The organism is Micromonospora sp. B006, from assembly GCF_003408515.1.
GTDB lineage: Bacteria > Actinomycetota > Actinomycetes > Mycobacteriales > Micromonosporaceae > Micromonospora > Micromonospora echinospora_A.
Window position 1 is genome coordinate 2,770,509 of record NZ_CP030865.1, and the last position, 56,335, is coordinate 2,826,843.

The 56,335-nt window shown below is 74.1% G+C and carries 54 protein-coding genes and 1 riboswitch (2 of these 55 only partly in view); of the genes, 15 read left to right on the forward strand and 39 right to left on the reverse strand.

Annotated elements, in window-relative coordinates; all coding sequences use genetic code 11:
- Positions 1-635: the 5' end (the start) of a hypothetical protein gene (locus MicB006_RS13235; RefSeq protein WP_225980726.1), read on the reverse strand. It extends 718 nt beyond the left edge of the window; the window shows 635 of its 1,353 coding nt (coding positions 1-635); it begins with the start codon at positions 633-635; its stop codon lies off the left edge, out of view.
- A 361-nt stretch (positions 636-996) separates the two neighbouring features.
- On the opposite strand from MicB006_RS13235, the gene MicB006_RS13240 reads away from it, so the two are divergent.
- The 5 genes from MicB006_RS13240 (at position 997) to MicB006_RS13255 (ending at position 5,325) form a co-directional block, all read left to right on the forward strand.
- Complete coding sequence (locus tag MicB006_RS13240) at positions 997-2,472, forward strand: NAD(P)/FAD-dependent oxidoreductase (protein ID WP_116506386.1); 1,476 nt, start codon at positions 997-999, stop codon at positions 2,470-2,472.
- A 69-nt stretch (positions 2,473-2,541) separates the two neighbouring features.
- Positions 2,542-2,652, forward strand: a riboswitch (SAM riboswitch).
- Between the two features lie 33 nt (positions 2,653-2,685).
- The gene (locus tag MicB006_RS32605) at positions 2,686-2,811 is read left to right on the forward strand and encodes a hypothetical protein (protein WP_255358569.1); all 126 of its coding nucleotides are present in this window, start codon (positions 2,686-2,688) and stop codon (positions 2,809-2,811) included.
- A 110-nt stretch (positions 2,812-2,921) separates the two neighbouring features.
- Positions 2,922-3,776 carry an ABC transporter substrate-binding protein gene (locus tag MicB006_RS13245; RefSeq protein WP_116506388.1) on the forward strand — a complete coding sequence of 285 codons (855 nt, stop codon included), beginning with the start codon at positions 2,922-2,924 and terminating at the stop codon, positions 3,774-3,776.
- 38 nt (positions 3,777-3,814) lie between these two features.
- Complete coding sequence (locus MicB006_RS13250; RefSeq protein WP_116506391.1) at positions 3,815-4,591, forward strand: amino acid ABC transporter permease; 777 nt, start codon at positions 3,815-3,817, stop codon at positions 4,589-4,591.
- Complete coding sequence (locus MicB006_RS13255; protein ID WP_073828334.1) at positions 4,588-5,325, forward strand: amino acid ABC transporter ATP-binding protein; 738 nt, start codon at positions 4,588-4,590, stop codon at positions 5,323-5,325. Before MicB006_RS13250 ends, MicB006_RS13255 begins: the two co-directional genes overlap by 4 nt.
- Positions 5,326-5,350: 25 nt before the next feature.
- On the opposite strand, the gene MicB006_RS13260 is transcribed toward MicB006_RS13255, so the two are convergent.
- From MicB006_RS13260 to MicB006_RS13360, 21 genes are all read right to left on the reverse strand, one after another.
- Positions 5,351-6,271 (reverse strand): carbohydrate ABC transporter permease, encoded by a 921-nt coding sequence (locus MicB006_RS13260; RefSeq protein ID WP_116506393.1) that lies wholly within the window; start codon positions 6,269-6,271, stop codon positions 5,351-5,353.
- Entirely contained in the window at positions 6,268-7,284 is a 1,017-nt protein-coding gene (locus MicB006_RS13265; protein ID WP_116506394.1) for a sugar ABC transporter permease, read from the reverse strand. The genes MicB006_RS13260 and MicB006_RS13265 overlap by 4 nt, the downstream gene beginning before the upstream one ends.
- Positions 7,281-8,960: an extracellular solute-binding protein gene (locus MicB006_RS13270; protein ID WP_116506396.1), complete on the reverse strand. Its 1,680-nt coding sequence runs from the start codon at positions 8,958-8,960 to the stop codon at positions 7,281-7,283. Before MicB006_RS13270 ends, MicB006_RS13265 begins: the two co-directional genes overlap by 4 nt.
- A gap of 107 nt (positions 8,961-9,067) precedes the next feature.
- Positions 9,068-9,757 (reverse strand): RibD family protein, encoded by a 690-nt coding sequence (locus MicB006_RS13275; RefSeq protein WP_073828327.1) that lies wholly within the window; start codon positions 9,755-9,757, stop codon positions 9,068-9,070.
- A complete protein-coding gene (gene ribA / locus MicB006_RS13280; RefSeq protein WP_116506398.1) occupies positions 9,754-10,383 on the reverse strand; it encodes a GTP cyclohydrolase II in 630 nt (209 codons plus the stop codon). The genes MicB006_RS13275 and ribA overlap by 4 nt, the downstream gene beginning before the upstream one ends.
- Before the next feature lie 69 nt (positions 10,384-10,452).
- Positions 10,453-11,373 carry a lysylphosphatidylglycerol synthase transmembrane domain-containing protein gene (locus MicB006_RS13285; RefSeq protein ID WP_192900289.1) on the reverse strand — a complete coding sequence of 307 codons (921 nt, stop codon included), beginning with the start codon at positions 11,371-11,373 and terminating at the stop codon, positions 10,453-10,455.
- 137 nt (positions 11,374-11,510) lie between these two features.
- Entirely contained in the window at positions 11,511-12,320 is an 810-nt protein-coding gene (locus MicB006_RS13290) for a class I SAM-dependent methyltransferase (protein WP_116506402.1), read from the reverse strand.
- The gene (locus MicB006_RS13295) at positions 12,317-13,354 is read right to left on the reverse strand and encodes a glycosyltransferase family 4 protein (protein WP_116506404.1); all 1,038 of its coding nucleotides are present in this window, start codon (positions 13,352-13,354) and stop codon (positions 12,317-12,319) included. Before MicB006_RS13295 ends, MicB006_RS13290 begins: the two co-directional genes overlap by 4 nt.
- Positions 13,355-13,358: 4 nt before the next feature.
- Entirely contained in the window at positions 13,359-13,757 is a 399-nt protein-coding gene (locus MicB006_RS13300; protein WP_116506405.1) for a 6-carboxytetrahydropterin synthase, read from the reverse strand.
- A gap of 2 nt (positions 13,758-13,759) precedes the next feature.
- Positions 13,760-14,779 (reverse strand): zinc-binding alcohol dehydrogenase, encoded by a 1,020-nt coding sequence (locus MicB006_RS13305; protein ID WP_370013484.1) that lies wholly within the window; start codon positions 14,777-14,779, stop codon positions 13,760-13,762.
- A 48-nt stretch (positions 14,780-14,827) separates the two neighbouring features.
- Positions 14,828-15,100 carry a hypothetical protein gene (locus MicB006_RS13310; protein WP_116506409.1) on the reverse strand — a complete coding sequence of 91 codons (273 nt, stop codon included), beginning with the start codon at positions 15,098-15,100 and terminating at the stop codon, positions 14,828-14,830.
- A gap of 95 nt (positions 15,101-15,195) precedes the next feature.
- The gene (locus MicB006_RS13315) at positions 15,196-16,251 is read right to left on the reverse strand and encodes an ABC transporter ATP-binding protein (protein ID WP_116506411.1); all 1,056 of its coding nucleotides are present in this window, start codon (positions 16,249-16,251) and stop codon (positions 15,196-15,198) included.
- On the reverse strand, positions 16,248-17,045 hold the full coding sequence (locus MicB006_RS13320) for an ABC transporter permease (protein WP_116506413.1): 798 nt from the start codon (positions 17,043-17,045) through the stop codon (positions 16,248-16,250). Before MicB006_RS13320 ends, MicB006_RS13315 begins: the two co-directional genes overlap by 4 nt.
- Positions 17,042-17,824, reverse strand: coding sequence for a molybdate ABC transporter substrate-binding protein (modA, locus tag MicB006_RS13325; RefSeq protein ID WP_116506414.1), 783 nt, complete (start codon positions 17,822-17,824; stop codon positions 17,042-17,044). The genes MicB006_RS13320 and modA overlap by 4 nt, the downstream gene beginning before the upstream one ends.
- Complete coding sequence (locus MicB006_RS13330) at positions 17,821-18,219, reverse strand: molybdopterin-binding protein (RefSeq protein ID WP_116506416.1); 399 nt, start codon at positions 18,217-18,219, stop codon at positions 17,821-17,823. The genes modA and MicB006_RS13330 overlap by 4 nt, the downstream gene beginning before the upstream one ends.
- A 94-nt stretch (positions 18,220-18,313) precedes the next feature.
- The gene (locus tag MicB006_RS13335; RefSeq protein WP_116506418.1) at positions 18,314-20,371 is read right to left on the reverse strand and encodes a heavy metal translocating P-type ATPase; all 2,058 of its coding nucleotides are present in this window, start codon (positions 20,369-20,371) and stop codon (positions 18,314-18,316) included.
- Between the two features lie 55 nt (positions 20,372-20,426).
- Positions 20,427-20,810, reverse strand: a complete 384-nt coding sequence (locus tag MicB006_RS13340; RefSeq protein WP_013286772.1) for a DUF1622 domain-containing protein — start codon at positions 20,808-20,810, stop codon at positions 20,427-20,429.
- Between the two features lie 93 nt (positions 20,811-20,903).
- The gene (locus MicB006_RS13345) at positions 20,904-21,569 is read right to left on the reverse strand and encodes a TcmI family type II polyketide cyclase (RefSeq protein ID WP_073828298.1); all 666 of its coding nucleotides are present in this window, start codon (positions 21,567-21,569) and stop codon (positions 20,904-20,906) included.
- A 52-nt stretch (positions 21,570-21,621) separates the two neighbouring features.
- Entirely contained in the window at positions 21,622-22,848 is a 1,227-nt protein-coding gene (locus tag MicB006_RS13350; RefSeq protein ID WP_116506420.1) for a cytochrome P450, read from the reverse strand.
- Positions 22,845-23,138 (reverse strand): putative quinol monooxygenase, encoded by a 294-nt coding sequence (locus MicB006_RS13355; RefSeq protein WP_225980727.1) that lies wholly within the window; start codon positions 23,136-23,138, stop codon positions 22,845-22,847. The genes MicB006_RS13350 and MicB006_RS13355 overlap by 4 nt, the downstream gene beginning before the upstream one ends.
- 23 nt (positions 23,139-23,161) lie before the next feature.
- Positions 23,162-25,441 (reverse strand): FAD-dependent oxidoreductase, encoded by a 2,280-nt coding sequence (locus tag MicB006_RS13360; RefSeq protein ID WP_116506424.1) that lies wholly within the window; start codon positions 25,439-25,441, stop codon positions 23,162-23,164.
- Positions 25,442-25,622: 181 nt separating this feature from the next.
- Here MicB006_RS13360 and MicB006_RS13365 point away from each other — a divergent pair, with 181 nt between their 5' ends.
- Entirely contained in the window at positions 25,623-26,381 is a 759-nt protein-coding gene (locus MicB006_RS13365; protein WP_116506425.1) for a class I SAM-dependent methyltransferase, read from the forward strand.
- Positions 26,382-26,435: 54 nt separating this feature from the next.
- Here the strand turns inward: MicB006_RS13365 and MicB006_RS13370 are convergent, their stop codons facing one another.
- A complete protein-coding gene (locus MicB006_RS13370) occupies positions 26,436-29,150 on the reverse strand; it encodes a LuxR family transcriptional regulator (protein ID WP_116506427.1) in 2,715 nt (904 codons plus the stop codon).
- A 93-nt stretch (positions 29,151-29,243) separates the two neighbouring features.
- Positions 29,244-30,134 (reverse strand): alpha/beta hydrolase, encoded by an 891-nt coding sequence (locus tag MicB006_RS13375; protein WP_073828641.1) that lies wholly within the window; start codon positions 30,132-30,134, stop codon positions 29,244-29,246.
- A 137-nt stretch (positions 30,135-30,271) separates the two neighbouring features.
- Between MicB006_RS13375 and MicB006_RS13380 the strand changes: the two genes are divergently transcribed.
- Positions 30,272-31,579 (forward strand): aminotransferase class V-fold PLP-dependent enzyme, encoded by a 1,308-nt coding sequence (locus tag MicB006_RS13380; RefSeq protein ID WP_116506429.1) that lies wholly within the window; start codon positions 30,272-30,274, stop codon positions 31,577-31,579.
- A 13-nt stretch (positions 31,580-31,592) separates the two neighbouring features.
- On the opposite strand, the gene MicB006_RS13385 is transcribed toward MicB006_RS13380, so the two are convergent.
- The 8 genes from MicB006_RS13385 to MicB006_RS13420 form a co-directional block, all read right to left on the reverse strand.
- Positions 31,593-32,474, reverse strand: coding sequence for a DUF1963 domain-containing protein (locus MicB006_RS13385; protein ID WP_225980728.1), 882 nt, complete (start codon positions 32,472-32,474; stop codon positions 31,593-31,595).
- Between the two features lie 56 nt (positions 32,475-32,530).
- Complete coding sequence (locus MicB006_RS13390) at positions 32,531-33,664, reverse strand: glycoside hydrolase family 26 protein (RefSeq protein ID WP_116506431.1); 1,134 nt, start codon at positions 33,662-33,664, stop codon at positions 32,531-32,533.
- Positions 33,658-35,526, reverse strand: a complete 1,869-nt coding sequence (locus tag MicB006_RS13395; RefSeq protein ID WP_116506433.1) for a glycosyltransferase — start codon at positions 35,524-35,526, stop codon at positions 33,658-33,660. Before MicB006_RS13395 ends, MicB006_RS13390 begins: the two co-directional genes overlap by 7 nt.
- 105 nt (positions 35,527-35,631) lie before the next feature.
- Positions 35,632-36,735 carry a glycosyltransferase family 39 protein gene (locus tag MicB006_RS13400; protein WP_116506435.1) on the reverse strand — a complete coding sequence of 368 codons (1,104 nt, stop codon included), beginning with the start codon at positions 36,733-36,735 and terminating at the stop codon, positions 35,632-35,634.
- Between the two features lie 150 nt (positions 36,736-36,885).
- Positions 36,886-39,210 carry a glycoside hydrolase family 3 N-terminal domain-containing protein gene (locus MicB006_RS13405; RefSeq protein ID WP_116506437.1) on the reverse strand — a complete coding sequence of 775 codons (2,325 nt, stop codon included), beginning with the start codon at positions 39,208-39,210 and terminating at the stop codon, positions 36,886-36,888.
- Between the two features lie 39 nt (positions 39,211-39,249).
- Positions 39,250-40,116: a carbohydrate ABC transporter permease gene (locus tag MicB006_RS13410; RefSeq protein ID WP_116506439.1), complete on the reverse strand. Its 867-nt coding sequence runs from the start codon at positions 40,114-40,116 to the stop codon at positions 39,250-39,252.
- Positions 40,113-41,111 carry a carbohydrate ABC transporter permease gene (locus tag MicB006_RS13415; protein WP_116506441.1) on the reverse strand — a complete coding sequence of 333 codons (999 nt, stop codon included), beginning with the start codon at positions 41,109-41,111 and terminating at the stop codon, positions 40,113-40,115. The genes MicB006_RS13410 and MicB006_RS13415 overlap by 4 nt, the downstream gene beginning before the upstream one ends.
- Positions 41,108-42,418 carry an ABC transporter substrate-binding protein gene (locus MicB006_RS13420; protein ID WP_116506443.1) on the reverse strand — a complete coding sequence of 437 codons (1,311 nt, stop codon included), beginning with the start codon at positions 42,416-42,418 and terminating at the stop codon, positions 41,108-41,110. Before MicB006_RS13420 ends, MicB006_RS13415 begins: the two co-directional genes overlap by 4 nt.
- A 159-nt stretch (positions 42,419-42,577) precedes the next feature.
- Between MicB006_RS13420 and MicB006_RS13425 the strand changes: the two genes are divergently transcribed.
- Both MicB006_RS13425 and MicB006_RS13430 read left to right on the forward strand, forming a co-directional pair.
- The gene (locus MicB006_RS13425; RefSeq protein WP_192900290.1) at positions 42,578-43,558 is read left to right on the forward strand and encodes a LacI family DNA-binding transcriptional regulator; all 981 of its coding nucleotides are present in this window, start codon (positions 42,578-42,580) and stop codon (positions 43,556-43,558) included.
- Positions 43,559-43,779: 221 nt separating this feature from the next.
- Positions 43,780-44,973 (forward strand): endo-1,4-beta-xylanase, encoded by a 1,194-nt coding sequence (locus tag MicB006_RS13430; RefSeq protein WP_116506447.1) that lies wholly within the window; start codon positions 43,780-43,782, stop codon positions 44,971-44,973.
- A 73-nt stretch (positions 44,974-45,046) separates the two neighbouring features.
- On the opposite strand, the gene MicB006_RS13435 is transcribed toward MicB006_RS13430, so the two are convergent.
- From MicB006_RS13435 to MicB006_RS13450, 4 genes are all read right to left on the reverse strand, one after another.
- Positions 45,047-45,607 carry a hypothetical protein gene (locus MicB006_RS13435; RefSeq protein WP_116506449.1) on the reverse strand — a complete coding sequence of 187 codons (561 nt, stop codon included), beginning with the start codon at positions 45,605-45,607 and terminating at the stop codon, positions 45,047-45,049.
- A 37-nt stretch (positions 45,608-45,644) separates the two neighbouring features.
- Complete coding sequence (locus MicB006_RS13440) at positions 45,645-46,175, reverse strand: hypothetical protein (RefSeq protein ID WP_116506451.1); 531 nt, start codon at positions 46,173-46,175, stop codon at positions 45,645-45,647.
- A 67-nt stretch (positions 46,176-46,242) separates the two neighbouring features.
- Positions 46,243-46,956, reverse strand: a complete 714-nt coding sequence (locus tag MicB006_RS13445) for a hypothetical protein (RefSeq protein ID WP_116506452.1) — start codon at positions 46,954-46,956, stop codon at positions 46,243-46,245.
- A complete protein-coding gene (locus tag MicB006_RS13450) occupies positions 46,949-47,560 on the reverse strand; it encodes an RNA polymerase sigma factor (RefSeq protein ID WP_116506454.1) in 612 nt (203 codons plus the stop codon). Before MicB006_RS13450 ends, MicB006_RS13445 begins: the two co-directional genes overlap by 8 nt.
- Before the next feature lie 7 nt (positions 47,561-47,567).
- Between MicB006_RS13450 and MicB006_RS32315 the strand changes: the two genes are divergently transcribed.
- Positions 47,568-47,729 carry a hypothetical protein gene (locus MicB006_RS32315; protein ID WP_225980729.1) on the forward strand — a complete coding sequence of 54 codons (162 nt, stop codon included), beginning with the start codon at positions 47,568-47,570 and terminating at the stop codon, positions 47,727-47,729.
- Positions 47,705-49,174, forward strand: a complete 1,470-nt coding sequence (locus tag MicB006_RS13455; RefSeq protein WP_225980730.1) for an FMN-binding glutamate synthase family protein — start codon at positions 47,705-47,707, stop codon at positions 49,172-49,174. Before MicB006_RS32315 ends, MicB006_RS13455 begins: the two co-directional genes overlap by 25 nt.
- Here MicB006_RS13455 and MicB006_RS13460 read toward each other — a convergent pair.
- The 3 genes from MicB006_RS13460 to MicB006_RS13470 form a co-directional block, all read right to left on the reverse strand.
- The gene (locus MicB006_RS13460; RefSeq protein ID WP_116506456.1) at positions 49,171-50,079 is read right to left on the reverse strand and encodes a hypothetical protein; all 909 of its coding nucleotides are present in this window, start codon (positions 50,077-50,079) and stop codon (positions 49,171-49,173) included. The genes MicB006_RS13455 and MicB006_RS13460 overlap by 4 nt on opposite strands.
- A complete protein-coding gene (locus tag MicB006_RS13465) occupies positions 50,076-51,200 on the reverse strand; it encodes a WxL protein peptidoglycan domain-containing protein (RefSeq protein ID WP_225980731.1) in 1,125 nt (374 codons plus the stop codon). Before MicB006_RS13465 ends, MicB006_RS13460 begins: the two co-directional genes overlap by 4 nt.
- A gap of 95 nt (positions 51,201-51,295) precedes the next feature.
- The gene (locus tag MicB006_RS13470) at positions 51,296-52,789 is read right to left on the reverse strand and encodes an HtaA domain-containing protein (protein WP_116506458.1); all 1,494 of its coding nucleotides are present in this window, start codon (positions 52,787-52,789) and stop codon (positions 51,296-51,298) included.
- A 214-nt stretch (positions 52,790-53,003) separates the two neighbouring features.
- On the opposite strand from MicB006_RS13470, the gene MicB006_RS13475 reads away from it, so the two are divergent.
- The 4 genes in view from MicB006_RS13475 to MicB006_RS32320 are tightly spaced (each overlapping or abutting the next) and all read left to right on the forward strand, a layout consistent with a single transcriptional unit that may run on beyond the window.
- Entirely contained in the window at positions 53,004-53,813 is an 810-nt protein-coding gene (locus tag MicB006_RS13475; protein ID WP_225980732.1) for a hypothetical protein, read from the forward strand.
- A complete protein-coding gene (locus tag MicB006_RS13480; protein ID WP_225980733.1) occupies positions 53,810-54,850 on the forward strand; it encodes a hemin ABC transporter substrate-binding protein in 1,041 nt (346 codons plus the stop codon). The genes MicB006_RS13475 and MicB006_RS13480 overlap by 4 nt, the downstream gene beginning before the upstream one ends.
- The gene (locus tag MicB006_RS13485; RefSeq protein ID WP_116506462.1) at positions 54,847-55,950 is read left to right on the forward strand and encodes an iron ABC transporter permease; all 1,104 of its coding nucleotides are present in this window, start codon (positions 54,847-54,849) and stop codon (positions 55,948-55,950) included. Before MicB006_RS13480 ends, MicB006_RS13485 begins: the two co-directional genes overlap by 4 nt.
- A protein-coding gene (locus tag MicB006_RS32320; RefSeq protein WP_225980734.1) for a heme ABC transporter ATP-binding protein crosses the window boundary here: on the forward strand, positions 55,947-56,335 show its beginning. It continues 481 nt past the right edge of the window; 389 of the gene's 870 nt are visible here — the first part of the coding sequence; the start codon lies at positions 55,947-55,949; the stop codon falls past the right edge of the window. Before MicB006_RS13485 ends, MicB006_RS32320 begins: the two co-directional genes overlap by 4 nt.

The following is a 56,335-nucleotide window of genomic DNA, read 5'->3' on the forward strand; positions in this document are numbered from 1 at the left end:
AGGTACCGGACCGCTCGCCGGCCGTCGGCCGGTCCCGCGCCGCCGAGCAGCCGGCCCCCCAGCCGGTACGCGAAGTAGAGCTGGAACAGCAGCGCCACGTTGCTGACCAGCAGCAGAGCCCAGGCGGTGTGCCCGCCGAGCAGCGGCGCGAGCGGCCGGGCCAGGAACGGATAGAGCAGCGGGAAGCCGAAGTCCGGCCACGGCCGGTCCAGCGGCAGCCGGGCCAGGTGGTCGTAGAGGAACGAGTCCCAGGCGAACCAGAGCGAGAACCAGCGGTGCGACGAGATCGCGTCCTGCTGCTCCCGCATCCCGGTCTCGCCGGGCGGCGGCGCGCCGGGCACCCCGTCCCAGGCGGCCAGCACCAGCACGCCGAGCAGGCTGAGCACGAGCTTCGAGCCGACGAAGACGGCGAACACGAATCCCCACGGCTCGGGCAGCCGGCGGACGACCGGCGCCCCGCGCGACCACCATCGGGTACGCCCGGAGCGCGCCCCGTCGGCAGGGCCGGCCGCGCGGTCGGCTTCGGCCGTGCCGTCGGGTTCGGCCGCGCGGTCGGGATCGGCCGCGCGGTCGGGATCGGCCGCGCGGTCGGGATCGGCCGCGCTGCCGGGATCGATCCGCCGCTCCTCCGCCATCGCGCTCCCACCGGTCGGCCCCTGGCCGACGTGCCCGGCCGGAAAACCCGGCCCGCATTCCCCATCCGGCCCCGCCCACACCCATCCGGCCCCGCCCACACCCGTCCGCCCCGCCCACACCCCTCCAGCCCGCCCATGCGCGCGTCGATCATGAAGTTGACGGCGACAAATCGGACACCGATCGCCGTCAACTTCATGATCGACGGGGCCGGGCCGGGGTGGGGTGGGCGGGCGATCAGGGGGCGGGCGGTGAGGGGGGTGGGCGGGCGGTGGATCGGTGTGGGCGCGCAGGTGAGGACGGCGGCAGGACGGGTATGCGCCGTGCCGCATCGGGAGGCTGGCGGCGGGGGGCGCGGACGGCATGGGTGACGGCGACGGAACCGTGATCATCGGCGCGGGGCCGGCCGGCTTGACCGCCGCGTACGAGCTGCTGCGGCACGGCGAGCCGGTCCGGGTCTACGAGGCCGACGACGTGGTGGGCGGGATCAGCCGGACCGTGGAGCGCGACGGCTGGCGCTTCGACATCGGCGGGCACCGCTTCTTCACCAAGGTGTCCCGGGTCGAGGACTTCTGGCACGAGATCCTGCCGGACGAGGACTTCCTGCTCCGGCCGCGGATGAGCCGCATCTACTACCGCGGGGCGCTGTTCGACTATCCGCTCAGCGCCGGCAACGCGCTGCGCAACCTCGGCCTGCTGGAGGCGGCGCGCTGTCTGGCCTCGTACGGCCGGGCCCGGCTGCGCCCGCCGAGGGACCAGTCGCACTTCGAGGGGTGGGTGTCGGCCCGGTTCGGCTGGCGGCTCTACTCGATCTTCTTCAAGACGTACACGGAGAAGGTCTGGGGGATGCCGGCGGACCAGTTGCAGGCCGACTGGGCGGCCCAGCGGATCAAGAACCTGTCGCTGGCGACCGCGATGCGCAACGCGCTGCTGCCCCGGCGCGACCGCACGGACGTGACCAGCCTGATCGAGGAGTTCCAGTACCCGAAGCACGGCCCCGGGATGATGTGGGAGCGCTGCGCCGAGGAGGTCGCCCGGCGCGGCGGCACGGTACGCACCGGTGCCTGGGTGACCGAGGTACGGCGGGACCCGGCGGCCCGGCGGGCCACAGCCGTGACGCTCGTCGACGCGGACGGCGAGCGGACCGAGCCGGCCGATCATGTGATCTCCTCGATGCCGATCTCGGCGCTGGTGCGGGCGATGCGCCCGGAGGCGCCGCCCGAGGTGCGGGCCGCCGCCGACGACCTGCGGTACCGGGACTTCCTGACCGTCGCGCTCGTGGTGCCGGCGGAGTTCTCGTTCCCGGACAACTGGATCTACGTGCACGACCCGGCGGCCCGGGTGGGCCGGATCCAGAACTTCGGCTCCTGGTCGCCGTACCTGGTCAAGGACGGGCGGACCTGCCTGGGGCTGGAGTACTTCGTGTTCGAGGGCGACGAGATGTGGCGGACGCCGGACGCCGACCTGGTCGCGTTCGCCACCGCCGAGCTGGAACGGCTGGGCCTGGTCAAGCCCGGCTGCGTGGAGGCCGGTTACGTGGTCCGGATGCCGAAGGCGTACCCGGTCTACGACGAGCGGTACCAGCGCAACGTCGACGTGATCCGGGGCTGGCTGGCCGCGAACGTGCCGAACGTGCACCCGGTCGGGCGCAACGGCATGCACCGGTACAACAACGCCGACCACTCGATGCTGACGGCGATGCTGACCGCCGAGAACATCGCGCACGGCGCGGAGCACGACGTCTGGACCGTCAACGTGGAGCAGGACTACCACGAGCAGCGCAGCCCGTCGCGGCACGGCACCGGCCGGGACGCGCCGGTCGTCCCGGCCCGGCGGTAAGGCGCTGGGCGTGAGGGTGGTCATAACCGCTGGACGACCGCCACGGCGGTGCTGCTAGCCTTGTGGGCAGGTCATGAGCGCCAGCGTCAAGCCCCGGCTCGCTGGCCGGCAACCCTCCTCCGCGGTGGGGTGCCCCGGGTGAAGACCAGGCACCGGCAGCCGCCGGTGCAAGCGTGGCCTGGCACCCAGGTCAGCACCAGACCAGGGAGACCGATGTCCGTACCACCTTCCACCCCCTCCGGCGACGTCGCCGCGTACCCGGCCCGCTTCGCGCTGGTCAAGCGCCGCCACGTCGACCTGATGCGGGTGTGCAGCGACGCCTGTCGCCTCGCGCGCTGAGCGAGCGCCAGCCCCCCTCTTCCCGATCCACCCTTCTCCGGCCCGGCCGTCTGTCCGGCGGGCCGGCGCCGGCGCGCACCCCGCGCGTCCATCCACTCTGGAGAGACATCGTGCGTTTCCGTACCGTCCTGACCCGCGCCGTCGCCGTCGGCGCGGCGGCCCTGCTCGCCGTCACCGCGCTCACCGCCTGCGGCGGCGACGACACCGACGCGGCCGACAACCCGTACGGCCTGCTCCAGCCCGGCGTGATCCGCGCCGGCACGCTCACCGACGCCCCGCCGAACGTCTTCCTCAAGAACGGGAAGTTCACCGGCTTCGACAACGAGCTGCTGCGTGCCGTGGCCGGCAAGGTCGGCCTGAAGGTGGAGTTCGTGGGCACCGACTTCTCCGCCCTGCTCTCCCAGGTCAACAGCGGCAAGTTCGACGTGGGCAGCTCCTCGATCACGATCACCGAGGCCCGGAAGAAGACTGTGGACTTCGGCAACGGCTACGACTTCGGCTACTTCGGCCTGGACGTGCCGGCCGGCTCCACGCTCACCGGTTTCGACCAGCTCGCCGGCAAGCGCGTGGTGGTGGTGCAGGGCACCGTGCAGGACGACTACGCCACCAAGGAGAACCTCGACCCGGTGCGCGTGCCGGACTACAACAGCGCGATCAACCAGCTCAAGGCCGGCACCGCGGACGCCTGGATCGCCCCGGCGGAGATCGGCGACAAGTCCGCCGCGGACAGCAACGGCAAGATCAAGGTCGCGGCGAAGCAGCTCAGCCCCACCCCGACCGCGTTCGCGGTGGCGAAGGGCAACGACAAGCTGCGTGAGGCGCTGAACAAGGGCCTGGACGAGGTGATCGCCGACGGCACCTGGACCCGCCTGCAGGCGGAGTACTACCCGGGGCGGCCGATCCCGGCCGACTTCAAGCCGGGCAGCGGGTCGGTGGCGGCGCCGGCGCCGTCGGCCGCCTCCTGAGCCGGTAACCGAGCACGAGCAGGGCGGACGGAGCGGACATGGACCCACTGAGCACCCTCTGGGAGACGTTCTTCGACTGGGAGTCGATGCGCGAGGCGCTGCCCGAGATGGTGACCGTCGGGCTGCCCAACACGCTCACCCTGGCGGTCTCCGCCGCCCTGCTCGGCTCGGTGCTGGGCATGCTGCTGGCCGTCGCCGGCATCTCGCGTACCCGTTGGTTGCGGTGGCCGGCGCGGATCTACACCGACGTGTTCCGCGGCCTGCCGGCCGCGGCGACCATCCTGCTCATCGGCGTGGGCCTGGCGCCGCTGGGCATGCAGGTCTGGGGTCCGAACCCCTATCCGCTGGGCGTGCTGGCGCTGTCCCTGATCGCCGCCGCCTACCTCGGCGAGATCTTCCGGGCCGGCATCCAGAGCGTGGAGGCCGCCCAACTGGAGGGCGCGCGGGCGCTCGGCTTCTCCTGGGGCGAGGCGATGCGCCTGGTGATCATTCCGCAGGGCGTACGCCGGGTGCTGCCCGCCTGGGTCAACCAGCTCATCTCGCTGATCAAGGACTCCAGCCTGGTCTACTTCCTCGGCCTGCTGGCCAGCCAGCGGGAGCTGTTCCGGGTCGGGCAGGACTACGCGGCGAACACCGGCAACCAGTCCGCGCTGCTGCTGGCCGGGCTGTTCTACCTGACGCTGACCGTGCCGCTGACGCACGCGGTGAACTGGCTGGACCGGCGGCTGCGGCAGGGCCGCCCGGCCGCACCGCCCGAGCCCGAACCCGATGCCGAGCCGGTCGACCTCACCCCGTCCGGGAAGGACCCACGATGACCACCACCACCTCGGTCAGCCTGGCCGTCCGCGACGTGCACCTGGCCTTCGGCGCGCACCGCGTGCTGCGCGGCGCGGACCTGGACGTGGCGCGCGGCGGCGCCGCCTGCGTTATCGGCCCGTCCGGCTCCGGCAAGTCGACGCTGCTGCGCACCATCAACCGGCTCATCGAGCCGGACCGGGGCGACGTGCTGCTGGACGGCCGCAGCGTGCTGCGCGACGACCCGGACGCGCTGCGCCAGCGCGTCGGCATGGTGTTCCAGCAGTTCAACCTCTTCCCGCACCTGAGCGTGCTGCGCAACGTCACGCTGGCGCTGCGCAAGTTGAAGAAGCTCGACGAGGACGAGGCGGTGGCGCTCGCCCGCGCCCAGCTCGACCTGGTCGGCCTGGCCGGCAAGGCCGATTCGCGGCCGGCGCAGCTGTCCGGCGGTCAGCAGCAGCGCGTGGCGATCGCGCGGGCGCTGGCGCTGCGCCCGCAGGTGATGCTCTTCGACGAGGCCACCAGCGCGCTGGACCCGGAGCTGGTCAAGGGCGTGCTCGCGGTGATGGCCGACCTCGCCGCGGCCGGCATGACGATGGTCGTGGTGACGCACGAGATGGGGTTCGCGCGCAGCGTCGCCGACACGGTGGCGTTCATGGACGCCGGGGTGGTCCTGGAGTCCGGCCCGCCGGAGGCGGTGTTCGAGGCGCCGGAGCATCCACGGTTGCGACGCTTCCTGTCCCAGGTGCTCTGACGCGCGGAAAGATCGGCGCTCCGCCTCAGCCCTTCACCGCGCCGATCAGCACGCCCTTGACGAAGTGCCGCTGGATGAACGGGTAGACAGCGACGATCGGCGCGACGGTCAGCACCACGACCGCCATCTTGACCGCCTCGGTCGGCGGCATGGTCACCCCGCTGCTGCTGCCGGAGGTGTGCGGGGCCTGCCCGGCCAGCAGGTAGCTCTGGAGCACCCGCTGGATCGGGTACATGTCGTTGCGGTCGATGAACAGCAGCGCGTCGAACCAGACGTTCCAGTAGCTGACCGCGTAGAACAGGCCGACCACGGCGATCACCGCGCGGGACAGCGGCAGCACGATGCGCGCGAGCGTACGGAAGTCGCTCGCGCCGTCGATGCGGGCGCTGTCCAGCAGCTCCGACGGGATGCCCTGGAAGAACCCGCGCACCACTACCAGGTTGAACACGCTGATCGCCGGTGGCAGGACCAGCGCCCAGATGGTGTCCTTCAGACCCAGGCCGGTGACCACCAGGTAGCGCGGCACCAGCGGCGGATAGACCAGGAACGGGATCAGGAAGTACGCGAGCAGCCAGCGGTGCCCCAGCGAGCCGGGCCGGGACAGCCCGTACGCGGCCAGCACCGTGACGGTGAGCGCGATCGCGGTGCCGATCACTGTGACGAGCGTGCTGATCCACAGCGCCCGGGTGACAGCGCCCCCGGCGAAGATGGTCTCGTAGGCGGACGTGTCGATGCCCCGGGGCACGACCACCATGCCGCCGGCCCGGGCGATGGTCTCCCGGGACGAGAGGCTGGTCACCAGGATCACCCAGAGCGGGAACAGCACGCCCGCCACCAGCACTGTGAGCGCGACGGCCTTGAGCCCCTGCCCGAGCGGGGTGGGCGGCTCCTGCCACACCGGCCGGCGGCTTCGGGTGCCGGACGCCCGGCGGATGAGCGTGGTCATGACTTGGAGTAGATCCCTCGTTCGCCGAGCATGTGCGCCACGCGGTTCGCGGCCAGGATCAGCGCCAGCCCGATGACCGCTTTGAACAGTCCGGCCGCTGCGCCGTAGCCGTAGTTGCCGGTGGCGATGGAGAAGTGGTAGACGAAGGTGTCGAGCACCTCGGCGGCCTGCCGGCCGACGGCGTCGCGTTGCAGCAGGAACTGCTCGAAGCCGACCGAGAGGGCGTCGCCCAGGCGCAGGATGAGCAGCAGCACGATCACCGGGCGCAGGCCGGGCAGCGTGATGTGCCACAGCCGCCGCCACCGGCCGGCGCCGTCCGCGGCGGCGGCCTCGTAGAGGTTCTGGTCGATGGTGGACAGCGCGGCCAGGAAGACGATGGTGCCCCAGCCGACGTCCTTCCACACCGCCTCGACGGTGACCAGCACGATGAACGTGTCCGGGTTGGTCATCACGTTCCACGGCTGCATCCCGGCTTCGCGCATGGTCTGGGCGAGCAGCCCCGCGCCGCCGAGCATCGCCACGAAGAACGTGACCACCAGCACCCAGCTGAAGAAGTGCGGCAGGTAGACGATGGTCTGGATGAGCCCGCGCAGCCGGCTGGACAGCAGGTTGTGCAGCGCGATGGCCAGCAGGATCGGCAGCGGGAAGAAGAAGACGAGCTGGAACGCGGTGATCGCCAGTGTGTTGCGGAACGCGTCCCAGAACGCCGGGTCGTCGAACAGCAGCTGGAACTGGCCGAAGCCGATCCAGTCGCTGTGCACGAACGCCTGCCACGGGTTGTCGCCCAGGTAGGGGTTGTAGTCCTGGAACGCGATCACGTTGCCGGCGATCGGCAGGTAACTGAAGACCAGCAGGATTCCGAAGCCGGGCGCCACCATCGCGAGCAGTTGCCAGTCCCGGCGCAGCCGGGTGCGCAGCGGCACCCGGCGGCGGGACGGACGACGGCGGGGCGGTGGGGCCGGGGCGTCCGGCCGGGCCCGCTCGGGCCCGGCCAGGACGGCCGGCTCGCTCATCGGCCCGCCTTGGGCAGCGAGTCGGCGAGCAGCTTGCGGGCCTCCTCGCCGCCGTTCGCCTTCCACTCCGCGACGATGGCGTCCACGTCGCCCAGCGGGCGGCGGCCGCGCAGCACGTCGGTGAACTTGTCCTCGGTGGGCACCTGGTTGGCCTTGTAGGCGGCGGGCATCTCCAGCTTCACCCCGGCCCACGGGTTGGGCTCCATGTGCTTCACCATCTCGTTGGAGTACGCGAGCACGTCCGGCACGAACCGCGGGGTGTCCGGGAACGGCCCGATGGTGGGGTTGCGGCCGCTGATGAAGAAGTACTGGTTGGCGATCTCCTTGAACGCCAGGTCGGTCTTGACCGGCCCGTTCGGCGACGGGGTGTGGTGCTTGCCCGCGACGCCGAAGTCGCGCAGCTGCGCCTCCTGGCTGCCCAGCGGCGCGGAGCACCAGTTGATGATCCGCAGCAGCTCCTGGACCCGGTCCTTGCCGAGGCCCTTCTTGACGAACGTGTAGGAGATCGGCTCGTCGTCGCCCCAGACCAGCGGGTCGCCGCCGGTGGCGGAGAAGATCGGCACCGGCTGGATGTTCAGCCGGGGGTTGGTCTTCTGGTGCTCGGCCTGGGCGCCCTGCCAGAAGCCGACGCCGTCCTGGAGGAACACGATCGCGCCGTTCTTGGCGAACAGCTGCTTGGCGTCCGCGCCCCTGCTGGCCACGATGTCCGGGTGGACCAGGCCGTCCGCGTAGATCTTGGCCATCACCTCCAGCGCGCGGCGGAACTCCGGCGTCTCGTACTTGAACTCGGGGGTGCCGTCGGACTTGACCCGCCATCCGCCCTTGTGGCCCGGCACCCGGTGGAACATCTGGATCATGGCGAAGACGTCGTTGAACGCCCACACCTTGCGCGCCGGGTCGGTCACCTGCTTGGCCACGGCGAGCAGGTCGTCCAGGTTCGCCGGCACGGCCAGGCCGCGCGCGTCGAGCACGTCCTTGCGGGTGAACAGCGCCCACGGGAACGGCCCGTCGGTGGGGTTGGGCACGGACATGAGCCGCTCGTTCCAGACCGCCCGCCGCCAGGCCCCGGTGGGGAAGCTCGCCAGCATCGGGTACGCGGCGGCGGCGTCGCCGCTGAGGTGGTCGGTCAGGTCCTCGAAGAGCACCTTGATGGCGTCGGCGAAGCGCGGGATCTTCTCCACCTCCCACCCCGGTACGCACAGCAGGTCCGGCACGTCGCGCGCGCCGAGCATCGCGTTGAGCTTGTCGGCGTACGTGTTGCCGTCCTGGATGGTGAAGTTGACAGGGGTGCCCAGCTCGGCGTTGACCGCCTGGAGGTAGGCGCTCTGCGCGACGCCGGGCGGCGCCGGACCCCAGGCCGGGGTCATCGCGGTGACCTGCTTGCCACTGGTGCCGGGCTTGTCGGTGACGGCGTCGATCAGATTCGCCGGGTAGCGGGTGTAGCCGTCGGGCACCGGGCGGGTGCCCACGATGTCGGGCTTGACGCCGCCGGGCAGGTCCTTGTGGGTGGGCAGCACGCCGGAGACGGCGTCGAGGTTCTGGGCGGCGCCGGAGCCGGCCGGCTTCTCGGAGCAGCCGGCGAGCAGCGGGCCGGCGGTGGTGGCGGCCACGCCGAGGCCGACCAGGCCGAGGAAGCGACGGCGGGAGGAGCCCGGGTCGGGGTGGTGCGCGGTCATCGGTCCCCCTTCGGGAAGGGATGCGCAGTGGATTAGTTCGTATGGATGGTCAACAAACTAATCACGACCGTGAGCTTGCACAAGGGTGGACCGGGCGGGACGACGGGTCAGGCCGGGCAGCGCTCGGACAGCGCGTAGCGGGTGAGCACGACGTCGCCGATCTGGCGCACCTCGACCACGCGGGCCCGGCGGCCCGGGTGCCACGGGAAGCGGCCGTCCCCGACGAAGCGCGGCGCCCGCCGGTCCCCCACGAAGAAGGGGGCGACCACCAGGTGCAGCTCGTCGGCCAGGCCGGCGGTGAGGAACTGGCGGTGCATCGAGCCGCCGCCCTCCACCATCAGGCGCGTCACCCCGCGCCCGGCCAGGTCGGCCACCAGCGCCTCCGGGGTGGCCGGATCGCCCGCGTCGACCACCGTGGACACCGCGCCGACCTGCTCGTGGGCCTTTTCCACCACGCCGCTCGGGCAGTACACCAGCTTGAGCCCGTCACCCATGGTGAAGAACCGCGCCCCCGGATCGAGGTCGCCACTGCCGGTCACCGTCACCTTCACCGGCGACGGGGGCAGGCCGCGCGCCACCCGCTCGGCGCGCCGCCGCTCGCTGCGCACCAGCAGGCGGGGATCGTCGCGACGCACTGTCGCCGCGCCCACCAGGATCGCGTCGCACCCGGCCCGGATCGCGTCCACCCGGTCCAGGTCGTCGTCGTTGGACAACAGCAGCCGGTCGGTGGTCGCGTCGTCGATGTAGCCGTCGATCGACATCGCGCAGCTGAGCAGCACGTACGGGCGGGTGGTCACGGCACGAACGGCAGGTCGAGGGCGTGGTCGGCGCGGGTCACCTTGGCCGCCAGGTAACCGGCGTTGGCCGGCGACAGGTGCACGCCCGTGGACACCCGGTCGGCCACCGTGACGCCCAGCCGCTCGAGCTGGGCCGCCTTGTCCGGGTTGTTGCTGAGCAGGGCCACCCGGTCCACGCCCAGCGCGCCGAGCATCTGCGCGGCCACCGTGTAGTCGCGCTCGTCCGCGCCGCGCCCGAGCGCCAGGTTCGCCTCGTACGTGTCGAGGCCGTCGTCCTGCAGCGCGTACGCGTCGAGCTTGGCGTACAGGCCGATGCCCCGCCCCTCCTGCCGCAGGTAGAGCAGGTAGCCACCGGCCTCGGCGATCCGCTCGACCGCCTCGCGCAACTGCGGCCCGCAGTCGCAGCGCTGGCTGCCGAACACGTCCCCGGTGAGGCACTCGCTGTGCGGGCGGACCTGCGGCGGGTCGGCGTCGACGTGTTCACCGAGCCCGAACGCCAGGTGCTCGCGTCCGTCGACGAGACCGTGGAAGGTGTGCACGCGCGCGGTGGTCACGTATCCGTCGGGGAACCGTAGCGGGACCGTCACGCGGGTCCGGACCGTCGCGGTGGGCAGGGTTTCGTCCATGGTTCTCCTGTCGTCCGGTCGCCGGGCGGACCCGGCGACGCACACCTCGCTCCCCCACCGTAGGCGGGATCACCGACAGTTGCCGGGCTCCCGCCGGGGCAGCCGCCGTGCCAGCAGCACCGCGGCGCCGAGCAAGCTGGCCACCAGCACCAGCGCGCCGTACACCGTGCCGGTCGCCACACCCTGCGCCGCGGTCAGCCCGGCCGAGGCGAACGCCCACGCGGCGACCCCCTCGCGCGGGCCGAACCCGCCCACGTTGAGCGGCACCGCCATGGCGAGCAGGGCCAGCAGTGTCAACGGCAGCAGGCGGGACAGCGGGGCGTCCGTCCCGGCGGTGCGGGCGGCCACCACGAACGTGGCCAGGTGGCCGGCGAACACCACTGTCGAGGCGATCACCACACCGGCCCAGGTCCGGCGGCCCAGCACGCCGGAGCGCACGTCGGCGACCACGGTCCGGGCCGCCCGCGCCCAGCGGGACGCCCCGGAGCGGGGCACCGCGCGGGCGGCGAGCACCAGCGCCAGCGCCACCACGGCCAGGCCGACCGCCAGCCACGGCAGGTACCGGCGCACCGGCGACGGGAACGCGGCAAGCAACGCCACCGCGATGACCACCTGCACCACCTGCCCGGCGGTGCGCTCCCAGACCACCGCCCGTACGCCCCGGGCCACGTCCCCGGCGTCGCGGCCGTGCCGTACCGCCCGGTGCACGTCGCCGAGCACGCCACCGGGCAGTGTGGAGTTGAGGAAGATCGCCCGGTAGCAGTGCGCCACCGCGGCCCGCATCGGCAGCCGTACGCCCAGCCCGGCGGCGACCAGCGACCAGCGCCAGGCGCAGCAGACGGTGGTGACCACGCCGATGCCGAGCGCGGCGGCCAGCGCCGGCGCGTCGATCAGGCGCAGCCCGGCCAGGAACGGGCCGGTGCCCACCGACGCGACGAGCGCGGCCAGCACGGCGAGCCCGAGCAGCGGACGTACCCAGGCCCGGCTCAACCATGCTCGGCCCGTCCGGGCCCGGCGGGGCCGGGACGGCGCGGACGTGACGGCGGGTACGGGCCCGGCGACGGCGACGTGTGACAAACGGTCCTCCTTGTTCCCACCGGTTGTCACGCGCCGGCGGCCGGTACGGTTCAGCCGGCGAGCAGGTCGGCGTGGTGCAGCACCACCTCGAGCCGGCCGGCGGCGGCCTCGGCGAGCCGCCACTTCTGATACGTCCGGGCGGGCCCGGACAGATGCGGTTGTTCCTCGACGGCCGCGCCGACCCAGCCGGTGAGCCATTCGGCGGCCAGCTCCGCCTGCTCCGGCCCGAGCCGCCACGGGGTGGATCGCACCAGCGTGTCGACGCCGTGCCGGCGGAACGCGGTCACGGCCACGTCCACCGCGTCCGGTCCGAGCAGGGCCCGGCCGTCGACGGTGCGGCGCTGGTGGGCGTTGAACGCGGCGGTCAGCTCGGCGTCGAGCAGGTCCGGTGGGGTGAACTCGGCGCGCCCGGTCACGGTGAGCGCGAACAGCGTCGGGTGGCCGGCGCAGGCCGCCGCCATCCGCTCGACCTCCTCGGCGGTGAGCATGTCCAGCAGCGCCGACGCGGTGACCAGGTGCGCGTCGGGCAGGTCGGCGGCGGTCAGCCGGGTGATGTCCGAGTCGAGCGCCGTCACGGTGACCTCGGCCCCGTCGGCGGCGGTGAGCCGCGCCGAGCGGGCCAGCGCCAGCAGGTCCCGGTCGCGTTCGTGCAGCACCCAGCGTTGCGGGCCGGGCAGCCGGGGCGCCAGCCAGCGGGCCATCGAGCCGGTGCCGCTGCCCAGGTCGTGCACGACGAGCGGCCGGCCGGCAGGCATCCGGTCGCGGACCGCGGCGGCCAGCTCGGCGCTTCGGGCCGCCGCGTCGGCGGGCTCACGCAGCCGCAGCCAGTCCGCGAAGCCGGGCGGGAGTGAGGTGGTCATGCCGCTGTCGCCTCCTTCAGCGCCGTCGCCAGCCGGTCCACGGTGACCGGCCAGCCGGTGAGGGTGTGCCGCCGCTGCCGGGCGGCGCGGCGCAGCCGGTCCCGCAGGCCGGGATCGGTGAGCCAGCGGCGCAGCGCCGCGGCGGTCGCGCCCGGATCGTCCGGTGGCACCAGCAGGCCGGGCCGCTCGCCGCCGGGGGCGTGCCCGAGCGTGGCCGGCAGGCCGCCGGTGTCGCTCGCCAGCACCGGTACGCCCCGGGCCAGCGCCTCGGTCACCACCATGCCGTACGTCTCCCGCCGTGAGGGCTGGACCAGCAGATCGGCGGCGGCGTACGTGGCGGCCAGGTCGGGTCCGGTACGCGGGCCGGTGAGCCGGACCCGGCCACCCAGACCGGTGGCGGCGAGCCGCCCGCGCAGCCGGTCGGCGAATGCCGGGTCCCGGTCCAGCGGTCCCACCCAGTCGCAGCTCCAGTTCAGGTCCGCCACCTCGGCGAGCGCGGCGGCGAGCACGTCGTGGCCCTTGACCGCTGTGACGGCGGCGACGCAGAGCAGCCGTCCCCCGCCGGGCGTGCCGGTGGCGACCGGCGCCGGGTCGACGCCGGGTGGGGCGACAGTCACCCGCTGCGGTGGCAGCGCGTACCGGTCGAGCAGGCGCCGCCGGGTCCACTCGCTTGTGGCGACCACGGCGGTGGCCGCCGCCAGCGACCGCGCCTCGGTCTCGCCCTCGATCGGCAGGTGCACCAGGACGACCAGGCGCAGCCGCGCGGCGTGCGGGGCGAGCACGTCCGGCACGGTGGAGGCGACCAGGCCGTCGAGCAGCACCGTCGCGCCGTCGGGCAGACCGCCGAGCAGTCCGGCCAGGTCGGCGCGCTCCCGTGGCCCCGGGTGCGGCCAGCCGCCGGGCACCTGGTGTTCCAGCACCGTCCAGCCACGTTCGGCCAGGCCACGGCAGACGTGACGGTCGTAGGCGTTGCCGCCGCTGGGGTCCGCCGGGTCGTCGATGTCACCCGGCAGCACCACGTGGACGACTGTCATCCGGTCAGAGCGACCGCTCGTAGCTCGCCCAGGCGATGTGTGACTCGTGCAGGGTGACGGTGATCCCGGTCAGGCCGCGCGCGCCCTCCCCCAGCCGGCCGGCCGTCACCGCGTCGGCGAGCCGGTCGGCCACCGTACGGGCCAGCACCTCGGTGGTGGTGTTCACTCCGGCGAAGGCGGACTCGTCGTCGAGATTGCGGTAGTTCAGCTCACCGAGCACGGCCTTGAGCTGCTCGGTGGCCAGCCCGATGTCGACCACGATCCCGTCGTCGTCCAACTCCGGGCGGCGGAACGTGGCGTCGACGACGAACGTCGCGCCGTGCAGCCGCTGGGCCGGGCCGAACACCTCGCCGCGGAAGCTGTGGGCGACCATGATGTGGTCCCGGACGGTCACGCTGAACACGTTCACTCCTCGCCGTAGGTGATGAGATGACACAGCGCCGGCAGACGGCCCGAGGCGAGCCGGTCCAGCACGTCGGGCAGGTCGTCGAAGTGGGACCGGCCGGTGAGCAGCGCGTCGAACGCCGGTTCGGCGAGCAGGTCCAGGGCCAGGGCGAGCCGGTCGGCGCAGCTGCGGTCGGCCCGCCGGGGCGACACCGTGCCGACCTGGCTGCTGCGGATGCCCAGCCGTCGCGAGTGGAAAGCGCCACCGAGCGCGAGCGTGACCGGCCGGTCGCCGTACCAGCTCAACTCCAGCACGGTGCCCTCGGGACGCAGCAGCTCCAGGCCGCGCTGCAGCCCGTCGGCGGTGGCGCTGGCGTGCACCACCAGGTCGCGCTCGCCGGCCGCGGCGGCGGGCACGGCGAAGTCGGCGCCGAGCGCGGCGGCCACCTCGGCGCGGGCCGGGTCGGCGTCGACCAGTTCGACCCGGACGCCGGGGAAGCGGGCCAGCAGCGCGGTGACCGCGCAGCCGACCATTCCGCCGCCGATCACCGTGACCCGGTCGCCGACCAGCGGCGCGGCGTCCCACAGCGCGTTCACCGCGGTCTCCACGGTGCCGGCCAGCACCGCGCGCTGCGCCGGCACGCCGTCCGGCACGACGGTCACGGCGTCGGCCGGGACCACGTACGCGCTCTGGTGCGGGTAGAGGCAGAAGACGGTACGGCCGAGCAGCCGCTCGTAGCCGGCCTCGACAGTGCCGACGCTGAGGTAGCCGTACTTGACCGGGGCGGGGAAGTCGCCCTCCTGGAACGGCGCGCGCATCGCGGCGTGCTGGTCGGCCGGGACACGGCCGGTGAACACGAGCGTCTCGGTGCCCCGGCTGACACCGGAGAAGCGGGTGCGCACCAGCACTTCACCCGGGCCGGGCGGGGCGAGGCGGACCGGCCTGATCTCACCCTCGCCGGGGGCGCGGAGCCAGAACGCGTGGGCGTCGACCGTCACGAACTCTCCTCTTCCCCGCATTCCGACCGAGTTGTCGATCATAAACACGGAAGCGGGACGTCAACGGTTCGAACCGCCCGCGACGTGATCTCAGGCGGCGCGCCGCCGCTCCTCCGTACGCCAGGTCGCGGGCTCGTCGTGCTCGGCTTCGAGGTCCCCGGCCAGGCGCATGGCGCGGTGGGCGGCGGTCAGCGCGTCGCACGGCGCGGGCCGTCCGTCGCACAGCAGGCTCTCGCACCGGCCCGAGTCGTCCGGCTGGTGCGCGGCGGCCACGTCGTAGGCGGCACGCCACAGCAACGGGTCGGTGACGCCCCGTGGCAGGGCGGCGTCCTGACTGGACCTGATCCGCATCGTGTCGGGCACCGTGTTCCCCTTTGCGTCGTCGCTACCGTCCCAGTGACCGGTAGAGCGCACGTCAAACCTCTCACCTGCGCACATGTCCTGACCAGCGGTGTTCGTCACGCCGGATAGGCGCGCGTCTCGGCTGCCTTGACCGCCGCCCAGACCGGTCGGCCGGGGGTGAGCCCGAGGTGGGCCGCGGCGGCGGGCGTGACGTCGGCGGCCACCTCCACCGGCCCGGCGAGCTGCACGCGCAGGTTGTCACCGTGTCGTTGCACTCCGGTCACCGTGGCCGCCCACACGTTGCGCGGGCTGCCCTCGGGCCGGGACGGATGCAGCGCGACAGCGGCCGGCGGGTACGCGACGAACGCGTCACCGTGGACGGTGTCAGCGGTGGTGAGCGTCAGCTCACCGACGGTGACGGTGTGGCCGTCGGCGCGTCCACGGTGCAGGTTGAGCCCGACCAGCCGGGCCACGTAGTCGGTGCGTGGCCGCGCCGTGACGGTGGCCGCGTCGCCCTCCTGCACCACCCGGCCGTGCTCCACGATGACCAGCCGGTCGGCGAGCACCAGCGCGTCGAGGGGGTCGTGGGTGACGAGCAGTGTCGCGCCGGGGTGCGCGCCGAGGTGACGCTGGAGTTCGGCGCGGGTGTCCAGCCGGGTCCGCGCGTCGAGCGCGGCCAGGGGCTCGTCGAGCAGCAGCAGGGCCGGGTCGACGGCGAGCGCGCGGGCCAGCGCGACCCGCTGCGCCTGCCCGCCGGAGAGCTGCCGGGGCCGGCGCCCGGCCTGGTCGCCGAGGCCGACCCGGTCCAGCCACGCCTGGGCGCGGGCGCGGGCGGCGCGCTTGTCGGCGCCCCGGCGGCGCGGCCCGAACGCCACGTTGTCCAGCGCGCTGAGGTGCGGGAACAGCAGGTAGTCCTGGAACACGACGCCGACCGGCCGCCGTTCCGGCGGCGTCCACACCCGGCGGTCGGGCCGGTCCAGGTCGGCGCCGTCGAGCGTGAGGTGCCCGGCGGTGAGCGGGTGCAGCCCGGCGAGCACCCGCAGCGCGGTGGTCTTGCCGGCGCCGTTGGGGCCGAGCAGCGCCACCACCTCACCGGCGGCGATGCGCAGCCGCACGTCCAGGGCGAACCCGTCCCGCTCGGCCACCAGGTGCGCGTCGAGCAGCGCGGTCATGTGCTGCCGACCCAGCGGTCGCGCATCGCGGCGAGGATGACCACGGAGACGGTGAGCAGGATCAGGCTGAGCACGATCGCCGCCTGCAGGTCGGTCTCCAGCGCGAGGTAGACCGCCAGCGGCATGGTCTGCGTACGGCCGGGATAGTTGCCGGCGAACGTGATGGTGGCACCGAACTCGCCGAGCGCGCGCGCCCAGCAGAGCACCGCCCCGGCCGCCACGCCCGGGGCGACGAGCGGCAGCGTGACCCGGGTGAAGGTGGTGAACCGCCCGGCGCCGAGCGTGGCGGCGGCCTCCTCGTACCGGGGGTCGGCGCCGCGCAGCGCGCCCTCGACGGCGATGACCAGGAACGGCATGGCCACGAACGCCTCGGCCAGCACCACCCCGGCGGTGGTGAACGGCAACGTCACCCCGAACGTCTCGTCCAGCCAGGAGCCGATCAGCCCGCGCCGGCCGAAGACCAGCAGCAGCGCGACGCCGCCGACCACCGGCGGCAGCACCAGCGGCACCGTGACCAGCGCCCGGACGAGCCGCCGGCCAGGGAACTCGACGCGGGCCAGCAGCCACGCCAGGGGTACGCCGAGCGCCACGCAGAGCAGCGTGGCGATGGTGGCGGTCTCCAGCGACAGCCGCAGCGCGGTGAGCACGCCCGGTTCGGTCAGCCGCCGGGGCAGTGTGGTCCAGGGCGTCCGGAGCAGCAGGCCGGCCAGCGGCAGGACGAGGAAGGCCAGCCCGAGCCCGGCGGGCACGAGCAGGGCGATCGGCACCCGTTGCCGGCGTACGGTGCGGCTCATCTGCCCGACGGGGCCTGGAACCCGGCGGCGGTGAGCACGGCGAGCCCGGCGTCGGAGCGGACGAAGTCGACGAAGGCGCGGGCGCCGGCCGGGTTGGCGGCGCCGCGCAGCACCACGATCGGCGAGTCGTTCACCGCGCGCCCCGACTCGGGGAACTCGACCGCGTCGAGCCCGGGCGCGGCGCGTACGTCGGTGCGGTAGACGAGCGCGGCGTCGACCTCGCCGAGGCGCAGCTTGGCCAGCGCGCCCTTGACGTCCCGTTCGAGCGTGGCGGGGGTGAGCCGCACGCCTGCGGCGTCCAGCGCGGTGCGCGCGGCGGCGCCGCAGGGCACCTGCTCGGCGCAGAGCGCCACCTTGACGCCGGGGCGGGCGAGGTCGGGCAGGCCGCCGACCCGGGCCGGGTTACCAGGGGGCACGGCGACGACGAGCTGGTTGCGGACCAGCACCGTCGGCTCGCCGGCCGCGTCACCGGCGTCGGTGACCGTCTTCATGGTGGCCGGGGAGGCGGCGGCGAACACGTCGGCGGGCGCGCCCTGGGTGATCTGGGTGGCCAGGCCGGAGCTGCCGCCGAAGTTGAACCTGACGGTACGGCCCGGGTGGGCGGCCTCGTAGTCCTTGCCGAGCTTCGTGAACGACTCGGTGAGCGAGGCGGCGGCGAACACTGTCACCGGGCCGGCGCCGTCGGGCCCGGCCGGTTCGTCCGCGCCGCCGCAGCCGGTCAGGCCGAGCGCCGCCACCAGCGCGGCGGCCAGGGCGGCGCGGATCCACCGTACGGTCACGGGCCGGTCCTTCCCCTGGGAGTGGCTCGCTCGACCACGACGGTGGTCGACTTGATCACGGCGACGGCGACGGAGCCGACCTGGAGGTCGAGGTTGTCGACGGCCTCGCGGCTCATCAGCGACACCACCCGGAACGGCCCGGCCTGGATGTCCACCTGGGCCATCACGGTGTCCTTGACGACGGCGGTGACGATGCCGCGCAGCCGGTTGCGGGCCGAGGACAGCTCGGGGTGGCCGGGGGCGCGGACGAACGCGGCCAGGTCGGCGCCGTCGAGCACGCGGTGGCCGTGCTCGTCGCGGGTGGCCGGCAGTCTGCCGGCGTCGATCCAGCGGCGGACCGTGTCCGCGCTGACCCCGAGCAGTTCGGCGGCCTCGCCGATCCGGAACTCCGTCACCGGCTCACCTTAGCGGTGCGCAGGTGCGAGCAGGAAGGGGCGTATCCGCTCGCACCTGCGAGCCGACCGGCGGGGCAGGGCCGGGAAATGCGGATCAGTCAGCCGGCGCGATCCGTACCCGGCGCAGCAGTTGGGCGTTGAGCGCCACCACGATGGTCGAGGCGGACATCAGCACCGCGCCCAGCGCCGGGCTGAGCGCGATCCCGGCCCAGGCCAGCACACCTGCGGCGAGCGGGATCGCGACCACGTTGTAGCCGGCCGCCCAGGCCAGGTTCTGCCGCATCTTCCGGTACGAGGCGCGGGACAGCCGGATCACGCCGCCCACGCCGCGCGGGTCGGAGCCGGCCAGCACCACCCCGGCGGACTCGATCGCCACGTCGGTGCCCGCGCCGATGGCCAGCCCGACGTCGGCGCGCGCAAGCGCCGGGGCGTCGTTCACGCCGTCGCCGACCATCGCCACTGTGAGCCCTCGATCGCGCAACTCGGCCACCGCCTTGTCCTTGTCGGCGGGAAGCACCTCGGCGAAGACCTCGTCGACGCCGGGCCGGAACCCGAGGTCGGCGGCGACCGCCTCGGCGACCGGGCGGGCGTCCCCGGTGATCATCACGATCTTGCGTACGCCGAGATCGCGCAGCTCGGCCACGGCGGCCCGCGCCTCCGGGCGGACCTGGTCCTCCATCGCGAACGCGGCGGTCACCTCCGGCGGGCCGCCCTCGGGCAGCCGGACCAGGTGCAGCACAGCGGCGCCCCGGCCCGACCACTCCTGCGCGGCCCGGGCCAGGTCGTCCGGCACCGGGGCGTCGAGCTCGCGCAGCAGCGCCGGCCCGCCGACCGCCCAGTCCACGCCGTCCACGGTGGCCCGCACGCCACGGCCGGCCAGCGCCCGGAAGCCGCGCGCGACCGGACGCGCGCCACGGGAGTCGGCGGCGGACACGAGCGCCCGGGCCAGCGGGTGCTCGCTGTCGGCCTCCACCGCGCCGGCCAGGGCCAGGGCGGCGTTCTCGTCCAGCCCGTCGGTGGCGGCCACGCCGGTCACCGTGTGCCGGCCGGTGGTGAGCGTGCCGGTCTTGTCGAACAGGACGGTGTCGACGGTACGCATCCGCTCCAGCGCGAGCCGGTCCTTGACCAGGATGCCGGCGCGGGCCGACAGCGCGGTCGACAGCGCCACCACCAGCGGGATGGCCAGGCCGAGCGCGTGCGGGCAGGCGATCACCAGCACGGTGACAGTCCGTACCACCGCCTGGTCGGGGTCGCCGAGCAGCGCCCAGACCGCGAACGTGGCAAGGCCGGCGAACGCCGCCAGGTAGAACAGCAACGCGGCGAACCGGTCGGCGAGCACCTGCGCGCGCCCGCCGGAGGCCTGCGCCTGCGCCACCAGCCGCCCGATGCCGGCCAGCGCGGTGTCCGCGCCGACCGCCTCGACGCGTACCCGGAGGGTGGAGTCGGTGGCGACGGTGCCGGCGACCACCCGGTCCCCGGCGGCGCGGGCCACCGGGCGCGACTCCCCCGTGATCATCGACTCGTCCAGCTCGGCGGCGCCCTCGACGATCCGGCCGTCGGCCGGCACCCGCCCGCCGGGGCGCACCAGCACCAGGTCGCCCACCCGCAGCTCGCCGACCGGCACCGGATGCGGCCGCCCGGCGTCGTCCAGGCGCTCGGCGTCGTCGGGCAGCAGCGCTGCGAGCGCACCGAGCGCACCGCGCGCCTGCCCGACCGCCCGCATCTCCTGCCAGTGGCCGAGCAGCATGATGGTGACCAGCGCGGCCAGCTCCCACCAGAAGTCCAGGTCGAACAGGCCGAGGCTGGTGGCGGCCGAGGCGAGGTACGCGACCACGATCGCCATCGAGATCAGCAGCATCATCCCGGGGGCACGTTCGCGCAGCTCACGCAGGCCGCCGGTGAGGAACGGCCAGCCGCCGTAGAGGAAGACCACGGTGCCGAGCACCGGGCCGACCCAGCGCACGCCCGGAAAGCCCAGGGAGTAGCCGAACCAGTCCATCACCATGTGACTGGTGACGACGATCGGCACGGTGAGCGCCAGGCTCAGCCAGAACCGGCGGCGGAACTGCTCCGGGTCGTGCCCGGCGTGCGCGCCGTGGCCGCCGCCATGACCGCCGCCGTGGTCGCCGTGGTGACCGGGTGAGTGCTCCATCGGGCGTCACCTCCGCCGACCACCATACCCCCTGGGGGTAATAGGCGGCGGGCGATCAGCGCTGCGGCCGGGCGCCCACGCTCGGCCGGTCCGCCGGAGGGCGGCCCTGCCAGGGCCACCGGCCGTCCAGCTCCACCTCCAGCGAGAAGCTGAGGAACGTGCGGACCAGCACGATCAGCGCCAGCACGCCGACGCTGGTGAACGTGGGCGACACCGCGACGGTCCGGATGATGTCGCCGCCGACCAGGAACTCCAGGCCGAGCAGGATGGCCCGGCCCACCCCCTGCCGGTACGCGCGGTAGTGCGCCACCACCTGCCGGGTCCGGGCGCAGCGCACCGCGAACACCGCCGTGGCGACCGCGACGCCGACCGCGATCACCAGCACCCCGGCCAGGTCCAGCAGCGCCCCGACGTGCTGGACGATCTCCTTCGTCGGCACCCGGCACCCCCGCACCAGCCTCGCGTACGGCCGGTGGCGGGGGCGGCGTTTCCGCGCTCCCGCCACCCGGAGGGCGGGAGCGCGGAGGCGTGCTCAGTCCTGCGCCTGCCAGCGGTAGAAGACGGTGGCGACCGAGTCCTGCGGACCCTGCCACCGGTCCGGCCGGTACGGCTCGATGTACGGGCCGAGGTCCTGCATCACCTTGCCGAAGGCGGGCTTGTCGCCGTGCTGGTCCCGGGTGGCCTCGGCCGCCGACGACTCCTGTTCGAGCAGGTGCACGTAGACGTCGTCGATCGAGTAGAGCCAGCGCCCGGTGACCCCGAGGTCGGTCGGGAGCGACCCGGCGTCGGACTCGGTGAAGACCCGCGCCACGTCCGGCTCGGCGCCGGGCTTGATCCGCCCGACGATGACGGTGAGCGTGGTGTCGGCGGGCGGCTCGCCCTCGGGCGCCCAGTGGTAGAACTCCTTGGCCACCGAGTCCGACGGGTTCTTCCAGTAGCGCGGGTACGGGGTGACGTACGGGCCGATCTCCTCGGCGATCTTCTGGAACGCGGGCAGGCCACGGGTCTGCCCGGAGATCCGCGGGTCCTGCTCCCGCTCGATCACGTGGAGGTAGAGGTCGTGGTGCGACAGCAGGTACCGGCCGATGACGCCCAGATCCTGCGGCCGGGTGGCCTGGTCGTAGTGGCCGAAGACGTCGCCGACGATCTGCTCGCTGCCGGGGACCATGTGACAGACGATCACGTTGCGGAAGACCATGACTGCTCCTTGATGATTGCGACGGGGGCGGCGGCGCGAGGCGGCGGCGCCGTCAGGCGGTGAAGGTGACAGGCAGTTCCAGCAGGCCGCGGAACGGCGAGGCGGCGGGGAGCCGGCGCACCTCGGCGAGCGGCACGCCCAGGCGCAGTCCGGGCAGCCGGCGCAGCAGCGCGCCGAGCGCGAGCTCGGCCTCCATCCGGGCCAGCGAGACGCCCAGGCAGTAGTGGACGCCGTGACCGAACCCGAGGTGCGGGCCCCGGACCCGGCGCAGGTCCAGCCGGTCCGGGTCGGCGAAGTGCGCCGGGTCGTGGTTGGCCGCGTTGATCGCGACGCCGACGATCGCGCCGCGCGGGATGCGTACGCCCTGGTAGTCGACGTCCTCGGTGGCGATGCGCGGGCTGGCCACGGGCAGCGGCCCGTCGAACCGGAGCAGCTCCTCGATGGCGGCGGGCAGCAGGCGGGGCGTGGCACGCAGCAGTTCCATCTGTTCGGGATGCGTCAGCAGGGCCAGCACGGCGTTGCCGAGGAAGTCGGCGGTGGTCTGGTGCCCGGCGAACAGCAGCAGGAACGTGGTGGTGACCAGTTCCGCCTCGGACAGCGTCCCGTCCTGGTCGACGGCCTTGATCAGTGCGCCGATGATGTCGTCGGCCGGGTCGTCGCGCTTGGCGCGGACCAGCCCGGCCAGGTACTGGTGCAGGCGCAGCTGGGCCTCCTGCACCGCCGCCCGCTCCTGCGCCGGCGGCCGGCTGGTGGAGCCGGAGGTGCGGATGACCTGGGTCCAGTCGAGCACCCGGTCGTGGTCGGCCGGCGGCACGCCGAGCAGTTCACAGATGACTGTCATCGGCAGCGGGATGGCGAAGTCGTGCATCAGGTCCGCCTCGCCGTGCGGCGCCATCTTGTCGATGAGCTGGTCGACGATGGTGGCCACCCGAGGGCGCAGCGCCTCGATCCGCCGGGGCGCGAACGCCTGCGACACCACGCGGCGCAGCCGGGTGTGCTCCGGCGGGTCGGAGTTGAGCATGTTGCGGTTCAGGCCCTCGGAGTTCGGGCCGAAGATCTTCAGGTAGTGCTGCTCCGGGCCGTACAGGTCCTTGGACAGGCGCGGGTCGGTCAACGCGGTGCGGGCGTCGTCGAAGCGGGTGATCAGCCAGGAGTCGAAGCGCGGCGAGCCGACCGGGCAGACCGGCCGCTCGGCGCGCAGCCGCGCCAGCGCGGGGTACGGGTCGGCCGCGAACGCGTCGGTGTACAGCTCGCTCGCCGGCATCACGTCGTCGCTCATCGCCCCTCCCCCGGCTCGCCGGCCACGCTGTGCAGCACCTGGTAGGTGTGCCGGTCGGCGGACTCGCGCAGCTCCCGGATCACGCGCAGCAGCCGGTCGCGGTGCGTGCTGCGGCCGAACGCGTCCAGCCGCTCCCGGTCGGCCCAGTCGCTGATGACCAGGTAGCTGCGCGGGTCGTCGGCGTCGCGGACCAGGTCCTGGTGCAGGCAGCCGTCCAGCGTGCGGATCTCCTCGGCGGCGCTGAGCCACTCGGCCTCGAAGCGCTCCTCGCAGCCCTCCCGGGTCCGCATCGCCAGCACGGTCCGGACCCGTCTCACCGTGCGCCCCCGAACACCAGGTGCAGGTGCTTGCGCAGCGCGTCCGGGTCGACCGGCGCGCCCCGGAACCCGATGTGCCCGTCCGGGCGGATCAGGTACAGGCCGGTGCCGGTCAGGCCGTATCCGGCGCGGAACCGGCGCCCGGCGTCGCGCACCACCGGCGGGTCGAGCAGGCGCGGCTCGTCGGCGTCCGGGTCGAGCAGCAGGTACGCGTCGAGTTCCCCGCCGGCCAGCCGGCGCGCGTCGGCGCACAGCCCGGTGAACGCGGCCAGCTGCGCCGCGTCGGCCGTGCCGTCGGCGTAGAGCAGCAGCGTGTGCCGGGTGCCCCGGGTCAGGTCGCGCAGCCGCAGCGGGTGGCCGACGCCGCGCCGGAGCAGCCCGTCGACGTCCGGCGCGCGGTCGCCGGGGCGGGGCGCGTCACCGAGCGCGGCCGGGTCGGCGACGGTCTCCCCGACCAGCGGGCTGCTCGCGTAACTGAGCAGCATGGACATCTCCTGGAGGAACTGCCGTTCCAGGTCGGCGCGGTCGACCTCCTCGGTGCCGGCCATCCGTACCGCCCGGCCGACGATCTCCTCGCCCTCCGGCCGCCGCTCGGTCTCGTAGCTGTCCAGCAGCCCGGGCGCGGCGAGCCCGCGTACCGCCAGCGCGAGTTTCCAGGCCAGGTTCCAGGCGTCCTGGATGCCGGTGTTCATGCCCTGGCCCCCGGCTGGCGGGTGCAGGTGGGCGGCGTCCCCGGCGACGAAGATCCGGCCGTCGCGGTAGCGGTCGACGATGCCGTGGCTGATCCGGAACACCGACGACCAGCGCAGGTTGCTCGCCCGGGTGCCGGGTGGCGCGAGGCGGTCCAGCGCGGCCTGCACGTCGGAGATGGTCGGCTCGTCGAGTTCCTCGCTGAACCCGGGCGGTGCGTCGCGCCCGCCGGTCTGCGCGAAGAACCGGGGCGGGGCCAGGGTGGCGATGCGGTAGCGGTGCTCGCCGCGCAGCGGTACGCAGACGAGCATCCCGTCCATCTGCCCGTCGGTCACGTGCAGGAACCGCAGCAGGTGCCCGTCCGGCATGTCCCAGTCGACGTCGACGTCCACCAGCATGAACAGCTGCGGGAACCGGCCCAGCCCGCCGGTGAAGGTGAGCCCGAGCCGCTCCCGGACCCGGCTGTGCGCGCCGTCGGCGCCGACGACGTACCGGGCGCGTACCGTCTCGGTGCCGCCGTCGGCGGTGCGGACGGTGGCGGTCACGCCGTCGGCGTCCTGGGTGAGGTCGACAAGTTCGGCGCCGCGCCGCGGGCGCACCCCGAGGGTGGCCAGCCGGTCGGTGAGGATGCGCTCGGTCTCGTACTGCGGCAGGCCGAGGTGCGCGTACGGCAGGCCGGGCAGCTCCCAGCTCATCCGGTGGGTCTGCGCCCCGTTGACGAAGACCATGTTGCCGGTGAGCCAGATGCCGGCGTCCATGGCCTCCCGGACGACGCCCTGCTCCTCCCAGATCTCCATGGTGCGGCAGTGCACGCCGATCGCCTTGTCGGCGTGGCCGGGCGGGGTGGCCTGCTTGTCGATCACCAGGCAGTCGATGCCCCGCCGGGCCAGTTCGACGGCGGCGGTCAGCCCGGTGGGCCCCGCCCCGACGACGAGTACGTCTGTTGTCCTGTGCACGTCGGCCTCCCAGCCCGTGGTGGGGTGACGGCGGCCGTCCGCGTCGGGCACGACGTGGAACAGGCGGCGCCGGATGTCGAGTAGGAACGGGGCGATCGGCCCGGCCTGCGCGGAGGCGTGGGCCGGGTCGCGGATCCAGGCGAGGAACGGAGCGGCTCCGTCCCACTCGGCGAAGATGTGGTGGATGTCCGAGCCGGGTTCGCGCAGCAGTTGCTCGCGGCGGTAGCCGGGTATCGCGCTCATCCGCCGTACCACCTCGGGGTAGCCCCTGTGGAACTCGGCGAGCCGGTCGCGCGGCACGGTCAGCTCGACGTCCACGTAGACCGGACCCTCGCCGTGTCCGGTCTCGCGCAGCGGCGGATAGCTCGGCCCGTCCACCGGTTCGGTGAGCGGCTGGAGCAGGCCGGCCAGGCGGGCCGCCACGGGCCCGCGCCGGTACGCGCGCAGCGCCGCCTCGTCGGCCCATTCGGTGACGACGACGAAGCCGCGCGGGTCCAGGGCGTCGCGGAGCAGCTCGTGCCGGAGGTTGCCGGCCAGCGCGCCGAGCTGTCCGGCGACGGTCTCGAAGGCGGGCCCGACGGCGGGTTCGCACCCCGGACGCGCGCGCAGCCGGAGCATCGTCCTGATCATGCAGCCCCCTCGAACGTGCCGTCGTCGTGCCGCGACCCTGCCGCAGCCCGCGTCACCCGGTCGTCACCGTCGCCCGGTCGCACGTCCGGCCCCGGTGACGCCGCCGGGACGCTCCCCGCTTATTGCAAAAGTCTGGCAACAAGCCTCGACAGACGTTCCACCGGTAACTATCGTGAGCGGCATGACTCCTTACGGCTTGGACGTGCGCGCCTGGCAGGAGAGCTGGGACCGGCAGCAGGAGGCATTCATGCCGGACCGGGAGCACCGCTTCGCCGCGATGCTCGACGCCGTCGAGGCGGTCGCGGACGACCGGCCGCCGCGCGTGCTCGACCTGGCCGGCGGCACCGGCTCGATCAGCCTGCGGACGCTGGCCCGCCGGCCCGACGCCGAGGTGACGGTGCTCGACCTCGACCCGGTGCTGCTCACCCTCGCCGAGGCGGCGCTGGCCGGGCGGGCCACAGTGGTGACCGCCGACCTCAACAGCTCCGGCTGGGCCGCCGCGCTGCCGCACCGCGACTACGACGCCGTGCTCACCGCCACCGCCCTGCACTGGGTGGACGGCCCGCGCCTGGCGCAGCTCTACCGCGAGATCCGCGACGTGCTGCGTCCCGGCGGCGTGTTCGTCAACGCCGACCACATGCCCGACGACGCGATGCCGACGCTCACCGAGCGGCTCGGCGCACGGTCGCGGGCGCGCCGGGACGCCCGGTACCGGGCCGGCGCGGCGCTGTCCTGGCCGGACTGGTGGGCGCAGGCGGCAGACGACCCGGTGCTCGGCCCGCTGGTGGAGAAGCGGCGGCAGATCTATCCGACCGGGCACAGCCCGGAGTGGAGCCCGCCCGCCGCGTGGCACCTGGACGCGCTGCGCGCGGCCGGCTTCGCCGAGGCCGGCGTGCTCTGGCGGGGCGGCGGGGACGCCGCGGTGGCCGCGCTGCGCTGAGCCCGGCGGTGCGCCCTGCCCGGGGCGGCGGCCGACGCCCGGCGGACGGTCAGGTCAGGCCAGCAGGCGGGCCAGCTCGGTGCGGGAGCGCACGCCCAGCCGGTGGAAGACGTTGCGCAGGTGGTGATCGACGGTCCGGGTGGACAGGGACATCCGGGTGGCGATCTCCCGGTTGGTCGCCCCCTGCGCGACCAACCGGGCCATGTGCAGCTGCTGCCCGGTCAGCAACTGCTCCGGGCCGCCCGGCACCGGGCCGACCGACTCCCCCGCCGCGCGCAGCTCCTCGCCCGCCCGGTCGGCCCAGACGGTCGCGCCGAGCAGCGTGAACGTCTCCCGCGCCCGGTGCAGGTGGGCCCGGGCGTCGCGCGGGCGGCGCCGGCGGCGCAGCTCGCGGCCGAACAGCAGCTCGGTGCGGGCGCGCTCGAACCGGTCGGTGTCGGCCGGGTGCAACCGCAGCGCCGTGTGGAACTCCCGTTCGGCCTCCGGGCCGCCCCGGGGCGCGAGCAGCGCGCGGCAGCGAGCCGCCAGGGCCCGCCGCGCCGGGCTCGCCGTGCTGCTGGCCCAGTGGTCGAACACGGCGAGCGCGGCGGCCGGGCGCCCGCCGTCGTGGGCTGCGGCCTCCACCAGGTACGGCGTGGCCATCACCTGGACCAGCACCTGCCCCCGGCCGGTGCCGGTACGGGCCAGCGTGGACAGCCGGGCGACCGCGTCGGCGTACCGGCCGTCGATGAGGTCCAGCACGCCGAGCGCCCACCTGGCGTACGCGTCCGACCGGCTCCCGGGCGCGGCCCCGTCGCCGATCTCGGCGATCCGGGCCAGCGCGCCGGCCCGGTCGGCGCGTACCGCGGCCAGCACCGCGAGGATGCCGAGGTGTACCTGGGCGCAGGCGTGCTGGCCGGTGGCGCGGGCGGCGCGCACGCCCTCGCGGGCGGTCTCCGCCGCGGCCTCGTGCCGGCCCAGCCAGTACTCGGCGACGGCCCGCAGCTCCAGCGACCGGGGCAGCAGGGACAGCTCGCCGCGCGTGCGGGCCTCCTCGACCGCCCGGCCGGCGAGCCGGTGCGCGGGGCCGTCGACCGCCACCAGCAACGCCGCCGCGGCGGCGCAGACCAGCGCGCCCGGAGTGAGCGCGGGCCCGGACAGTCGGCCGCCGAGGACGACGACCCGGCGGAGCGCCGGACCGCCACGGGCGTGGTCGCCGCGCAGGGTCGCCCCGACGCCCACCGCGAAGGTGGCCAGCAGGTCCAGGTCGGGCGGGTCGCCGGGCCGCCGCAGCGCCTCGGCGCGGCGCGCCACCTCGGCGTAGCGGAACTGATCACCGGTGACGCAGATCGCCTCGCCGGCGCGGACCAGCGCGAGCAGGGCGGAGCGGCGGTCGGCCGGCGCGACCGCGTCGGCGGCGGCCAGCAGCGTGGCGACCGCGTCGGCCGGCGCGTCGCACCGTAGCTGCATCTCGCCCCGTACCAGTTCGGCCGGGCCGTGCGCCGGTCCGCCGGTCAGGCGCCGCAGCAGCCCCCGGGCCTGGTCCGGGTCGCCGGCGGTCCAGGCGCAGCGGGCCGCCGCCACGGTCAGCTCGGCCGCCCGCCCGGGATCGGCGGTCAGCTCGGCGGCGCGGCGCAGCGCGGCGGCTGCGGCGGCGCGGTCGGACGCCCCGTCCACGGCCACCGCCAGTTCGGCGGCGAGCACGTCGGCCGGGCAGTCGGGGGCGGTGGCGTGGCGCAGCGCGCGGCCCAGCGGACCGCCGGCGAGCGTGCCGGCCAGCAGCAGGTGCGCCGCGCGCAGGTCGGCCAGCGGCGCGACGGCGGTGATCATCGTGCGGGCGAGCGGGTGCGGGAACGTCACCCCGCCGGGCCCGGTCCGCAGCAGCCCGGCCGCCTCGGCCGGGGCGAGCGCCTCCACCGTCAGACCGGCGGACCAGGCGGCGCGCACCAGCGTGCCCGGGTCGTCGCCGTGGTCGAGCGCGGCGAGCAGCACCATCCGCCGGGTCGGCGCCGGCAGCCGGTCGAGGCGGGCCCGGTACGCGGCGGCGAGCCCGCCGTCCACCGGCGGCGTGCCGGGCAACGGCGCCTCGCCGCGCCACTGGGCCGGGGTGAGCGCGCCGGCCAGGTCGGTCAGCGCCGCCGGGCTGCCGCCGCTCAGCTCAGCCAGCGCGGCGGCCACCGGCGCGGGTGGCCGGTGGCCGCGGTCGGCGAGCATCGCGTGGCACTCGTCGGCGTCCAGCGGGCGCAGCCGGTGCGCCGGCACCCCGTCGACAGTGGCCGGGGCGGTAGCGGTCAGCAGCACCGCCACCGGCAGCCGGCGCAGCCGGCGCGCCACCACGGCGAGCGTCCAGGCGCTCTGCCGGTCGCCGATGTCGAGGTCGTCCACCGTGCACAGCAGCGGCCGGTCACCGGCCACGGCGGCGAGCAGGGAGCGGACCGCCGCGGCGAGGGCCAGCCGCTGGTCGGCCGGGCAGCCGTCGCCGCCGAGCACGCGGCGCAGCAGCCGCCGCTGCCGCACCGGCAACGCGGTGTCCGCGTCCAGCACCGGGTCGAGCAGGCGGTGCAGCCCGGCGTAGGGCAGCGTCGCCTCGTCGGCCAGGCCGGCGCCGGTGAGCACCGTGCGTCCCGTGGCCCACCGGCGGGCGTACGTCAGCAGGGCGCTGCGCCCGGCGCCGGGCGGCCCGTGGAACAGCAGCGCGCCGCCGGAGTCCCGGTCGAGGAGCCGGCGGATCGCGTCGCACTCGTCGTCCCGGCCACGGAGGTCTATATGCACTGTCGATGCAGAAAGCATGCGTGCAGTGTCACAGATGGGCAACCCGTCGGAAAAGAGGCAGACATGCTGCCGGGGTGGTCGTCGCGACGACCACCCCGGCAGCGGACGGGCTCAGGCGCTGGGGCAGGTGTTGCGGTACTCCTGGATCGCCGAGCCGCTCGGGCCGGGGCAGATGAACTGCTCGTAGCGGGTGTCGTCGTCGACGAACCGCTTCAGCCAGGCCACCATCTGCTTCGCCGTCGGCGTGTTCGTCGTCTGCGGGAAGAAGTGGCTCGCGCCGTCCAGCTCCAGGTACGCCTTCTCCGACGACGCCGGGATGCTGTTGTAGAACGGGATCGAGTGGGTCGCCACCGGCGCGACGCTGTCGGTCTCGCCGCCGATGATGAGCGTCGGCACCCGTACCTCGGACCAGGTCTTGTCCAGGTTCCACGGCGCGAGCGGGACGGCGGCCTGCAACGACGGCCGGGCCGCCGCGGCCTCCAGGCTGCCGCCGCCACCCATCGAGTGCCCGGCCACGGCGAGCCGGGAGGAGTCGATGCGGCCCCGCACGGAGCTGCGCTCGGTCAGGTAGTCCAGCGCGGCCAGTAGCTGGCGGCCCCGGCTGTCCGGCTGGTCCAGCCGGGTGTTGGTCTCGATGCCGATCACCACGAAGCCGTGCGAGGCGATCCGCGGTCCGAGCCAGCTCAGGCTGGACCACGAGGCGGTGTAGCCGGGCGAGATGGCGACCGCGCCGAAGGTGCCCTCGGCGGTGCTGGTCGGGTAGTAGATGACGCCGCCGCCGAAGCCGGTCACGCTCAGCGAGGAGACGTTTATCGACGAGGTGGCGAACGGGCCGCGGCTGGCCTCCAGGATGGCGCTCGTGGGCGCCGGGCCGCGCTCGTAGGGGCTGGCCGCGTTCGCCGCGGCCGGGACGGCGAGGGCGCCGCCCGTGGCGAGCAGCGCCGCCACGGCGAACCGGGCCAGGGCACGGATGGGGGTACGGGAACGGATGGTGGTGGGCACGTCGGTCACTCCTTGCGCCGGAATTACATCGACATGCGTCAGCATCGATGCCTTCGGCGCGGCGCGCATCGGTGAAATCACCGGTCCCCCCGGACGGTGGTGACCCGGTCGTGACATGCACGGCGGACGATGACCTCATGCACCTGACCCGACGGCACCTGCTCGGCGCGACCGCGGCGGCCGGTGTCACCGGCCTGGCCACCGGCTGCGAGCCGGACCGTCCGGCGGCGCAGGACGGTGCGGCGGACGACCCGCCCGCCCTGGATCCGGGCAGCTGGGACAGCGTCCGCGCCCAGTTCGCGCTGGACCGCTCCCGGGCGCACCTGGCCACCTTCGTGTTCGCGCCGCACCCCGCCCCGGTACGCGCCGCCGTGGCCACCCACCGCGACGGCCTGGACCGGGACGCCTCGGGTTACCTGCTCGCAAACGAGGAACGGCTGGACCGCGCGGTGCTCGACGCGGCCGCCGGGCACCTCGGCACGAAGCCGGACCAGATCGCGCTCACCGACTCCACCACCATGGGCCTCGGCCTCGTCTACAGCGCGATCCGGCTGCGGCCGGGCGACGAGGTGCTGACCACCGAGCACGACTTCTACGCCACGCACGAGTCGCTGCGGCTGCGCGCCGACCGTGACGGCGTGACGGTGCGCCGGGCCCGCCTCTACCAGGACGCCGCCACCGCCGGCGTGGACGAGATGGCGGCCGGTCTCGCCGGGGCGCTCACCCCGCGCACCCGCGTGGTGGCGCTGACCTGGGTGCACTCCAGCACCGGTGTGAAGCTGCCGGTACGCCGCCTGGCCGAGCTGGTACGCGAACGCAGCCCGGAGGCGCTGCTCTGCCTCGACGCGGTGCACGGCTTCGGCGCCGACGCGTCCACACCGGAGCAGCTCGGCTGCGACGTGCTGATCTCCGGCTGCCACAAGTGGCTGCTCGGGCCGCGCGGCACCGGCCTGGTCTGGGCCACCGAGCGGGCGTGGGCCCGGATGACCCCGGTGATCCCCACCTTCGACGGACGCAGCATCGGGAGCTGGCTCGCCGGCGGCGGCGGGCAGCCCGCGCCACCGGGGCCGGCCCACACGCCCGGCGGCTACCACAGCTTCGAGCACCGCTGGGCGCTCGCCGACGCGTTCGGTTTCCACAGCCGGATCGGTCCGGCCCGGGTCGCCGAACGCACCCGGGAGCTGGCCGACCGGCTCAAGGAGGGTCTCGCGGGCATCCGGGGCGTACGGCTGGTCACCCCGCGCGCCGCCGACCTGTCCGCCGGTGTGGTCTGCTGCGAGGTGCCGGGCGTGCCGGTGGGCGAGGCGGTGGGCCGGCTCCGGTCGGCCGGCGTGGTCGCCAGCAGCACCCCCTACCGGCCGTCCTATCTGCGCTTCGGCGCGACCATCGCCAACGGCGAGCAGGACGTGGAGGCGGTGCTGCGGGCGGTCCGCACGCTGGTGTGAGCCGGCCCGGCTGTCACTCGGTGAACTCGCAGAATGACAGCACCCTGTCGAACCGCCGGGCGGCGAGGTCGTCGTGGCGGATCAGGAACCGCGCGTTGACGTACTCCTCGTCCGGTACGCCGAACTGGGCCAACGGCACCCATTCGCGCATCACCCGCTGCCGTTCCTCGTACAGGGCCACCATCTGCTCCGCGCGGGGCAGGGACCTCGCCTGCCGCTGCCGCTCCTTGTCCATCATGATCGCCTCTGGCGGGTCCTGCGCCGAGATGGTGTAGCCGCCGACGAAGACGTCTTCCGGCAGCGACCACTGGCGCTCCGGCCAGAGCTGCTCGAGCAGCGCGCTCATCTCCTTGCGGTGCGGCATGTCGCGCAGGAGCTGGATCTGGGTGGCGCTCAGCCAGTTCTCCGAGCGGTCGAGCCAGTCCGGCAGTTCCGCCTGGAGACCGGCGTACATCTCGTGCTCGGGGGCGAGGAACGGTTCCAGATCGGTTCCGGTCGGTACGACGTACTCACCGTCCATCGTCTCGGCGCCGGCCGGGACGTACACGACCCGCGCGAACTCCTGCTCGGCCTCGATGCCGCAGGCGTCCAGTGCGCTCTCCTGGTCGAGGAAGAACAGCAGCGTGCCGTCGGCCGGCAGGGCGAGGTCGGGAACCCGGGGCAGCGCCGCGCAGTCGAGCCGGAGCAGGAACGGCAACGGGAAACCCTCCGAGCATGTGGGCCACGGCATGCCCGCCGGCAGCCGCGGCCGCCCGCCCCGCCGCCCGGCGTGCACGCCGTCCTCGCGCGGGCAGGCGTGGAGCTGGAACCGGATCAGCTCCGCGAAGCGGGCCACCTCGTCCTCGGGCACGCCCTGCTCGATCGCCGCCCGCCGGAATTGATCTCTCTCGTTCATGATCGTGGAGGGTAGCCTCGCCGTCCGACATGGAGTGTGCCCGGCGCGGGACGGGGTCACGGCCCGGCGCGCGGCCTCGACGCCGCCGACCAGGTCACGTCGTAGCGCTCACCGGCCACCGACTCGGCGAACGCGGTCGCCGCGGCAGGCGACCCGGCGATGCGCCAGTCCTGCTCCTTGTCCACCTCGAACCAGATCAGCCCGATCAGGTCCGGATACCGGGGCAGGGAGCCGAACGTCTCCCGGATCCACCGGGCCTTGCGTCCGGCGGTGTCGGCGGCGCCGGTCTCGGTGACCACCAGCGGCTTGCGGGTGACCTTGCGGATCTCGGCGATCGTGGGACCGAAGATCTGGTCGAACGACCAGTACGTCTTGGTGAACGCGCCGGTGCCGTAGTAGCCGGTGACGCCGACCCAGTCGACGTAGTCGTCACCCGGGTAGAGCCCGGTCAGCCCGGCGGTCGTCTTGTCCCAGCGGGCGTTCGGGCTCCACACCCAGGTGACGTTCGTGGCCCCGGCCCGGGCGAACAGGTCGTGCACGTGCCGCCAGGCCCGCACGTAGTCGCCGGGGCGGTTGCCGTTGGCCCGCTCGCACCACGGATACCAGTCGCCGTTCATCTCGTGCGCGAAGCGGATCGCGACCGGGTAGCCGAGCGACCGGACCCCCTCGGCCCAGGACCGCAGGTGGGCGTCGAAGTCGCCGCGCGCGATCCGGTCCAGCCGGTAGTCCGGCTGGGTGGCCCGGAGCCGGTCGATCTGCCGGACCGCCAGGCCGGTGCGCCGGGCCGCCAGGTCGACGGTGTAATCCCACGGCTCCCAGCCGAGCATGGGCATCATGCCCCGGTCGGCGATCCGGTCGAACAGGCTCCGGTCGAACTCGGCCGACGCCCAGTCGGCGCCGAAGAGCATCACCTGCGGCGACCGCCCGGCTGCCTCGACGAACCGGTCGACCGTCGCGAAGTCGTGCGGTCCCTTGTCGGTCATCACCCCGAAGAACGCCTGTCCGGCCGGGGGGAACAGGCCGCCACCCGGCACGTCGGCGCTCGCCTGCGGTGTCGCCGGTACGCGACCGTGCGCCGAGGCGCCCGTGCCCGGGTCGCGCCACGCGCCGGGCGCCACCACGAAGGCGTACGCGAGCAGCAGCAGCCCGGCCAGCGCGAGGCCCACCCGGGGCGCGGTCGGCCTCAGCACGGGACACCGCCCTCAGCCACCGCCCGCGCCGCCGCCGGCTGCTCTCGCGCCGCCTCCACCGAGCGGTGCCGGCGGGCCCGCAGGCTCTCCGCCCAGGAGATCAGCGGCGGGGCGAGGCCGGTCAGCAGCGTCAACGCCGGCCAGACCCGCAGCAGCGGATAGTCGTGGCCGAGCGCGAAGCTCACCGCGAGCAGCCCGGCCGCGGCGAGCGCCCAGCACAGGTGCAGCCGGAACGTGCGCAGGGACTCGACGGTACGCAGCGCCCCCTTGGCGGTCACCACGAAACCGAGCCGGCGGCGCAGCAGCGCGCCGGCCGCCGCGGCCACGTAGACCGGCCCGGCGAACAGGGCGAGCGCCATGCCGGCCATGCCCACTTCCTCACGTTCGTGCGGGGCGATGTTGAAGCGGCGCAGCCAGAGCCAGAGCAGGAACCAGGTGCCGACTGTGGTGCCCCACAGCGTCGCCCACACCTGCGGGTCGAGCCGGCCCGCGTCCACGCCGGTCAGCAGGTAGAGCGCGGTGGCGGCGTTGCCCAGCAGCAGGCTCACCGCGACGCTCGGGTAGTAGAACTGGAGCAGGCGGTACTGCCAGCGACGGCGGCCCGGCAGCGTACGCGGCGTACGCAGCTCGCGCCGGAGCAGGATCTCGCAGATGCCGGCGGCCCAGCGCTTCTGCTGGTTGAAGTAGTCCGCCCAGGAGGTCGGCCCTTCACCGAGCGCCACCACGTCGGGGGTGTAGACGCCCTTCCAGCGGCGCCCGGTGGCCGGGTTGACGGCGGCGTGCACCCGGATGCTGGTGAGGTGGTCCTCGATGATCGAGTCCTGGTAGCCGCCGATGGTCCGCCAGGCCGCCGGGCGGTAGAGGTGCCCGGTGCCGGTGAGCAGCGGCGCGTCCAGGCCGTTGCCGCCCCGGGCGATCAGGCCGTTGTAGAGGTACTGCTGCACCGAGGCGCCGTGGGCGACGAAGTTCTGGTGCATGTTGCCGTACACCTGGGGTGTCACCACGAACGCCACGTCCGGGTCCCGGAAGTAGCCGAGTGTGCGTTCCAGGAAGTTCGGCAGCGGCACGTGGTCCGGGTCCACGTTCGCGACCACGTCGTAACGGTGCTCGTGCTCGGCCCGCCAGGCGTTGTGGTTGCCGGACTTGGTCCGGGCCCGGAACTCGCCGCCGGGCTGGTTGTACTCGGGCCGGCCCTTGCGGGTGAAGTGGCGTACGCCCAGCCGGTCGGCCATCGCCCGCACCGCCGGGTCGTCGCCCTCGTCGAGGATCCACACGTCGACGTGCCCGCAGTAGACGATCTCCCGGAGCCGGCGCAGCGTGCGCTCCGCGACGTCCAGCGGCTCCTTGCTCGGCACGATGGTGGTGAGCAGCGCGACCCGCAGGCCGACCGGCGGGTCGACCGGCACCGGGTCCCGGGCGTGGAAGGCGAAGACCCACACCACCACGTTCTGCGCCAGGCGGATCAGCTCGACGCCGACGACGACGCAGAACGCGAGCCGGGCGGCGGCGGTCTGCCAGCCGCCGAGCCCGACGACGCCGGGGCCGGGCACGTGCTGCGGCAGCAGCAGCCAGCCGACGAAGACCAGCCCGGCGGCGCTGTTGACGAGCACCAGCAGCGTCAGCATCACCCGCGCGGCCACCGAGGCGGTGGGGCGGAACTCGACCGCCGCGTCCGGGCCGCGAGGCGGGCGCAGCGGACCGGCGACGGCGCCGCACCGGGCGTACGCCAGGCGGGCGCTGACGTTGCGCTGCCGGCGGTCCGGGTCGGCGGGCGCCCCGGGCGGGACGGGCGCGCTCGGGCGGTCGCCCGGCGTCCCGGCCGTCGTGGCGCGGGACAGGCGTGTATCGGCGGCGACGGCCACGTTTCCCCCATGGTCTGCATCCGGCTCAGGAGCCGCCCGAATGCTAAGCCGACAAACAGCCGCAAAAGGAGCGAATCAGGCAGAGATCGCCCGTTCGTCGACCGGTCACGACGGAAGCTGCGCCGCCACCCCGAGCAACACGACGAGCGCCAGCACGGCGACTGCGACAGCGGCGCGCGCCCGGGACAGGGCGATCCCGCCGAGCACCGCCCAGGCCGGTGCCGTGAACAGCAGGTTCACCGCCGACCAGACCGGCACGGCCTGCGCCAGCGCCAGCAGCGCGAGCGCCGGCACCAGCGCCCAGGCGGTGCAGATCGCGGCGGCGTGCCGCAGCGGAAGGCTGAACAGCGCCAGCCCGGCCAGCACGCCACCGAGCGCGGCGACGCCGAACAGCTCGCCGGGCGTGGCCGCCAGCACGGCGGCGCCGGGTCGCACACCCGACGCCAGGTGCCCGCCGCCGCGCAGACCCGCACCGAGCAGCGCGGCGACCGGGAGCAGCCCGAGGGCCACGGCGGCCAGCCACCGGACGGCGGCGCGGCGACGGAACGCCAGCACGACCCAGCCGTGCGCGGCGAGCAGCAGCAACGCCACCGGCTGGCACAGGCCGAGCAGCAGCACCGCGCCCGCGTAGGGCACGAGCCGCCGCGGGCCCGGCCGGTCGAGCGCGGGCACCAGCAGCCAGGTGGCGAGCACGGCGGCGAACACCGCCAGGGCGTACGGCTGCGCCTCCTGCGCGTACCGGGTCGAGGTCGGCAGCACCGCGAAGATCATGCCGGCGAGCAGGCCGGCGGCGGGCGTGGCGATCCGGGTGGCGAGCGCGCCGACGAGCGCCGCGGCTCCCACCATGGCCAGCAGCGACGGTACGCGCAGCGCGAGGTCCGTCGAGCCGAACAGCTCCGCCCAGCCGCGCAGGAGCAGGTGGTACGGCCCGAGCGCGACGTCGTCGCCGGTGAGCCCGATCCCCTGCCGGGGCGACGTCGCCGCCCGGCGGGCCGCCAGCTCTGCGGCGCTCAGTCCCGACGTCGTGATCCGGGCGGCGCCGAGCGCGCCGGTCAGGGTCGCCGGCAGCAGCCACGCCGCGATCCGCCACCGCGTCACGGCGGCGGTCGCGGCGCGGGCGGTCGGGCGGCGCGGACGGTCCTCGCCCCACGGGTCCTCGATCGCGGCGTCCCCGATCCGGGGCAGGACCATGGTGTCCGCGTCCATCATCGTGACTCACGCATCCCTGTGGGTGCCGGCGACCGGGATCCAGCCAGGGCTGGATGACATCCTGGAGCCTACTGAGCCAAAACCGACATAACGCCAATATGAGATGAAAGGGTCCGCCGTCCGCCCCGTGGACGACCGGCGGACCCCGGCTCAGCGGACGTCGGTGGTCGTCCAGCGGGGCGAGGCGGCGGTGATCTCGACGGTGTCGCCGGTCAGCGTCGTCCGCGCCTGGACGTCGCGCCGGGCGCTCGTGCCCACCCAGACGTCGACCTCCCCGGGCTCCACCACACGGTGGAGCGCGCGGTCGGTGAAGGCCAGCCGCGTGGTCGGCACGGTCAGTTCGACGGTGACCGAGGCGCCCGGCTCCAGACGCACCCGCCGGTAGCCGAGCAGCTGCGCCACCGGCCGGGTCACCGAGGCGACCAGGTCGCGGCCGTAGAGCTGCACCACGTCGTCACCGGCGACCGCGCCGGTGTTCGTCACCCGCACCGACACCCGCAGCGCCCCGTCGACCGGCGCCTCGGCCGGCACGGTCAGGTCGCCGTACGCGAACGTGGTGTAGGACAGCCCGTGACCGAACGGCGCCACCGGCGTCGCCGGCAGGTTGGTGCCGTTCATGCCCTCCCCCAGCTCCGGGTGCAGGTACGAGTACGGCTGCGCGCCGGCCGAGCCGGGCAGGGTGACCGGCAGCCGGCCGGACGGGTTGACCCGCCCGGAGAGCACGCCCGCGATCGCGCCGGCGCCCTCCTCACCCGGGAAGAACGTCTGCACCACCGCGGCGCACCGGGACAGCGCCCAGCCCAGCGCGTACGGGCGGCCGGTGAGCAGCACCAGGACGACCGGGGTGCCGGTGTCCAGCACCGCCTCGACGAGCTGGCGCTGCACACCGGGCAGCTCCAGGTCGTCCCGGTCGCAGCCCTCGCCCACGGTGCCGCGGCCGAACAGGCTGGCGTGGTCGCCGACCACGAGGACGGCCACGTCGGCGGCGGACGCGGCGGCGACCGCCTCGTCGAAGCCGGACCGGTCCGCGGAGTCCACCTCGCAGCCGGCCGCGAAGGTGACCCGGTCGGCGCCGAACTCGGCGCGCACCGCTTCGAGGACGGTCGGCACCTCGATGCCGGTCTCCACGCCGGGGTGGTGGGCCAGCACGTGGTTGAGGAACGAGTAGCAGCCGAACAACGCGCCCTGCCGGTCGGCGTTCGGGCCGACCACCGCCACCCGGCGGCCCGCCGGCAGCGGGAGGACGCCCTCGTTCGCGACCAGGATGACCGACTCCTCGGCGAGCCGGCGCGCGATCGACCGGTGCTCCGGCGAGTCGAGGTCGACAGCGCCCGGCGGCTCGTCGTCGAACGTGGCGTCGAGCAGTCCGAGTTCCTGCTTCTGGCGCAGGACGCGCAGCACCGCCCGGTCGACCAGCGCCTCGTCGACGGTGCCGGCCCGCACCGACTCGGTCAGGGTCAGGAAGGCGTCGCCGGTGGGCAGTTCGATGTCCAGGCCCGCGGCCAGCGCCTGCGCCGCCGCGTCCGCGTTGTCGGCCGCGACGTGGTGCAGCAGGTTGAGGAAGGCGACACCGTAGTAGTCGGCCACCACCGTGCCGTCGAAGCCCCACCGCTCCCGCAGCAGGTCGGTGAGCATGGTCGGGTCGGCGGCGACCGGCACGCCGTCGATCTCGGCGTACGAGTGCATGACGCTGCGCGCGTCGCCGTCGCGGATCGCCATCTCGAACGGCGGCAGCAGCACGTCGGCGAGTTCCCGGGGACCGGCGTGCACCGGGCCGAAGTTGCGCCCGGCCCGTGAGGCCGAGTAGCCGGCGAAGTGCTTCAGCGTCGCGAGCACGCCCTGCGACTGGAGTCCCCGCACGTACGAGGTGCCGATGGTGCCGACGAGGTACGGGTCCTCGGCGATGCACTCGTCGACCCGGCCCCAGCGCGGGTCCCGGATCACGTCGAGCACCGGGGACAGTCCCTGGTGGATGCCGAGCGCGCGCATCGAGGCCCCGATGGCCGCCGCCATCTCGGTGACGAGGTCGGGGTCGAACGCGGCGCCCCAGGCCAGCGGCGTCGGGAACGTGGCCGCCTTCCACGCCGACAGGCCGGTCAGGCACTCCTCGTGCACGATCGCCGGGATGCCCAGCCGCGTGCCGGTCACCAGCTCCCGCTGGAACCTCCACAGCCAGGCCGCGCGGGCCGCCGCGTCGACCGGGCGGGTGCCGTAGGCGCGGGTCAGGTGGCCCAGACCGTGCCGGGAGAAGTCGTCGAGCCGGCCGGTGTCGGCGAACTCGCCCTGCAGGGGCGCGACCGCCTCACCGTCCTCCTTCTCCCAGAACCCGACGATCTGCGCGACCTTCTCCTCGATCGTCATGCGAGCGAGCAGTTCCCGTACGCGCGCGTCGGGATCGTGCCCGTCCGGCCGGTCGTGGTCCGGACCCGCCTGAGCCGGCGCCGGGCCGTCCACCACCGCATGGACCTCTGTCATGGTGTGCCTTTCCACTGGTTGTGCTGGTACCGCTGCCGCTCAGCCCTTGACCGCGCCCTGGAGGCCCCCGACGATCTGCTTCTCCGCGAGGGTGAAGAACAGCAGCGCCGGCAACATCGCCAGCGACGTGAAGGCGAGGACGCCGGCGGTGTCGGTGGTGTACTGGCTGGAGAAGTTCTGCACGCCCAGCGGCAGGGTGTGCAGGTTGACGTCCCCGAGGACGAGCAGCGGCAGGAGGAACGCGTTCCAGCTCGCCACGAACGCGAGGATGCCGACGGTGACGATCGCGGGCCGCGACAGCGGCAGCACGATCCGCCAGAGGAAGCCGAGCCGGCCGGCGCCGTCGATGGCGGCCGCGTCCTCCAGCTCCCGCGGGATGGCCGACAGGAACGGCCGCAGGATGACGATGGTGAGCGGCAGCGAGAACGCCACCTGCGGGAGGATCACCGCGTAGTAGGAGTTGATCAAGCTCAGGTCACGCAGCAGGAGGTACAGCGGCAGGATCGCCGCCCCGGCCGGGAAGAGCAGACCGAGCGTGAAGAAGGTGTAGAGCCACTCACGTCCCCGGAACGAGTACCGGGCGAGCACGAACGCGGCGGCCATGCCGAGCACCACCACGCCGAGCGTGGTGCCGAGAGCGATCACCGCGCTGTTGAACGCCTGCCGCCAGAAGTCGCTCTGCGTCAGCACCCGGTAGTAGTTGTCCCAGACCCACGGGTCGGGCAGGCCGGCGGGATCGTTCACGATCTGCGGCGTGGTCCGGAAGCCACCGACGATGACGTAGACGACCGGGGTGATCGATACGGCCGCGACCGCGAGCGCGATCGCGTACGTCAGCGGCGAGCTCCACTGCACCGGGCGGCGCCCGGCCGAGGGAGCGGGTGCGGGGTTCACTGCCACTGTCACTTCCCCTTCCGGGTGATGGCGCCCTCGATGTCACGGCTGAGCAGGAACCGCTGGAACAGCAGCGCCGCCACGAAGGAGATGGCGAACAGGATCACGGCGACCGCGTTGCCGTAGCCCCACAGCCGGGCGAAGAAACCGTTGTCCACCATGTACGTCGCCATGGTGGCGGAGGCGCCGAGCGACCGCACCGCGGGCACGGAGGTCACCCAGACCATGTCGAAGACCTGCAACGAGCCGATCATCGACAGGAACATCCAGATCCGGATGGTGGGGCCGAGCAGCGGCAACGTGACGTGACGCTGGATCTGCCACCAGCTCGCGCCGTCGATCTCGGCGGCCTCGTTCAGTTCAGGCGGCACGTTCGACAGGCCGGCGAGCAGCAGGATGATGGCGAAGCCGACGTACTTCCAGGTGAGGACGAACAGCAGCGTCCAGATCACCACGTCGAGGTCGGCCAGCCACGCCTGCACCAGCCCGCCCAGCCCCACCGACCGCAGCAGCGCGTCGAGCGAGCCGCCGTCGGTCAGGATCAGCTTCCACATGATGCCGACGGTGACCTCGGCGAGCACGTACGGCACGAAGACCAGCAGGCGGAACGCGGAGCGCCCGCGGAAGCGGCGGTTGAGCAGCAGGGCGATGCCGAGCGCGACGGGACCCTGGATGAGCAGCGACCCGAAGACGATGATGGCGTTGTTGCGCAGCGCGTCGAGGAAGATCGGGTCCTGGAACGCGAGCGTGTAGTTGCGGAAGCCGACGTACTCGGTGGGCGGCCCGACCCCGCGCCAGCGGAACAGGCTGTAGTAGAACGCGAAGCCCATCGGCACCAGCACGAACAGCACGTAGATGAGGACCGCCGGCGTGGTCAGCCCGATGATCTCGTACCACTTGCGGCGGGTCTCGGCGCGGCGTGAGGCGGCTCGTGCGCCGGGCCGGAGGCCCGCCGGCGGCGCGAGAGCGCCGTCGGCGGGCGTACGGGTCTGCGATGCGGACGTCACTTGCTTGCGGCCGCCTTCATGGCCGAGACGACCTTCTCAGGTGTCCCGTTGCCGGCGAAGATCGCGACGATCGCGTCGTTCATCGCGGTGCCGACGGTGCTGCCGAAGGCCGTGTCCAGCCAGAGCTGCACGTAGGTGGCCGAGGAGGTGGCCTCCAGGATGGACTTCAGCGCCGGGTCGGTGACGCCGTCGGCAGCGCCCTTGGCGACCGGCAGGCCGGTGCCGGTGGCGGCGTAGCCCTTCTGCACCTCGGGGCTGACGATGTACTTGAGGAACTCGACGCACTCGGCCGGGGCGTTCTTCGAGCAGGCGAAGCCGTCGCCGCCGCCGAGGGCCGCCTTCGGGTCACCGGCGGAGCCGGAGATCGCCGGCACCGGGAACCAGCCCAGGAACTTGCCCAGCGCCGCCTTGTCCGTGGCGACGGTGTCCAGGGTGCCGCGGTTCCAGTCGCCCATCAGCTCCATCGCGGCCTTGCCGTTGGCGAGCAGACCGTTGGCGCTGGTCGGGTCGTTCTGGCCCGGCGTGGCGATGAAGTTGTTCTGGAACGGCTTGGTGTCGATGAAGGCCTTCAGGTCCTGACCGGCCTTGACGAAACACGGGTCGTCGAAGGTCCGGTCCTTTGTCGCCTTCTTCAGCGTGTCGACCGAGCAGGCCCGCAGCGCGAAGTTGTACCACCAGTGCGCGGCCGGCCACTTGTCACCGGCGCCCAGGGCGATCGGGACGACGTTGATGGCCTTGAGCTTGGTGACCGCGGCGTTGAGTTCCTCGAAGGTGGTCGGGGGCGCCGAGATGCCCGCCTTCGCGAACATGTCCTTGTTGTACCAGATGCCCTCGATGCCCATCCGGAACGGCAGGCCGTACTGCTTGCCCTCCACCTGCCAGATCTCCGAGGCGCTGCCGATGTCGGCCACCTCGCTCTTCACCTGGTCGGTGATGTCCTTGAGGTAGTCGGCCTCGACCTGCTCGCGCATCTCGCCGCCGCCCCACGCCTGGAAGATGTCCGGCGGGTCGTTGCTCAGCAGCGCGGCGGGCAGCCGGGTGCGCTGGAGCTGGTTCGTCTCGATCGCCTCGATCTCGATCTTGACGGTCGGGTGGGCCGCGGAGAAGTCCTTGGCGACCTTCTCCCAGTACGTCTTGCCGGGGCCGTCCTGCGAGGCGTTGTGCCACCAGGTCAGCGTCACCGGATTCTTGTACAGCTCGCTCTCGGCGGCCTTCTCGTCGTCGCCACCGCTGGTGCACGCGGAGGCCAGCAGAGCGCTTGTCACAAACAGTGCCAGGACGGCACCAGCACGGCGCTTCATCGCCATAGATGTCTCCTCGACCACATAGCCGGGTTACCTGCCGGGGAGTTTTACAGGGCCGTAACGTGAAGTCAATCGGTATCGATAACGTTTTCGACATCGTCTTCGATCCACCGGGAAGGGCCCTCTATCATCGTCGGCGTGGTGTTCCCGCAGCGCGTCAAGATGTCGGACGTGGCACGTACGGCCGGCGTCTCGGTGGCAACTGTATCGAAGGTTGTCAATGGCCGGTACGGCGTCGCACAGGCCACCGTCGAGCGCGTCCAGCAGGTGATCCACGAACTCGGCTACGAGGCGAGCCTGGGGGCGCAGAGCCTGCGCAGCCACCGCACGAACGTGCTGGGCATCCTGGTCGCCGAGTTCGAGCCGTTCTCCACCGAGCTGCTCAAGGGCGCGTCCCGCGAGGTCGCCGGCAGCGGCTACCAACTGCTCGCCTACTCCAGCGGGGACGGCGAGGGCGCGGCCATCGGGTGGGAGCGGCGCTCGCTGGCACGGCTCTCCGGCACGCTCATCGACGGCGCGGTGATCGTGACGCCGACGGTGGTCGAGACCAAGCACGGCTTCCACGTGGTGGCCGTCGACCCGCACACCGGCCCGTCCGGCCTGCCCACAGTGGACTCCGACAACTTCGCCGGCGCCGTGCTGGCCACCGACCACCTGCTGTCGCTGGGCCACCGCCGGATCGCGCACATCAGCGGCCGCCCCGACCTGGAGTCGGCCCGGCTGCGCGAGGCCGGGTTCCGCAAGGCGATGGCCGACGCGGGCGCGCCGGTGGACGAGCGGCTCGTGCGGGTGGGCGGCTTCCGCACCGAGACCGCCGCCAGCACGGCCGGCGAGCTGCTCGCGCTCCCCGACCGGCCGACCGCGATCTTCGCCGGCAACGACCTGTCGGCGATCTCCACCCTGGACGTCGCCCGCGGCCTCGGCCTGCGCGTACCGGACGACCTGTCGGTCATCGGCTTCGACAACATCCCCGAGTCGGCGCTCGTCGACCCTCCACTCACCACGATCCGGCAGCCGCTGCAACGCATGGGCGCCGAGTCCCTGCGGCTGCTGATCGACCTGATCGCCGGCGTCGAGCGGGACACCCACATCCAGCTCCCCACCGAGCTGGTCGTCCGGGCCTCCTGCCGGCCCCTGCGCTGACGCGCTCCGCGTCCGGCCCGGCCGGGCGCTCCTTCCCGAACGGTGATTGACGGGCGGCTATCGAGGTCCGTAAGGTTTCGGGCTACTTCCGGAACATTCCCCGGAAGTTTCGGAAGCGCACCGCCCGCCCGGGCAACCCGCCGCTCCGTTCCACGCCGCGGCAGCCCCGGCACCGCCACCGCCGGCCCTCGGGCCGAGCGCACCTCCCCGGAAGGAACGAGATGAAGCTGAGACGCTGGCTCGCCGCCGGCGCGGTCGCCGTCGTGACCGCCACCGCCCTCAACGTCGTCCCCGCGACGGCGGGACGCCCGTACGACCCGGCCACGCAGAGCCTGCGCGAACTGGCCAAGCGCCACGGCCTGTACGTGGGCACCGCGGTGGACATGGCCGCGCTCAACGACGCCACCGAACCGCAGTACCGCCAGATCACCGCGTCCGAGTTCTCCACAGTCACCGCCGAGAACGTGATGAAGTGGGAGAGCCTGGAGCCCACCCGGGGCACCTACAACTGGGGCCCGGCCGACGAGCTGATCGAGTTCGCCCGCAAGAACAACCAGCGGGTCCGCGGCCACGTGCTGGTCTGGCACAACCAGCTGCCGGCGTGGCTGACCAGCGGCGTCGCGGACGGCTCGATCAGCAAGGCCGAGCTGCGCCAGATCCTGCGCAACCACATCACCGCCGTGGTCACCCACTTCAAGGGCAAGATCTGGCAGTGGGACGTGGTGAACGAGGCGGTCAGCGACCCCTGGGACACCCCGTCCACCCTGCACTACAAGGGGTTCTGGGCACAGAACCTCGGGCCCGGCTACCTCGCCGACGCGTTCCGCTGGGCCCGCGCCGCCGACCCGAAGGCGCTGCTGTTCTACAACGACTACAACATCGAGGCGTTCGGCTCCGGCAACCCGGCCGACGACAAGACGCAGTTCGTCTACAACATGGTCCGTGACCTGCGGGCCAAGGGCGTGCCGATCGACGGCGTGGGCGCACAGGGCCACCTGGGCACCCAGTACGGCAACTTCAGCACGCTCCAGGTGGTCGCGGCCCTGCGCAAGTTCGCCGGGCTCGGGCTGGCCACGGCGCTCACCGAGGTGGACGTGCGCAGCCAGATCACCGACGGGGTGGAAGCCGGCGACTCGGCCGAGATCAACCCGCGCCTGCAGGCGTCCGCGGCGAACTTCAGCGTGCTGATGCAGGCCTGCCTGGCCGAGCGGCACTGCCTGTCGTTCACCCTCTGGGGCTTCACCGACAAGCACTCCTGGGTGCCCGGCGCGTTCTCCGACCCGCCGGAGGGCCTGGCCACCGTGTACGACGAGAACTACCAGCCCAAGCTCGCCTACCACGAGCTCAAGGCCGACCTGATCTTCTCGGGTCCGCCCTACGTGCTCCCGCGCATCCCCCAGCAGCCACGCCGCTAGGCCACTGGCGCACCACGGCGGGGCCGGTCCGGTGACCGGCCCCGCCGCCTGTGGTGGCGCGGCCGGTCCGCGCTCACGCCGCGCGGCGGCGGCCCAGTTCCGACTCCAGCCGCCCGATGAGCGTCTTGCGGGCCTTGCCGCGCCGTTCCCGGCGCAGCGCCGCGTCGAGCTGACGGGTGTCGAGGTCGCGGATCAGCTTGACCGCCTCGGTCACCGGCAACTCGTCGAGTTGCTCGGCGGCGGTGGCGTCCCGGCGGGCCCGCTTGGCCGGGCCGGTGTTCGGCACGTACTGGCGGCCGGAGCGCGACGCGCGACGCTTGCGGGTGTCGGTGTCGCGCCGTTCGGCCTCCGACAGCTCCTCCCACGCCTGTTTGGGCAGGTAACGACGGGTCTCGCCGCCGTTGCGGGCGCGCGTGTCACCGCTGCGGGTCTGCCACTGCTCGCCGCCCCAGCGTTGCAGCGAGCGCTGCCGTGCGTCCTTCGGGCCCTCGAATCCCCCGCCGGCCTTCTTGTACTCGTTCGTCAGCAGCTGCGACTTGCGCGCCGACCACTGCCCCGGCCGTCCGCCCCTGTCGGAGGCGCGGATCTCGGCCTTGAGGCGCTCCCGCAGCTCCGGCTCGGTGTACTTCGCCATGACGCAGCGTTACCCGCACCGGCGGCGGCCATGCCGGTCAGCCGGACGCCGGCCGGTAGACCAGATCCATCGTGTCGGTGCGGCCCGACCAGTCCAGCCGCAGCCGCCAGCACCCGGCGGCCGGCAGGTCGACGATGGACGGGCCGGGTCCGCCCTCCACCTCGCGGACGACCGGGGCGCCCGTCCCGTCCCGCGTCGCGGTGATCACCAGAGGCGTCCGTGGCGCCGGTTCGGACCGGCCGGGCTCGGGGCGGGCCACCCAGAGGATCTTGTTGTTCGCGCCGTCACCGCGGTCGTGCACGAGCGGGTACGCGAACAGGATCGCCACGATCTCGCCCCCGGCGCCGAAGACGTGCCGCACCCTCGTGTCGCCGGTGAACCCGGCGTCCGCCCAGTCCGGCAGCCGGCCGGTCTCCACCCGTTCGGCGCACGCCGGCGGCACGGACGGCCCGGCGGCCGGAACCGTGGTCTGCGTGGTGGCCGGGCCGGTGGCCGGGACCGCGACCGGGCCGGTGCAACCGGCCAGCAGCAGGACCGGCGCCAGCAGAACTCTTCTCGGAACGGACATCCGCCCTCCCCCGTCGACGACTCTCGTCATCTCCGACACCGCCCGGCGCGCCGAGGTTCCGCCGCGCTCACCGCAGTGAGGATGCGACGTCCAGCGCCTGCTCGCGGGTCAGGTCGCCCTCCAGCCGGTAGCTCACCCCGGCCCGCTCCCAGATCAGCGTGGCGGCGGACAACCGCGCGGTCGCCACCCGTTCCGTCCCCGACCGGTCCACGTACGCCAGCGCGTGCGGCCCGCCGACCCAGACCGCGAACTCGCCGCCGACCTGGGTGAGCGTCACGTCCGCGCCGGCGGTCCGCTTGTGGAACACGATGTCGAGCGAGCCGTCGAACGCGTCCAGGCGCACCGTGCCGCCCCGGTAGAGCAGGCTGACGACCCGGTGGCCGCCGGTGCCGTCCGGGTCGGCCACCAGGACCAGTTCCGGCACGCCGAGGCGGGACGGCACCCGGATCGGGAAGCGGACCTGGCGTTGCGCCTCGGCCAGGGCGACGTGACGCTGCGCCGGCAGCGGCGAGGGCGTGCCGGTCAGCGGCGGGGCGGGCGCGGAGTCGATGACGACGCCGGAGAACCGCAGCAGCCCGGTCACCGCGTCGGCGAGCGCGGCCCGGCCCGGCGGCAGCGCCGCCACGAGCAGCGCGGCGAGCACGGCGGCCAGCACGTACCGCCGGCGGCGACGCGGCACCGGCGCGTCGAGCCGGGCGCGGACCCGCGCGGTGACGTCCGGCGTCCGCGCCGGCTCCAGCCAGCCGGCCAGGTCACGCAGCTCCCGCTCCAGGTCATCCACGGCGCGCCACCTCCCGGTCCAGCAGGGCACGCAGCTTGGCCAGCGCCCGGTGGGTCCGCGACTTCACAGTGCCCCGGGGCAGCCCCAGCACCGTGGCCGTCTCGTCCTCGCCGAGGTCCAGCAGGTAGCGGCAGACGATCGCCTCGCGGTCGCGGGCGGGCAGCCGCCGCAGCGCCCCCACCAGCTCGGCCCGGCGCTCGGCCGCCAGCACCGCGTCGAGCCCGTCGTCGGCGCCGCTCGGCCCGACCGGGTCCGCCGCCGCCGCGCGCAACACCAGGCCGTCGCGCCGGCTGCGCGTCCGGTGCAGGTTCCGGGTCTCGTTGGCGACGATCGCGAGCAGCCAGGACCGGAACGACGCCTCGGCCCGGTAGCGGGACAGTTTCCGGTACGCCTTGACGAACGCCTCCTGCACCACGTCCTCGGCGTCCGGCCCGGCGCCCAGCAGCACCGCCGTCCGGTACGCGGACGCGGTGTGCCGGGCGACCAGGGTGTCGTACGCCTCCCGGTCGCCGGCGCGTACGCGGGTGACGATCTCGTCGTCGTCCAGGGCAACCTCCGCCGTCGGTCCGCTTCCATGACACCGCCCGCGGCGGCCGGGTTCCATCAGGCGTTTGACCGGTGACCGTGCCGGAAAGAGTGGCGGGATGAGCTGGGCGAGAAGAGCCGTACCCGCAGCCGTCGCCGCCGTCGCCGCGCTGGCGGCGCGGGACCTGCTGCAACGCGACCACGCGCTGCGCCGCAACTCCCGGTGCTGGGCCGGGCCCGGTACCTGATCGAGTCGATCGGCCCGGAGCTGCGGCAGTACATCGTGGCCGGCAACGACGAGGAGCGGCCGTTCACCCGCGACCAACGGCGCTGGGTGTACGCCTCGGCCAAGCAGGAGAACAACTACTTCGGTTTCGGCACCGACAACGACATCGAGCACACCTCCGGCTATCCGATCATCAAGCACCGCACGTTCGGCCGGGCGGTGCCACCGTCGACGCCGACCGCCGGGCACGACGTGACGCTGCCCTGCGCCAAGGTGCTCGGCGCGGCGCGCGGCCGGGCGCGGGCGTTCCGCCCGCAGTCGGTGGTGAACATCTCCGGGATGAGCTTCGGCTCGCTGTCCGGCAACGCGGTGGAGGCGCTCAACCGGGGTGCCGCGCTGGCCGGCTGCCTGCACAACACCGGTGAGGGCGGGCTGTCGCCGTACCACCGCAACGGCGGTGAGCTGGTCTTCCAGCTCGGCACCGCGTACTTCGGCTGCCGGGACGAGCGCGGCCGGTTCAGCCTGGAACGGCTCAAGGACCTCGTCGCGGCCGAGCCGGTACGCGCGCTGGAGATCAAGCTCAGCCAGGGCGCCAAGCCGAGCCTGGGCGGCCTGCTGCCGGCGGCGAAGGTCTCCGCCGAGATCGCCGCCACCCGGGGCATCCCGGCCGGGCTCGACTGCGTCAGCCCGTCCCGGCACGCCGAGTTCTCCGACTGCGACAGCCTCCTGGACTGGGTGGAGCTGCTCGCCGCCGAGACCGGCCTGCCGGTCGGCATCAAGTCCGCCGTCGGCGACCTCGGGTTCTGGGAGGAGCTGACCACGCTGATGCGCGACACCGGGCGCGGCGTGGACTTCGTGACGATCGACGGCGGTGAGGGCGGCACCGGCGCCGCGCCGCTGATCTTCAGCGACTCGGTCTCGCTGCCGTTCCAGCAGGGCTTCTCCCGGGTCTACCGGACGTTCGCCGAACGCGACCTGCACGAGCAGGTGGTGTTCGTCGGCGCCGGCAAGCTGGGGCTGCCGGACAACGCGGTGGTGGCGTTCGCGCTCGGCGCCGACATGGTCAACGTCGGGCGGGAGGCGATGCTGGCGATCGGCTGCATCCAGGCGCAGAAGTGCCACACCGACACCTGCCCGACCGGCGTCGCCACGCAGAACGCCTGGCTGGCCCGGGGCCTCGACCCGGCCCGCAAGTCGGTGCGGGCCGCGAACTACATCCGTACGCTGCGCCGCGACCTGGTCAAGGTGGCCGAGGCGTGCGGCGTCGAGCACCCCGGGCTGATCGGCACCGACGCGGTGGAGATCCTCGACGGCCGGACCTCGTCGATCCCGCTGGACCGGGCGTTCGGCTACCGGCCGGAGTGGGGGATGCCGTCGGCAGCCGACCGGGCGGAGATCGTCCGGCTGATGACTGCGGAGGCGCCGCAGGGTGGCAGCGCGCCGCCCTCCCCCACCGCCGTCGGCTAGCCGGTCCCCTCGGCGGTGCGGTGCCGGCCCCGGCGGCGCGGCGGGCGCGGCCGGAGCACGATCGGCGCGACCACCAGGACGGCCGCCGCGCCGAGCAGTCCCCAGGGATAGCGGCGGGTCTCGACCACGAAGGCCACCGGCTGTTCCGGTACGTCGACGCGGCCGTGCAGTTCGTGCTTCCCGAGCACGGCGACGTCCACCGGCACCGGGATCTCGTACGTCCGGGCCTGTCCGGCGCCGATGGTGCCCAGCGGCGGGGCGGCGACGATGGTGTGCGCCCGTCCGGGCCGGCCGAACAGCAGCGTGAACGGCGGATCGACCACGTCGGCCGGGCCGGGGTTGCGCAGCGCGACGCGTACGGTGAGCGTCTCGGGCAGCCCGAACCATGCCCGTAGCGGGCCGCGGCCGGCGACGCGCAGCTCGTCGAGGTGCAGTCGCGGCGCGGCGGCCGGCGCGGGCGCCGGGGCGGCGGTCACGCCGCTCAGCGGCAGCGCGGCGGTGACCTGCGCGGCGCCGCTGAGGTCAGCGGCCCGCAGCACGCAGGGGCAGGCGACCGGCGGCGCCGCCAGCAGGATCGGCGCCATCCCCGTGCCCGCCGGCGCCTGGACGGTGGTGGCCTGTTCGTTGGCGCAGTCGAGCGCGCCCCGGCGGGCGTCGTTACCGCACACGGTCAGATGGACCGGGCCGACCGGCCAGCCGCGCAGTGTGACGGTGACCCGCTGCCCGACCGTCAGCGGCCCGGACGGCACGACGATCGCGGGCCGCGTGGCCGCGGGCGACGGCGACGGCGACGGCGCGGCCTGCGCGAGCATCGCGACACCGGTCCACGCGGACGACGGCGGCGGGACCGGCGCCGGCACGGCCAGCGCGAGGATGGCAGCGGCGGCCGGCAGGAACGGCGTCACCGGGCGCCGGGCGCCGCGCCGCCCACCGTCTCACCGGTCGCGGAGGGCCCGGCCGTCTCGGCGCCGGACGTGCCGGACGTCTCCCCCGGCCCGGCGGAGGCGACCGGGGGCCCCGACCCGGCCGAGGTGGTGCGGCGACGTCGGCGCAGGTAGAGCCAGGCTCCGGTGACCGCCAGCGCGGCGAGGAGCAGCCAGGGCAGCGCCCACACGCTCGCGGTGCGCTGCACCGGGGGCAGCGCGGTGTCGACGGTGGTGGGTGCGAGGTCGACTGTCGCGGTCAGCCGCAGCGCGGGCGGCACCCCGGTGACCCGCTCGGTGACAGTGAACTCGGCGCCCGGCAGCAGCTCCGGCAGGTCGACCGGGCTGGTCCGGGACAGCGTCCAGCCGGCCGGGCCGGCGACGACCACCGCGCCGGTGCCGCCGACGCGGACGTTGCCGCTGTTGCGGATCCGGTAGGTGACCGTGAGGTCGGCGCGGCCGATCGGGTTGAGCGGGGTGTCGTAGTCGACGCGTACCGATTCGACTGTCACGGCGGGGCGGACCTCGCCGGCCACGCGGAGGTAGACCCGGGCGGCGATCCGCTGGTCGAGCCGGACCCGCTGCCCGTCGGCGGTGACGCCGTCCTGGGCGACCGCGGCGATCACGCCGCCGGTGTGGTCGCCCGGTGTGGCGTTGCGCGGCACGGTGAGGCGGAACGGGATGTCCGCGCGCTTCCCGGGCTGGACGGTCCAGCTCCGCCGGTCGACGCCGATCCAGGCGCCGACGTCGGTGGCGGCCCGGTCCGAGGGCAGCAGCGCGAAGGCGCCGTCGGTGGTGGTGTACGCGTCGGTGCCGTACACCGCGAAGGTGAGCGGCCGGTCACCGAGATTGGTGACGCCGACGTGGTCGGTGACGCTGTCGCCGGGCGCCAGGTCGTACGTGAAGTAGTTGCGCCCGGTCGGCCCGCCGGGTCCGGACGGCTGGACCGCCCAGCGGGCGGCGCCGGGGTCGGCGGACGGCGCGGGCCGGGGGGCGGCCTCGCCGCGCGACGGTGGCCCGAGCAGCACCGCGAGCAGCACGGCGGCGAGCGCGGCGCCGATCCGGGCGGCCGGGATGCGGGTGGAGGGCGTGAGGAGGGGCATACCGTGCTCCGCTGCGAGGTGGTCGCCGGGCGGACGCCGCTGGTGGGGCGCGGGCGACATGCCCGCGCCCCACCAGGTCCGACCCGGTCGGTGAATCAGGAGAGGGTCAGGGTGAGCGTGGCGACGTAGTCGCCCGCCGCGGCGGACGCCGGGACACCGAGGTTGAGTTCGGCGCCACAGGCGAAGACGCCGTTGCTGGTCCCGGCTCCGGCCGTGCACAGCGCACGGGCCTCACCGAGACCGGCGCCGGGGGCGGCCACCGCGCCCGGGGTGACGGCGCCGGTGGTGCCGCCCAGCGGGTCGTTCACCACGTTCGCCGTCGGCGCCCAGCCGAGGTAGTTCCCGGCGATGACGCCACCGGCGGCGGAGGTGAAGTCGGAGACCTGTCCGACCAGGCTCCAGCCGGTGCCGGCACCGCGCAGGTCGGCCACCGTGGCGGTGTTCAGCGGCGCCCGGGCGTACTCGCCCTTGCCGACCGGCGGCAGGGCGACGTTCGCGCCGGCCACGCTCAGGCTGAGCGGGCCGCCGGTCACGGTGCTGGTGATCCGCTGCTGGGCCGAGTTCCCACCCCCGCCGGTACGGGTGAAGGTGATCGGGGTGAACGTGTCCTGGCGGCGGTCGGCCGAACCGCGGGCGGCGAAGGTGATGACGTAGCACTGCACCTCGCTGCAGTCCACCTCGTCGCCGTTGCGGTCGGTGTAGACGGCGCTGATCGGCAGCGTCGTGGTGAAGCTGCCGTCGGCGGCCATCCGGTCCCGGGCGTCGGTCGGCTCGTTGGTCTTGTTCACCCACTTGGTGACCTGGAGCACGCCGGCGTTGGCCCAGTGCTCGTCGACCTTCGGTCCGAACGAGACGTAGATGCCCGCCCCGTTGTTGAAGTCCGGGTCGAAGCCGGTGCCGCGGACGGTGACCGTGGCGCCGGCCGGGTCGAGGCCCTGGGCCGGGTCGACCGTCACCGCCGGGGTGGCGGGCGCGGTGCCGCCGCCGGTGGTGAACGTGAACGACACCGGGTCCAGCGCCTCACCGGCGACGTAGAAGCCGTTGAACGCGCTGGCTCCCGCGCTGGTGAGCGCCGCGGCGAGGTTGCTGCCCGTCACCGTGTTCCCGCTGGTGGCGGGAGCGCCGGTGAGCGTGGCGATGGTGGCCTGCTTGACCGAGACCGGCTCGGTCATCGTGGTGGCCAGATCGACGTCCGCCTTCAGCGAGGCGGTGCCACCGGAGACGGCGACAGTCGGGTTGGCCAGCGTGATGGTCAGCAGGTGCGCCGGGTAGGAGAAGACCACCGTGCCGCCGTAGGTGGCGTTCGTCGTGCCGGCGGCGGCGTCGTGCGTGCCGCCGGTCGACGGGAACGTGAACGTGCCGTCGGCGTTGACCGCGGCGCCGTTGCTGACCGCGATCGGCGGGTTCCCGTTGCCGGCCTTGATGTAGTTGCGGAAGCTGGCCTTGAAACCCCAGGTCAGACTGCCGCTGGTGATCTCGGCCTCGGCCGCCGAGGCGGGTCCGGCGCCCACGAGCGCGCTCGACACGCCGAGGGCGAGCACCGCCGCCCAGCGCATCGACCGGAGGGCTCCGGCTCTGGATCTGAACATGCTGTTCCTCTCGGGAGGGGAAGCGAAGTCATTAGGTTAGGCAAACCTAAGATGCGGGTGATCCGCGAACCGTCCCAAGATCTTTAACCGAACGGACCCCTTGCGACCTGCTGCTTTGCAGCTTAGGTTAGCCAAACCTTAGTAGCCACACGGCCGGGCCCCCGGCCGTACCTGTCGTGTGAGGAGCCCGATGCGAGCACGGCGCCGTACCATCTTGACCACCGTTCTGCTCACCGTTGCCGTCGTCGCCGCCATGCCCGTGCCGGCCCACGCCGGCACCGCCACCGGCAGCGGCGGTCAGAAGCTCACAGTCACCCCGAGCACCGGCCTGAGCCGCTCCGGCGCCACCGTGTCCGTCTCCGGGCGCGGCTACGACGTCGACAAGGGCATCTACGTCGCGTACTGCGTCGACAACGGACCGGGCGTGGCGGCGACCCCGTGCGGCGGCGGGGCCGACACCAGCGGCAGCCTCGGCGCCTCGCAGTGGATCTCGTCGAACCCGCCCAGCTACGCCGAGGGCCTGCCCAAGCCGTACGGTCCCGGCGGCTCGTTCTCGGTGACGGTCAAGGTGACCCCCACCATCGGCGACGTCGACTGCACCGTCCGGCGCTGCGCTGTCGTCACCCGCGCCGACCACACCCGGGCCTCCGACCGGTCCCAGGACGTGCGGGTGCCGGTCACCTTCGCCGCCGGCGCCACGAGCGCCCCGGCGAAGGCGGACCCGGCGCCGAAGGCGACCATGCCCGCCGCAGCCGCGCCCGGGACCACCACCGGCCAGGGCGCGCCGGCCCCGGCCGCCTCCGGCAGCGCGCCGGCCGCGGCGGGGGGGACGGGTGCGGCGCCCGCCGCGACCGGTGCCGGCGCGCCGTCGCAGGCCGCGGCCGGCGACCTCCACGTCACCCGGGTCAGCGACACCGCCGGGGCCGGACGCGGATGGACCGTCGGGGTCGTCGCCGTCGGGCTGGCCCTGGTCGCCCTGATCGGCCTCGGCCGGTGGCGGCGCCGTCGCGGTGCCGGCCGGTGAGCCGCCCGCACCGGCCCCGGCGACCACGCCGGGGACCGCTGATCGCTCTGCTCGCGGCCACCATGGCGGCGACCGGCTGCGCCGCGCCGGGCGGACCGGGTACGCCGTCCGCCGCCGGCTGCGGGCCGGTCACCGCCACGGTGGACGACGCCGACGTCGACCCGATCCGCCCGGCGCCCGCGCCCGCGCTGCCGGCCACCGTACGCTCCGACGACGGCCGGACGGTCACCGTCGACGACGTCAGCCGCATCCTCCCGGTGAACCTGCACGGCTCGATCGCCGAGATCGTCTTCGGCCTGGGCCTGGGCGGCAACGTCATCGGACGGGACACCTCGACCACGTTCCCCGCCGCCGCGCACCTGCCGGTGGTCACCCCGGGCGGGCACGACCTCTCCGCCGAGGCGGTGCTCGACCTCGACCCGAGCGTCGTGCTCGTCGACGACGGCGTCGGACCGCCCGAGGTGCTGCGCCAGCTGGGCGCCGCGGGCATCCCGGTCGTGCAGGTACGGGCCGAGCCGACCCTCGACGGCGTACCGGCGCACATCCGTGCGATCGCGGCGGCGCTCGGTGTGCAGGAGGCCGGGGAGCGGCTGGTGACCCGCGTGCAGAGCGAGACCGCCGAAGCCCGGCGCGCCGCCCCGGCGGGCCGGGCGCCGCGAATCGCGTTCCTCTACCTGCGCGGCACCGCCGGGGTGTACCTGATCGGCGGCCGGGGCGCCGGGTCCGACGCGATGATCGAGGCGATCGGCGGCGTCGACGCCGGCAGCGCCGCCGGGCTGTCCAAGTTCCGCCCGCTGACCAGCGAGGGCCTCATCAACGCGGCGCCCGACGTGATCCTGGTGATGAGCGCCGGGCTCGCCTCCGTCGGCGGCGTGGACGGCCTGGTGAAGCTGCCCGGTGTGGCGCAGACGCCGGCCGGGGCGAACCGGCGCGTCGTCGACATGGCCGACGGCACGCTGCTCACCTTCGGCGTCCGCTCCGGACGGGTCGTCCAGGCCCTGGCCCGCGCCGTCTACTCGTGCGAGGACCCGTCGTGACCACGCTACGGAAGCGGCCCGCGCCCGCCGCCGACCCGACGCCCGTGCCCGGCGCGCCCCGGTCCCCCGGCCGGCGGGGAACCGTACTGCTGGCCGGGCTCGGCGTCGCCCTGGTGCTCGTCGCCCTGCTGGCGGCCGGGCGCGGCCAGGTGGCGATCTCCCCCGCCGAGGTGCTCGGCTCCGTGCTGCACCGCCTCGGCCTGGACCTCGGTCCGCTGCCCTCGGCGGCGCAGGGCGAGAACGCGCTCTGGATCGTCCGTTTCCCCCGGGTGCTGCTGGCGGCCGTCGTCGGCGCCGCCCTCGGCTGCGCCGGCGCGGTCATGCAGGGCGTCTTCGGCAACCCGCTCGCCGAGCCCGGCGTCATCGGGGTGTCGGCCGGCGCGGCCGTCGGCGCCGCGCTGGCCATCGTCACCGGCGTCACCGTCCTGGGCGGATGGACAGTGCCGCTCGCCGCCTTCGCCGGCGGCCTCGCCACCACCTACCTGGTGTACGCGCTGGCCCGCTCCGGGGGCCGGACCGAGGTGGTGACGCTGGTCCTGACCGGCGTCGCGGTCAACGCGGTCGCCGGCTCGGTGATCGGGCTGCTCATGTTCGTCACCGACCAGGCCGGCGTACAGGCCATCGCCTTCTGGAACCTCGGCAGCCTCGCCCAGGCCAGTTGGACGGCCGTCGGTCTCGCCGCGCCGTGCCTGCTCGTCGGCCTCGCCGTCGCCTGCGCCGACGCGCGCCGGCTCGACCTGCTCGCCCTCGGCGAACCCGCCGCCCGGCACCTCGGCGTCAACGTCGAACGCCTGCGGATGCGGCTGATCGTCGTCACCGCGCTCCTCGGCGCCGCCGCTGTCGCGTTCACCGGCATCATCAGCTTCGTCGGACTGGTCGTGCCCCACCTGATCCGGATGGTCGCCGGACCGGGCCACCGGGTGCTGCTGATCGCCAGCGCGCTCGGCGGGGCCGTCGTGGTGATCGGCGCCGACCTCGCGGCGCGTACTCTCGTCGAGCACCAGGAGCTGCCCCTCGGCGTGCTCACCGCGGTCATCGGCGGACCGGCGTTCTTCTGGCTGCTGCGCCGCACCCGCGACCGGGCCGGAGGCTGGGGATGAGCCGCCCGCGTCCGCCGCGCCGGTTCGCCGCCGCCCGCCCACCGGAGACGGCGCCCGCCGGGCACCTCCGGATCCGGGTGGCCGGGCTGCGCGTCGAGCGCGCCGGCCGGACCGTGCTCGACGGGATCGACCTGGACGTACGCGCCGGTGAGGTGCACGCCCTGGTCGGGCCGAACGGCGCCGGGAAGTCGACGCTGCTCGGCGCGATCAGCGGTGACGTTCCGGCCGCCGCCGGCCGGATCGAGGTCGACGGGCTGCCCCGCGAGTCGTGGAGCCCGGTGGAGCTGGCCTGGCGCCGCGCCGTGCTCACCCAGCGCAACACGCTGAGCTTCCCGTTCACCGTCGGCGAGGTGGTCCGGATGGGCCGGGCGCCGTGGGCCGGGCG

Coding starts and splice junctions, on each gene's coding strand:
- MicB006_RS13345 (WP_073828298.1), bottom strand. CDS start 21,569: ATGGTCTTCCGCAACGTGATCGTCTGTCACATGGTCCCCGGCAGCGAG.
- MicB006_RS13465 (WP_225980731.1), bottom strand. CDS start 51,200: ATGCCCCTCCTCACGCCCTCCACCCGCATCCCGGCCGCCCGGATCGGC.
- MicB006_RS13315 (WP_116506411.1), bottom strand. CDS start 16,251: ATGACCGCGCTGCTCGACGCGCACCTGGTGGCCGAGCGGGACGGGTTC.
- MicB006_RS13420 (WP_116506443.1), bottom strand. CDS start 42,418: ATGGCGATGAAGCGCCGTGCTGGTGCCGTCCTGGCACTGTTTGTGACA.
- MicB006_RS13365 (WP_116506425.1), top strand. CDS start 25,623: ATGACTCCTTACGGCTTGGACGTGCGCGCCTGGCAGGAGAGCTGGGAC.
- MicB006_RS13355 (WP_225980727.1), bottom strand. CDS start 23,138: ATGCGGACCCGGGAGGGCTGCGAGGAGCGCTTCGAGGCCGAGTGGCTC.
- MicB006_RS13380 (WP_116506429.1), top strand. CDS start 30,272: ATGCACCTGACCCGACGGCACCTGCTCGGCGCGACCGCGGCGGCCGGT.
- MicB006_RS13255 (WP_073828334.1), top strand. CDS start 4,588: ATGACCACCACCACCTCGGTCAGCCTGGCCGTCCGCGACGTGCACCTG.
- MicB006_RS13320 (WP_116506413.1), bottom strand. CDS start 17,045: ATGAGCCGCACCGTACGCCGGCAACGGGTGCCGATCGCCCTGCTCGTG.
- MicB006_RS13470 (WP_116506458.1), bottom strand. CDS start 52,789: ATGTTCAGATCCAGAGCCGGAGCCCTCCGGTCGATGCGCTGGGCGGCG.
- MicB006_RS13435 (WP_116506449.1), bottom strand. CDS start 45,607: ATGGCGAAGTACACCGAGCCGGAGCTGCGGGAGCGCCTCAAGGCCGAG.
- MicB006_RS13290 (WP_116506402.1), bottom strand. CDS start 12,320: ATGACCACCTCACTCCCGCCCGGCTTCGCGGACTGGCTGCGGCTGCGT.
- MicB006_RS13240 (WP_116506386.1), top strand. CDS start 997: ATGGGTGACGGCGACGGAACCGTGATCATCGGCGCGGGGCCGGCCGGC.
- MicB006_RS13400 (WP_116506435.1), bottom strand. CDS start 36,735: ATGATGGACGCGGACACCATGGTCCTGCCCCGGATCGGGGACGCCGCG.
- MicB006_RS32605 (WP_255358569.1), top strand. CDS start 2,686: ATGTCCGTACCACCTTCCACCCCCTCCGGCGACGTCGCCGCGTACCCG.
- MicB006_RS13370 (WP_116506427.1), bottom strand. CDS start 29,150: ATGCTTTCTGCATCGACAGTGCATATAGACCTCCGTGGCCGGGACGAC.
- MicB006_RS13270 (WP_116506396.1), bottom strand. CDS start 8,960: ATGACCGCGCACCACCCCGACCCGGGCTCCTCCCGCCGTCGCTTCCTC.
- MicB006_RS13350 (WP_116506420.1), bottom strand. CDS start 22,848: ATGAGCGACGACGTGATGCCGGCGAGCGAGCTGTACACCGACGCGTTC.
- MicB006_RS13430 (WP_116506447.1), top strand. CDS start 43,780: ATGAAGCTGAGACGCTGGCTCGCCGCCGGCGCGGTCGCCGTCGTGACC.
- MicB006_RS13305 (WP_370013484.1), bottom strand. CDS start 14,779: ATGATCGACAACTCGGTCGGAATGCGGGGAAGAGGAGAGTTCGTGACG.
- MicB006_RS13360 (WP_116506424.1), bottom strand. CDS start 25,441: ATGATCAGGACGATGCTCCGGCTGCGCGCGCGTCCGGGGTGCGAACCC.
- MicB006_RS13425 (WP_192900290.1), top strand. CDS start 42,578: ATGTCGGACGTGGCACGTACGGCCGGCGTCTCGGTGGCAACTGTATCG.
- MicB006_RS13295 (WP_116506404.1), bottom strand. CDS start 13,354: ATGACAGTCGTCCACGTGGTGCTGCCGGGTGACATCGACGACCCGGCG.
- MicB006_RS13250 (WP_116506391.1), top strand. CDS start 3,815: ATGGACCCACTGAGCACCCTCTGGGAGACGTTCTTCGACTGGGAGTCG.
- MicB006_RS13265 (WP_116506394.1), bottom strand. CDS start 7,284: ATGAGCGAGCCGGCCGTCCTGGCCGGGCCCGAGCGGGCCCGGCCGGAC.
- ribA (WP_116506398.1), bottom strand. CDS start 10,383: ATGGACGAAACCCTGCCCACCGCGACGGTCCGGACCCGCGTGACGGTC.
- MicB006_RS13405 (WP_116506437.1), bottom strand. CDS start 39,210: ATGACAGAGGTCCATGCGGTGGTGGACGGCCCGGCGCCGGCTCAGGCG.
- MicB006_RS13385 (WP_225980728.1), bottom strand. CDS start 32,474: ATGAACGAGAGAGATCAATTCCGGCGGGCGGCGATCGAGCAGGGCGTG.
- MicB006_RS13440 (WP_116506451.1), bottom strand. CDS start 46,175: ATGTCCGTTCCGAGAAGAGTTCTGCTGGCGCCGGTCCTGCTGCTGGCC.
- MicB006_RS13260 (WP_116506393.1), bottom strand. CDS start 6,271: ATGACCACGCTCATCCGCCGGGCGTCCGGCACCCGAAGCCGCCGGCCG.
- MicB006_RS13450 (WP_116506454.1), bottom strand. CDS start 47,560: ATGGAACCCGGCCGCCGCGGGCGGTGTCATGGAAGCGGACCGACGGCG.
- MicB006_RS13335 (WP_116506418.1), bottom strand. CDS start 20,371: ATGGAGCACTCACCCGGTCACCACGGCGACCACGGCGGCGGTCATGGC.